General features: G+C 48.5%; 49 protein-coding genes and 1 pseudogene (1 of these 50 only partly in view). 13 read left to right on the forward strand and 37 right to left on the reverse strand.

Annotated features, from left to right (window positions below; genetic code table 11):
* Positions 1 to 336: 336 nt before the first annotated feature.
* Positions 337 to 996, reverse strand: a complete 660-nt coding sequence (locus tag HMPREF0658_RS08515; RefSeq protein WP_006950193.1) for a SprT-like domain-containing protein — start codon at positions 994 to 996, stop codon at positions 337 to 339.
* A gap of 61 nt (positions 997 to 1,057) precedes the next feature.
* On the reverse strand, positions 1,058 to 2,275 hold the full coding sequence (locus HMPREF0658_RS08520) for a porin (protein ID WP_006950197.1): 1,218 nt from the start codon (positions 2,273 to 2,275) through the stop codon (positions 1,058 to 1,060).
* A 322-nt stretch (positions 2,276 to 2,597) separates the two neighbouring features.
* Between HMPREF0658_RS08520 and HMPREF0658_RS08525 the strand changes: the two genes are divergently transcribed.
* On the forward strand, positions 2,598 to 3,095 hold the full coding sequence (locus tag HMPREF0658_RS08525) for a Dps family protein (protein ID WP_024990973.1): 498 nt from the start codon (positions 2,598 to 2,600) through the stop codon (positions 3,093 to 3,095).
* Positions 3,096 to 5,346: 2,251 nt separating this feature from the next.
* On the opposite strand, the gene HMPREF0658_RS08530 is transcribed toward HMPREF0658_RS08525, so the two are convergent.
* The 5 genes from HMPREF0658_RS08530 to HMPREF0658_RS08550 all read right to left on the reverse strand — a co-directional run bounded on the left by HMPREF0658_RS08530 (position 5,347) and on the right by HMPREF0658_RS08550 (position 11,132).
* Positions 5,347 to 6,513 (reverse strand): hypothetical protein, encoded by a 1,167-nt coding sequence (locus HMPREF0658_RS08530; RefSeq protein WP_006950203.1) that lies wholly within the window; start codon positions 6,511 to 6,513, stop codon positions 5,347 to 5,349.
* A 403-nt stretch (positions 6,514 to 6,916) separates the two neighbouring features.
* Positions 6,917 to 8,461 (reverse strand): glutamine-hydrolyzing GMP synthase, encoded by a 1,545-nt coding sequence (gene guaA, locus HMPREF0658_RS08535; RefSeq protein WP_006950204.1) that lies wholly within the window; start codon positions 8,459 to 8,461, stop codon positions 6,917 to 6,919.
* Positions 8,462 to 8,534: 73 nt separating this feature from the next.
* Complete coding sequence (locus HMPREF0658_RS08540) at positions 8,535 to 9,266, reverse strand: sugar phosphate nucleotidyltransferase (protein ID WP_006950206.1); 732 nt, start codon at positions 9,264 to 9,266, stop codon at positions 8,535 to 8,537.
* Between the two features lie 92 nt (positions 9,267 to 9,358).
* Positions 9,359 to 10,927 (reverse strand): RapZ C-terminal domain-containing protein, encoded by a 1,569-nt coding sequence (locus HMPREF0658_RS08545; RefSeq protein WP_006950208.1) that lies wholly within the window; start codon positions 10,925 to 10,927, stop codon positions 9,359 to 9,361.
* 7 nt (positions 10,928 to 10,934) lie between these two features.
* The gene (locus HMPREF0658_RS08550; RefSeq protein WP_006950210.1) at positions 10,935 to 11,132 is read right to left on the reverse strand and encodes a hypothetical protein; all 198 of its coding nucleotides are present in this window, start codon (positions 11,130 to 11,132) and stop codon (positions 10,935 to 10,937) included.
* A gap of 216 nt (positions 11,133 to 11,348) precedes the next feature.
* Between HMPREF0658_RS08550 and HMPREF0658_RS08555 the strand changes: the two genes are divergently transcribed.
* A complete protein-coding gene (locus HMPREF0658_RS08555) occupies positions 11,349 to 11,945 on the forward strand; it encodes an RNA polymerase sigma factor (RefSeq protein WP_006950213.1) in 597 nt (198 codons plus the stop codon).
* An 18-nt stretch (positions 11,946 to 11,963) separates the two neighbouring features.
* Here HMPREF0658_RS08555 and rpe read toward each other — a convergent pair whose 3' ends face one another.
* The 4 genes from rpe to alaS all read right to left on the reverse strand — a co-directional run bounded on the left by rpe (position 11,964) and on the right by alaS (position 17,024).
* Positions 11,964 to 12,620 carry a ribulose-phosphate 3-epimerase gene (gene rpe, locus HMPREF0658_RS08560; RefSeq protein ID WP_006950215.1) on the reverse strand — a complete coding sequence of 219 codons (657 nt, stop codon included), beginning with the start codon at positions 12,618 to 12,620 and terminating at the stop codon, positions 11,964 to 11,966.
* Positions 12,621 to 12,896: 276 nt separating this feature from the next.
* The gene (locus HMPREF0658_RS08565) at positions 12,897 to 13,094 is read right to left on the reverse strand and encodes a hypothetical protein (protein WP_006950219.1); all 198 of its coding nucleotides are present in this window, start codon (positions 13,092 to 13,094) and stop codon (positions 12,897 to 12,899) included.
* A 15-nt stretch (positions 13,095 to 13,109) separates the two neighbouring features.
* The gene (locus HMPREF0658_RS08570; RefSeq protein WP_006950221.1) at positions 13,110 to 14,291 is read right to left on the reverse strand and encodes a phosphoribosylaminoimidazolecarboxamide formyltransferase; all 1,182 of its coding nucleotides are present in this window, start codon (positions 14,289 to 14,291) and stop codon (positions 13,110 to 13,112) included.
* A gap of 105 nt (positions 14,292 to 14,396) precedes the next feature.
* Positions 14,397 to 17,024 carry an alanine--tRNA ligase gene (gene alaS, locus HMPREF0658_RS08575; RefSeq protein ID WP_006950223.1) on the reverse strand — a complete coding sequence of 876 codons (2,628 nt, stop codon included), beginning with the start codon at positions 17,022 to 17,024 and terminating at the stop codon, positions 14,397 to 14,399.
* Positions 17,025 to 17,128: 104 nt separating this feature from the next.
* Here alaS and HMPREF0658_RS08580 point away from each other — a divergent pair, with 104 nt between their 5' ends.
* Positions 17,129 to 17,476, forward strand: coding sequence for a MerR family transcriptional regulator (locus HMPREF0658_RS08580; protein ID WP_006950225.1), 348 nt, complete (start codon positions 17,129 to 17,131; stop codon positions 17,474 to 17,476).
* Between the two features lie 75 nt (positions 17,477 to 17,551).
* On the opposite strand, the pseudogene HMPREF0658_RS08585 reads toward HMPREF0658_RS08580, so the two are convergent.
* The 12 genes and pseudogenes from HMPREF0658_RS08585 to HMPREF0658_RS08640 form a co-directional block, all read right to left on the reverse strand.
* Positions 17,552 to 17,872 (reverse strand): annotated as a pseudogene (locus HMPREF0658_RS08585) (DUF4143 domain-containing protein); the annotation flags it as partial.
* A 792-nt stretch (positions 17,873 to 18,664) separates the two neighbouring features.
* Entirely contained in the window at positions 18,665 to 19,498 is an 834-nt protein-coding gene (locus HMPREF0658_RS08590) for a DUF4595 domain-containing protein (protein WP_006950230.1), read from the reverse strand.
* 132 nt (positions 19,499 to 19,630) lie between these two features.
* On the reverse strand, positions 19,631 to 21,781 hold the full coding sequence (feoB, locus tag HMPREF0658_RS08595) for a ferrous iron transport protein B (protein WP_040557732.1): 2,151 nt from the start codon (positions 21,779 to 21,781) through the stop codon (positions 19,631 to 19,633).
* A gap of 64 nt (positions 21,782 to 21,845) precedes the next feature.
* Positions 21,846 to 22,826 (reverse strand): metal-dependent transcriptional regulator, encoded by a 981-nt coding sequence (locus tag HMPREF0658_RS08600; protein WP_006950232.1) that lies wholly within the window; start codon positions 22,824 to 22,826, stop codon positions 21,846 to 21,848.
* A gap of 96 nt (positions 22,827 to 22,922) precedes the next feature.
* Entirely contained in the window at positions 22,923 to 24,026 is a 1,104-nt protein-coding gene (locus HMPREF0658_RS08605; protein ID WP_006950233.1) for a DegT/DnrJ/EryC1/StrS family aminotransferase, read from the reverse strand.
* A complete protein-coding gene (locus HMPREF0658_RS08610; RefSeq protein ID WP_006950234.1) occupies positions 24,019 to 24,966 on the reverse strand; it encodes a GNAT family N-acetyltransferase in 948 nt (315 codons plus the stop codon). Before HMPREF0658_RS08610 ends, HMPREF0658_RS08605 begins: the two co-directional genes overlap by 8 nt.
* Positions 24,954 to 25,367: a sugar 3,4-ketoisomerase gene (locus tag HMPREF0658_RS08615; RefSeq protein ID WP_006950236.1), complete on the reverse strand. Its 414-nt coding sequence runs from the start codon at positions 25,365 to 25,367 to the stop codon at positions 24,954 to 24,956. Before HMPREF0658_RS08615 ends, HMPREF0658_RS08610 begins: the two co-directional genes overlap by 13 nt.
* A gap of 265 nt (positions 25,368 to 25,632) precedes the next feature.
* On the reverse strand, positions 25,633 to 26,781 hold the full coding sequence (gene rfbB / locus HMPREF0658_RS08620) for a dTDP-glucose 4,6-dehydratase (protein ID WP_006950237.1): 1,149 nt from the start codon (positions 26,779 to 26,781) through the stop codon (positions 25,633 to 25,635).
* Positions 26,782 to 26,793: 12 nt separating this feature from the next.
* Positions 26,794 to 27,303, reverse strand: a complete 510-nt coding sequence (locus HMPREF0658_RS08625) for a metallophosphoesterase family protein (protein WP_006950238.1) — start codon at positions 27,301 to 27,303, stop codon at positions 26,794 to 26,796.
* A complete protein-coding gene (locus tag HMPREF0658_RS08630; RefSeq protein ID WP_006950239.1) occupies positions 27,300 to 27,926 on the reverse strand; it encodes a cytidylate kinase-like family protein in 627 nt (208 codons plus the stop codon). Before HMPREF0658_RS08630 ends, HMPREF0658_RS08625 begins: the two co-directional genes overlap by 4 nt.
* Positions 27,901 to 29,304: an MATE family efflux transporter gene (locus HMPREF0658_RS08635; protein ID WP_006950240.1), complete on the reverse strand. Its 1,404-nt coding sequence runs from the start codon at positions 29,302 to 29,304 to the stop codon at positions 27,901 to 27,903. The genes HMPREF0658_RS08630 and HMPREF0658_RS08635 overlap by 26 nt, the downstream gene beginning before the upstream one ends.
* A gap of 7 nt (positions 29,305 to 29,311) precedes the next feature.
* Positions 29,312 to 31,813, reverse strand: a complete 2,502-nt coding sequence (locus HMPREF0658_RS08640; protein WP_006950241.1) for a YfhO family protein — start codon at positions 31,811 to 31,813, stop codon at positions 29,312 to 29,314.
* 183 nt (positions 31,814 to 31,996) lie between these two features.
* On the opposite strand from HMPREF0658_RS08640, the gene HMPREF0658_RS08645 reads away from it, so the two are divergent.
* From HMPREF0658_RS08645 to HMPREF0658_RS08655, 3 genes are all read left to right on the forward strand, one after another.
* Positions 31,997 to 32,956, forward strand: coding sequence for a bifunctional methionine sulfoxide reductase B/A protein (locus HMPREF0658_RS08645; protein WP_024990978.1), 960 nt, complete (start codon positions 31,997 to 31,999; stop codon positions 32,954 to 32,956).
* An 85-nt stretch (positions 32,957 to 33,041) separates the two neighbouring features.
* Entirely contained in the window at positions 33,042 to 33,728 is a 687-nt protein-coding gene (locus HMPREF0658_RS08650; RefSeq protein WP_024990979.1) for a 5'-methylthioadenosine/adenosylhomocysteine nucleosidase, read from the forward strand.
* A gap of 44 nt (positions 33,729 to 33,772) precedes the next feature.
* A complete protein-coding gene (locus tag HMPREF0658_RS08655) occupies positions 33,773 to 34,252 on the forward strand; it encodes an S-ribosylhomocysteine lyase (protein WP_006950248.1) in 480 nt (159 codons plus the stop codon).
* 262 nt (positions 34,253 to 34,514) lie between these two features.
* Here HMPREF0658_RS08655 and HMPREF0658_RS08660 read toward each other — a convergent pair whose 3' ends face one another.
* Both HMPREF0658_RS08660 and HMPREF0658_RS08665 read right to left on the reverse strand, forming a co-directional pair.
* Positions 34,515 to 35,237 (reverse strand): MvaI/BcnI family restriction endonuclease, encoded by a 723-nt coding sequence (locus tag HMPREF0658_RS08660; RefSeq protein ID WP_244860909.1) that lies wholly within the window; start codon positions 35,235 to 35,237, stop codon positions 34,515 to 34,517.
* A gap of 10 nt (positions 35,238 to 35,247) precedes the next feature.
* Positions 35,248 to 35,538: a helix-turn-helix domain-containing protein gene (locus tag HMPREF0658_RS08665; RefSeq protein WP_006950252.1), complete on the reverse strand. Its 291-nt coding sequence runs from the start codon at positions 35,536 to 35,538 to the stop codon at positions 35,248 to 35,250.
* 110 nt (positions 35,539 to 35,648) lie between these two features.
* On the opposite strand from HMPREF0658_RS08665, the gene HMPREF0658_RS08670 reads away from it, so the two are divergent.
* Positions 35,649 to 36,893 carry a TRM11 family SAM-dependent methyltransferase gene (locus HMPREF0658_RS08670; protein ID WP_006950254.1) on the forward strand — a complete coding sequence of 415 codons (1,245 nt, stop codon included), beginning with the start codon at positions 35,649 to 35,651 and terminating at the stop codon, positions 36,891 to 36,893.
* Positions 36,894 to 36,987: 94 nt separating this feature from the next.
* Here HMPREF0658_RS08670 and HMPREF0658_RS08675 read toward each other — a convergent pair whose 3' ends face one another.
* Positions 36,988 to 37,386, reverse strand: coding sequence for an HIT family protein (locus HMPREF0658_RS08675; protein WP_006950256.1), 399 nt, complete (start codon positions 37,384 to 37,386; stop codon positions 36,988 to 36,990).
* Positions 37,387 to 37,526: 140 nt separating this feature from the next.
* On the reverse strand, positions 37,527 to 37,994 hold the full coding sequence (gene greA, locus HMPREF0658_RS08680; RefSeq protein WP_024990980.1) for a transcription elongation factor GreA: 468 nt from the start codon (positions 37,992 to 37,994) through the stop codon (positions 37,527 to 37,529).
* 343 nt (positions 37,995 to 38,337) lie between these two features.
* Between greA and HMPREF0658_RS08685 the strand changes: the two genes are divergently transcribed.
* Together HMPREF0658_RS08685 and HMPREF0658_RS08690 are read left to right on the forward strand one after the other, a co-directional pair.
* A complete protein-coding gene (locus tag HMPREF0658_RS08685; protein ID WP_006950260.1) occupies positions 38,338 to 39,630 on the forward strand; it encodes an L-cysteine desulfidase family protein in 1,293 nt (430 codons plus the stop codon).
* Between the two features lie 3 nt (positions 39,631 to 39,633).
* Positions 39,634 to 41,658: a protein-disulfide reductase DsbD family protein gene (locus HMPREF0658_RS08690; protein ID WP_006950261.1), complete on the forward strand. Its 2,025-nt coding sequence runs from the start codon at positions 39,634 to 39,636 to the stop codon at positions 41,656 to 41,658.
* Positions 41,659 to 41,958: 300 nt separating this feature from the next.
* Here HMPREF0658_RS08690 and dusB read toward each other — a convergent pair whose 3' ends face one another.
* The 3 genes from dusB to HMPREF0658_RS08705 are packed head-to-tail and all read right to left on the reverse strand — an operon-like array spanning position 41,959 to position 44,510.
* Positions 41,959 to 42,939, reverse strand: coding sequence for a tRNA dihydrouridine synthase DusB (gene dusB / locus HMPREF0658_RS08695; protein ID WP_006950262.1), 981 nt, complete (start codon positions 42,937 to 42,939; stop codon positions 41,959 to 41,961).
* Between the two features lie 36 nt (positions 42,940 to 42,975).
* On the reverse strand, positions 42,976 to 44,103 hold the full coding sequence (gene dprA, locus HMPREF0658_RS08700; RefSeq protein ID WP_006950263.1) for a DNA-processing protein DprA: 1,128 nt from the start codon (positions 44,101 to 44,103) through the stop codon (positions 42,976 to 42,978).
* Positions 44,100 to 44,510 (reverse strand): acyl-CoA thioesterase, encoded by a 411-nt coding sequence (locus HMPREF0658_RS08705; RefSeq protein WP_006950264.1) that lies wholly within the window; start codon positions 44,508 to 44,510, stop codon positions 44,100 to 44,102. The genes dprA and HMPREF0658_RS08705 overlap by 4 nt, the downstream gene beginning before the upstream one ends.
* A gap of 129 nt (positions 44,511 to 44,639) precedes the next feature.
* On the opposite strand from HMPREF0658_RS08705, the gene HMPREF0658_RS08710 reads away from it, so the two are divergent.
* Positions 44,640 to 45,890 carry a M16 family metallopeptidase gene (locus tag HMPREF0658_RS08710; protein ID WP_006950265.1) on the forward strand — a complete coding sequence of 417 codons (1,251 nt, stop codon included), beginning with the start codon at positions 44,640 to 44,642 and terminating at the stop codon, positions 45,888 to 45,890.
* A 35-nt stretch (positions 45,891 to 45,925) separates the two neighbouring features.
* Here the strand turns inward: HMPREF0658_RS08710 and HMPREF0658_RS08715 are convergent, their stop codons facing one another.
* From HMPREF0658_RS08715 to HMPREF0658_RS11870, 3 genes are all read right to left on the reverse strand, one after another.
* Positions 45,926 to 46,615: a hypothetical protein gene (locus HMPREF0658_RS08715; protein ID WP_006950266.1), complete on the reverse strand. Its 690-nt coding sequence runs from the start codon at positions 46,613 to 46,615 to the stop codon at positions 45,926 to 45,928.
* An 11-nt stretch (positions 46,616 to 46,626) separates the two neighbouring features.
* Positions 46,627 to 48,387 (reverse strand): leucine-rich repeat protein, encoded by a 1,761-nt coding sequence (locus HMPREF0658_RS08720; protein WP_006950267.1) that lies wholly within the window; start codon positions 48,385 to 48,387, stop codon positions 46,627 to 46,629.
* 405 nt (positions 48,388 to 48,792) lie between these two features.
* The gene (locus HMPREF0658_RS11870) at positions 48,793 to 48,996 is read right to left on the reverse strand and encodes a hypothetical protein (RefSeq protein WP_238305590.1); all 204 of its coding nucleotides are present in this window, start codon (positions 48,994 to 48,996) and stop codon (positions 48,793 to 48,795) included.
* A gap of 722 nt (positions 48,997 to 49,718) precedes the next feature.
* On the opposite strand from HMPREF0658_RS11870, the gene HMPREF0658_RS08725 reads away from it, so the two are divergent.
* Positions 49,719 to 50,552, forward strand: coding sequence for a hypothetical protein (locus tag HMPREF0658_RS08725; RefSeq protein ID WP_139047747.1), 834 nt, complete (start codon positions 49,719 to 49,721; stop codon positions 50,550 to 50,552).
* 522 nt (positions 50,553 to 51,074) lie between these two features.
* On the opposite strand, the gene udk is transcribed toward HMPREF0658_RS08725, so the two are convergent.
* The 4 genes from udk to HMPREF0658_RS08745 all read right to left on the reverse strand — a co-directional run bounded on the left by udk (position 51,075) and on the right by HMPREF0658_RS08745 (position 55,655).
* Entirely contained in the window at positions 51,075 to 51,728 is a 654-nt protein-coding gene (gene udk / locus HMPREF0658_RS08730) for a uridine kinase (RefSeq protein WP_006950271.1), read from the reverse strand.
* The gene (locus HMPREF0658_RS08735; protein ID WP_040557866.1) at positions 51,721 to 52,329 is read right to left on the reverse strand and encodes a uracil-DNA glycosylase family protein; all 609 of its coding nucleotides are present in this window, start codon (positions 52,327 to 52,329) and stop codon (positions 51,721 to 51,723) included. Before HMPREF0658_RS08735 ends, udk begins: the two co-directional genes overlap by 8 nt.
* Before the next feature lie 42 nt (positions 52,330 to 52,371).
* Complete coding sequence (locus HMPREF0658_RS08740) at positions 52,372 to 53,418, reverse strand: endonuclease/exonuclease/phosphatase family protein (RefSeq protein ID WP_006950273.1); 1,047 nt, start codon at positions 53,416 to 53,418, stop codon at positions 52,372 to 52,374.
* A 164-nt stretch (positions 53,419 to 53,582) separates the two neighbouring features.
* Positions 53,583 to 55,655 (reverse strand): outer membrane beta-barrel protein, encoded by a 2,073-nt coding sequence (locus HMPREF0658_RS08745; protein ID WP_006950275.1) that lies wholly within the window; start codon positions 55,653 to 55,655, stop codon positions 53,583 to 53,585.
* 424 nt (positions 55,656 to 56,079) lie between these two features.
* Between HMPREF0658_RS08745 and HMPREF0658_RS08750 the strand changes: the two genes are divergently transcribed.
* Positions 56,080 to 56,817, forward strand: a complete 738-nt coding sequence (locus tag HMPREF0658_RS08750; RefSeq protein ID WP_006950277.1) for a (Fe-S)-binding protein — start codon at positions 56,080 to 56,082, stop codon at positions 56,815 to 56,817.
* A protein-coding gene (locus HMPREF0658_RS08755; protein ID WP_006950278.1) for a lactate utilization protein B crosses the window boundary here: on the forward strand, positions 56,814 to 57,671 show its 5' portion. It continues 516 nt past the right edge of the window; the window shows 858 of its 1,374 coding nt (coding positions 1–858); the start codon lies at positions 56,814 to 56,816; its stop codon lies off the right edge, out of view. The genes HMPREF0658_RS08750 and HMPREF0658_RS08755 overlap by 4 nt, the downstream gene beginning before the upstream one ends.

The following is a 57,671-nucleotide window of genomic DNA, read 5'->3' on the forward strand; positions in this document are numbered from 1 at the left end:
CGAAAAAGCGAACAAAGGGAACTCCGTGGAGCCCTTTGTTTATAGGGGATGCGACACGCTTCGCGCGCGCGTATGTGAAAGCGTTTAAAGTGTTATCTGATCGACGGTGCGAATGTGTGTGTGTGTGTGTGTGTTACACTTTTTTCCGGTGTATGCAAATATAAAGCGTTAAAAGATGCAGAAAAACACACTTTTTTCTGCGTCTCATTCATCGTCGTATTATAATTGTTTATTTGTTTCACGGCGGCAAAGATACATAAAGATGATGAAACGAACAAGAAAAAGGAGAAAAACTTGGCTGCAAAATGGTGTCATGATGGCAAAGGGCGTGTGAGTTTAGGGATGAAATGCCGTCAGCGAAATGGGGGTGAGTTCCCGTATGATATGATGGTAGAGGTCGGCATCGATGCGTTTCCCTCGGAGAGAACGAACAACGGGAAAGGTCGAGAAATAAGGGTCTTCAGACCGATACCATGCGTGTCGAAGGCGGGGACGCGAGCGTTTCAGAAGCAGGTCGAGGTGCTGCGCATAGGTGGGATTTACGACTGAAAGGTATTGAGCGTTGTCTGTGGTCTCAACAGCCAGCACAAGGCGCGGCCGATTAGGCGTGGAAACGAGGGGCTGTAGAGAAGAAATGCGGGTAGCGACAGTGATTTCCCACCCGTAACGGCGATTGAGTTTGTCCATCATTCTTCGGAAGATTAGCCCATGCGGGGCAGTGTCTTGCAGAGACGAACATGCAATGTCATGGTGTATCATCTCATGCAGAAGCACGTTTTGCCATTGCCTTTCGGCCAGGTCATAGGCCGTAGAGAGGCGTATGGTATGGCCGGTGGTGCGTGAATGGCATGCTACGGATGTCCGTTTGCAGGACATGCTGCCCAGCCGAGTACGCGATTTGGAGAGAGCAAGCCGAGGTTGGGAAAGGCGGTCGTCGAAATAATCGCGGTTGAAGCGTGCAAAATTGTCGCGCATCCATTCAATGGTAGGAATCATAAAGACAAGGGAATGATGCCGGATGTGATAGCCATGGCGGAAGACAGGCAGAGCCGGAACGTCAATAAAGTTTGAGTTTGCTCATGAATCCCAGCTCAATGCGATTTGTATGAATATCGGTGAGAGCACTTCGGCGCGTATAGTCGAGGGTCTTGCCCATATATCCGAGAAAGAGGTGGAGATTGAGTTGGGTGTCGGGTATGTATTCTACAAATCCACCGTAACTGATGGAGCGCCGGTAGTTTTTAAAGTTCTCATCGGAAGTAACGTTAGCCGTCTCATACATGCCTTTGAAAACGAGGTTCCACCGAGGTTGGAATTGATACTCCATTTTCGTAACAATGGTTTGATAATGCACGTCGGTAAAATAGGCGCGACCGCTGCTTTTAAGGTAGCTCCGGCCTTCGTTGGATGCGAGCTGAAGCCTGTCGAGGCCATCGAAAGCAGCCATATAGTCTACGTACCACTGAAATTTGGGAAGACAAAGCTGTTGCCCCAAGGCGAGCATACGTGAGTGTCGGTGTCGGGCTTCAGACTGTATTCCCCACGCCCAACGTGTCTGCAGCCGGTCGGAAAAGAAGTTCCCATTCCAATTCAAGATAAAGCTGAAAGGGTGGTCGGGGCTTTCCAATGGCTGCGAAATGCCTGATTCGGCAAGGCGAGAGTATGTGTCGGCGAATTTTCCATTGTGGGAGTTGCATATCTCCAACCCTATTTCCTGCGAGGGAACAGGCTTATATCGTGCCACGACACCTGTGGTGTAAATCTCCATATGGTCTTCCATGTCGCTGTATTGGAACACGAACACAGGGCTGCTCCAATACTCAAATCCACCCCATATCTGGTAAGTCTTGCCGGCCGTGAGCGAGAATTGAGGATTAAAATCATAGGTGAGCGACATACCATCGGTAGCTCTTGCAAAGTTGTCTTGGCTCTCGGCGCTCGTCCCCTTATTGAGACGATGGATGAAATTGTAGCTCAGCTTGTCGGTAAGGCTACCGGACAGTTCCACCTTAAACACTTTTGCACCCATTGCGCTCTGCCATCTGCCATGCTCGTCGCTCGTCTGCGCATGTGCCGAATAGTGCAGGTAGACGTTGAACAACTCGCCGTTTTTCTCTAACTGCAACACCCGTTCGGTCAGCGAAGGTGTCACATCACCGTTTGCCGGATGTCGTGATGTATGGTCATCGGCAAGCATCGTAAGCGGCAATATGGAGAGCACCGCTATCAGGAAGTTTCTTTTCATCTCGTCGGTTCTTGTGCTTCTGCTTTTCATACCATTGATTTCTTATATAAAAAGGAGTAAGCACTGCGAGCACCCACTCCTTTCTCATCTTTAATTTACAACGATATTACAACAATTTCTTACCCCACAAAGATAGTAATATTTGCAGAATATCTATCGGGAAATGTCCTGTATTTAACATAAAATTAACGTAAAGTCGTTTTTCATGTCGTTACGGCAACCACTGCTTCATAGATTTTACCTATACAAATATAGGTATTTTCTGTTGGTAATCCGAAAGATAGTGCGTATCTTTGTGTCGTAGAAAGAAACTAAAACTGTATAACAACTTAAAATGAAAGGAGATTTAACAATGAAAACATTAGATTATTTGAACTTAGACGAAAAGAAAGTAGCAGGCGTAGTAGAAGGTTTGAGCCAACTGTTGGCCGATTTCCAAGTATATTACACCAATCTTCGTGGTCTTCATTGGAACGTGCGCGGCAAGGGATTCTTCACCCTTCACGCCAAGTATGAACAACTTTACAACGATGCTGCCGAAAAGGTGGATGAAATAGCAGAGCGACTTTTGCAGCTCGGAGCTACTCCGGAGAGCCGTTTCAGCGAGTATTTGAAGGTTTCAGAGGTGAAAGAATCGCAAATCGTACATTGCGGATGTGGCGGTCTTACCCAAGTGCTCGACACCTTGAAAGTGCTCATCCGTAAGGAAAGAAAACTCGTTTCGTTGGCTTCCGAGGCTGGAGATGAGGTGACGGTAGCATTGATGGACGACTATCTGCAAGGCCAAGAGAAATTGGTTTGGATGCTTGTAGCGGAATTGAACAATGGAGAAAAGAATGACGCATGCTAAAGTGATGTCATAAGTAAATGCGAACAGATTTCTAAGAAGTAAGAGATGGCGGTGCTGTGAGGGCATCGCCATCTTTTGCTTGGCGGCTAATGACCAACGGGCAGACAACTTGCCTGCTTCCGTTCTCTGCACGCCGAACATACGTCCGGCATGTTTCGCAAGAGGCCGACATCACCCCTGAGAAGACGATAGTACTGATACCGTTCCGTAAAAGCTAAGCTCCAGCCCTTTCATAACATAGCTTTCACGCCCTCAAAGCATAGCTCTGACATGCTCAAAGCTATGCTTTTCTCTCTTTATTCGTATCTTTCTGTTTGTCAACACCTTACGGCTTTCTCTTTCGACAGCCTTTTATAAAAGATGCGAAAGATTTTTGCATAAGACTTCTATTTGTTTCCCGAACAGGTTTTCATGACGTTCTGAAGAGCGATTGTGGGGTATACAATACGCGAGTTCGAGATAAGAGAATCTTATCTAATAGCCCCGTCGGGGCGAAAGACCTTAGACAGGGGTAAGCGATAGCGTAGCCCCTGTGCTGTGGAATCTCACTATCTAAGCCCTGAAGGGGCGACAGAACACGACTCCTCCATGCTCCGTCATCCCTACGGGATTCATCTTTCTACACATGTTTATCAGGGGTTGCCTTTCTGCTTCACATCCCGTTTTGCGCCGGCGATTTTGAATTGCGTTCTTTCGAGCTTCACACCCTGCCTAATACCTTTCGCCTCGTCGGGGCTTACAGTCCGATAGCCTTATCCCGAACTCGTGTATATCATAGTACTATGAGGCGCAGGGTAAGCGCTGAAGGCGCGTAAGATGTCAGCCCAGCGCATAGCATCGAGTAGATGACACTTCCCCAAGTAAGCTCTGAAAGAGCGCTATATATCAGCCCAGCGCATAGCGCTGGGTATAGAGCATTCCCCGAAATGGAGCGCTGTAAGTGCGACACGTCCCGTTCATCTATATATATGGAGATGAAATAAAAAGGTCTTTCGCACTTACAGCGCTCATCTTTTTTGCCCCTGTTTACCCAAGGCGTTGCCTTGGGCTGACATCTTACGCGCCTCCAGCGCTTTCCTTTCAATCATTAAAGGCATGTAGTCGCGATTTTCACCGCCCCATATTCGTTTCGCTCCTGAGGCAGGAGTAAGTTCTAAAAGAGTATGATTGTGGGGCGTATCAACACCTTGTTATAATGCTTTGAGGTGCAATGCAAGTGCTGGCAGAGCATGATAGCGCAGTGCATCAAGTGCGAAATATAATGGTACGAAATGTAATGTAAGCGCTCCAAACGCGTAAGATATCAGCCCAGCGTATAGCGCTGGGTATAGAACATTCCTCGAAAAGGAGCGCTGTAAGTGCGACACATCTTTATCAAACATCTATTTGAAAATGAAATAAAAAGGTCTGTCGCACTTACAGCGCTCACCTTTTTTACCCCCGTTTACCCAAGGCGTTGCCTTGGGCTGACATCTTACGCGCCTCCAGCGCTTGCTTTTCAATCATTAATGGTATGTAGTTGCGATTTCCAACAATGTACATTCTACTCGTTCATAAGGCGGAAAGAGGCTTTGAAAGAGACACATTGTAGTGTGTATTGATACCATATTATACGCGAGTTCGGGATAAAAGAATCTTATCCAATAGCCCCAAAGGGGCGAAAGACCTTAGACAGGGGTAAGCGATAGCGCAGCCCCTGTGTCGTGGATTCCCACTATCTAAGCCCTGAAGGGGCGACAGAACAATAGCCCTCCATACTCCGTCACCCCTACGGGGGTCATTTTTCTGCACATACTTATCAGGGGTGGCGCTCTTACGAGCTTCACACCCTGCTTGAGGTCTTTCGCCCCGACGGGGCTTACAGTCCAGATAACGTTATCTCGAACTCGTGTAATCTTCTTTTCGACAGCCTTTTATAAAGGATATGAAAGATTCTTACATAAGACTTCTATTTGTTTTCCGAACAGGTTTTCATGACGTTCTGAAGAGCAATTGTGGGGCATACTACCGAGAGAAAGGCCTGTTTGGGGGAGGTGTCAGTTTGTTTCCACCCCGTGAGGAAACAGCATGAAGAAGCCCAAGGCCAAAGACCTTGGGCTTCTTCATGCTGTTTTTTAAATCCAAATCGGTGATGAGGCCATCTTGAAATGATAGATAAGCGGTCTCATAACCGATGGGGTTTTAAGATGTGACCATCTTTTTTTACTTTTCGGAACCGATGCCGGAAAGCCTGTAAGGAAAAAGACGATGCTTAGCGCGCTACGTATTTTTTACCCTTTTTGATAACAATTCCCTTATAAGATTTGTCTACTCGCTGGCCGGCCATGTTGTAGAGCGGTGCGTTTTCTTCAGCTTCCTCTGCTTGGAGGCGGGCAATGCCGGTGGTTGTGGCTGTGAGTTCTGTAGGAAGTACCTGACCGGCTTTGTTGTGAAGAGTCATGATTCCTTTCACCGTATATTTCTTAGTAAGGTCTGTAGGCATGGTAATCTTAAAACTGTTATACAGCAATACTTTCTTCCCACCATCTACCATATAGTACATAGGCTTTTCTGCTGTCCCCTCTTTTACAAGGGTCACATCGGTCAGTTCTATGAGGTCGCAGATATGTTGCTTGGCAATCACATCGTCTAAGGTCACGCTCACAGGTGTAGCGGCATCGGAGCTATGCGTTACGGTGAGAGCTGTAGCGTCGGTCTGGACGTTCTTTACCACCTCCGGCATATCGTCGTAAGGAGAGAAATTCACCTTTACACTGCCGGTCAACACGTCGTTTACAGCGAGCGTAAGGTCTGTTTCGTGGAAAATAATCGCCTTGTCACCCTCGCGTACATAAGCATTCTTTCCGTAAGTGTACACCACCTTGGCATTGGTCAGGTTGAGTTTGATGTTTTCTTTTGCTGCGGTGAGTGCTGAAAGGTCGGCTATCGTCGCATCGGTATAAGTAAGCGGCGTGCTCGAACCTTCATAGGTGACTTCCACTTTCTGGTATCTGAAATGTGTGCCTTTACGCGGAGACAGCTTTAGTTCCAGCGATTGGGTGCTTCCGCTCCATGTTTGGTGGGCGTAATCGTAGGTGCCGGTGTTTACAGTAACAGTGCCGGTTGTGGGCAATACGGCTTGGGTGTTATAAGTACCCATCGTGAATTTCACAGACGTAATCTTCTTATCGGAAGAGATAGTCAGTGTGTTGTCCGGATAAACGCGAATGGCAAGACCTTTCGAATAATAGGCCGGGTCGTTTTTCGACGTACCTTTAGCGAACGTTAAGGTAACATCCGTACCTTTTACCTCTTTGACAGGCTTGGTGTTTGCAAGACCTTTTGTCGAAAAGTCGATAACTTCCGTGCCGGCGAAAGCCGATGTACCGAAGCATAAAGCCATTACACTTAACATGGCATAGCGTAAAGTTTTTTTCATGTTTCTTTGTTTTTTAATAGTTGATAAATTGTTTATTTCTAAATGAAGATAGTGCAAGCAGATATACGAAAAACTGATTTCCCATTTACCGAGTGCAGCCTATTTTATGCAAAGATACACATTCCTTTTAAATAGGGCAAATCAATTGTAATAAAAATGCAGGGCTCCGTTTATGGAAAAAGAAGATGAGCTGTTTATAATGTCCGTTTTTTTACGTATAGGAAAGAGACGGAAAAAAGTGCAAACAAAAACTATTTGCACTTTTTAACTCTTTATATTTGGAATTGTATCTTAAATCTCCTATATTTGAAGCAACTTTTTTGTGGATTTCCGTCTTTGGAAATCTCTCTTTTGAGGTTGGTAGCTTCCTGCACCAACCTCTTTTTGTTTATCGGTTTGGGGGTTATTCCCACTCAATCGTGGAGGGTGGTTTTGAGGAGATGTCATAGCAAACGCGGTTCACCCCTTTGACTTTATTGATGATTTCGTTAGAAACCTTGGCCAAAAACTCGTAAGGCAAATGCGCCCAGTCTGCCGTCATGGCATCCGTACTCGTAACTGCACGCAGGGCAACGGGATGCTCGTAGGTGCGTTCATCACCCATCACACCTACGCTGCGCACAGTAGAAAGCAGCACAACGCCGGCTTGCCACACTTGGTCGTATAGCTCTTGCCCGTCGGTATCTGTCCATCGGTGTAATCCCTCGATAAAGATGTCGTCGGCATCTTGCAGTATTCTCACCTTCTCGGGTGTGACATCGCCCAATATCCGCACAGCCAATCCGGGGCCGGGGAAGGGGTGTCGTCGTATCAGATGTTGCGGCATACCCAATTCCTGACCCACTCGGCGCACCTCGTCTTTGAACAGCCATTGCAGCGGCTCACAGAGACGGAGCTTCATTTCCTTAGGAAGGCCGCCCACGTTGTGGTGGCTTTTTATCACCATTCCCGTGATACTAAGGCTTTCTATGCGGTCGGGATAGATGGTGCCTTGTGCCAACCATTTCGCATCGGTTATCTTTTTGGCCTCTGCATTGAATACTTCTACAAAATCGCGGCCGATGATTTTACGCTTCTCCTCTGGGTCTGTAACCCCTCGAAGGTCTGTAAAAAACTTCTTAGAGGCATCTATTCCCACCACGTTCAACCCCAATCCGCGGTATGCTTCCATCACCTTTGCATATTCATTCTTGCGCAACATGCCGTGGTCTACAAAGATGCAAGTCAGGTTTTTACCAATGGCACGATTCAAAAGCGTAGCGCATACGCTCGAATCCACACCTCCGCTCAAGCCTAAAATCACTCGGTCGTTGCCTATCTGCTGCTTCAGTTCCTCCACGGTGGTCTCTATATACGAGGCCGGACTCCACTCTTTACGGCTTCCGCAGATGTCTACAACGAAATTGCGGAGCAGCTGCGTGCCTTGTGTAGTATGGAAAACTTCGGGATGGAACTGAACTCCCCACAGTGGGTAGCTCGTGCTTGCATAGGCTGCAAACAACACATCATCGGTGGAAGCAATGGTGTGACAATGCGAAGGGAGGGCGGTGATGGTGTCGCCGTGACTCATCCATACCTGCGAATGCGGCTCTATACCTTTGAAAAGCGGGTCTTTTGTGTCGAATGTCTTTAGTTTCGCCCGTCCGTATTCACGCGTTTCGGTGGATTCCACCTTGCCCCCGTCGGCATAGGAAATGAACTGTGCACCGTAGCAAATGCCCAAAACAGGGTATTTGCCGATAATTTCCGAGAGGTCGGGTTTAAACGCCTCGGGGTCGTGAACAGAGTAAGGAGAACCGCTGAGAATCACTCCAATGACGGCGGAATCGTCTTTTGGAAACTTATTATAAGGCAGTATTTCGCAGAAAGTGTCGAGTTCTCTCACCCGACGGCCTATGAGTTGCGTCGTTTGAGAGCCGAAATCAAGGATAATAATCTTCTGTTGCATAGCGTTATATTTGGTTGGTTTGCGTTTCACGGAGCTGTAGCAGAGGCGTGGTGGCTGTATTCCGAATCATGAACTACAGACGGCAGAACAGTTGTTCGGCCTCTTTTAAAGTGTCTATCTTTCCAACATCAATGAGTTGCAGGCCTTCTTGCAGGCAGCCGCGGATATTCGTTTGATGGCAGACAGACAAATAGAAGTCCATAATTCCGAACTTTTCCGGGAAATTGTCCATCAACTTCAGTAGTCTTGGTGAGAAGAGATGGATGCCGGAAAAGGCGTATCTGCGGCATTTGTCGATGTTTAACCGAGGGTAGGGAGAACGTATTTCGCCCGTTCCGAGGTGAGTCCATCCCACGAGATTCATATCGTTATCGAAGAGCAGATACCGCTTTGTGTCGCGGTTGCTCACAAGGAGTGTGGCATCGTTGGTGAGATTTTGGCTGTAGAAGGCCTGCAAATCGGCGTTGCTAAGAATATCTACATTGTGCAGGAGCACGGGCGATTGGGGGTCGAAAGCATGGCCGGCTTTCTTGATTCCGCCTCCGGTATCGAGCAGACAGCTACTCTCGTCGGAAATAATCACTTCCATTCCGAAGTTATCTTTGGCGCGAATAAAACGGATAACACGCTCAGAGAAGTGGTGCACATTTATCACCATTCGCTGCACGCCGGCATCTTTCAACTTGAGGACGACCCGTTCGAGCAGGGGCATGCCTCCCACTTCTATCAGCGCCTTGGGCACTTTCTCGGTCAAAGGCTTCAGTCTTGTGCCCAATCCCGCTGCAAAAATCATGGCTTGCATCATCTTGATGAGGGCTGTCTATATCGTGTATGCAAAGATACGAATTTATTTTCTGTGCGACAAGAAAACGGTTTTTATGTTTCCGTCGCTGAATTTCATTCCTGTCGTAAGGCTCCTTCTGCGGTGCGGCTCCTCGCTTCCAGCACCGTGGAGATATGCTGTTCGCGGTGTATGATGTGTACTTCCACACCGTATTTTGCATGTAAATGTTCTGCCAGATGTTGTGCCGAATATACGCTCCGGTGCTGTCCGCCGGTGCAACCGAAAGCAAACATCAGGTCAGTAAAGCCTCTTTGCAGGTAGCGTTCCACATGATGGTCAGCCAAGGCGTACACGTTTTCGAGGAAAGAAAGTATCTCTCCGTCGTCTTCGAGGAAACGTATCACAGGTTCATCAAGCCCCGTGAGCGTCTTGTAAGGCTCATACCGTCCGGGGTTATGTGTGGAACGACAGTCAAACACATAACCCCCGCCATTGCCGGAGCTGTCTTCCGGCAATCCTTTTCGATAGGAAAAGCTGAATACTCGCACAACAAGCGCCCCTTTACCGTCGTATTTTGAGAAAGTGGCAGGCCCGTCTTTGGGGTGTCCGTGGTAAATGTTGAAGTCGGCAACTCTGAACCCGTCGGCTCTGTTCGGCGTGGTTTCTTTCGCCGGTGAGAACTGTTCCAGCTCAGTAAGTCTGTGCAACATGTCCATCATATACGGGTAAGGAAAGACATCGAGCACAAGGAGTTCGCGCAGATTGGCGATGGCTGGTGGTATGCTGTCTAAGAAATGCTGTTTATGTTCGTAGTATCCCCGGAAGCCATAAGCACCCAACACTTGTAGCGTACGAAAGAGAACAAACTGTGAAAGCCGTTCTGCGAAGTGCCGTATCGAAGGTACTTCGGTATAATTCTTAAGCGATTGGTAGTATTCATAGACCAAATCACGGCGCAGTTTGTGAGAGTAAAGCGCCGAAGCCTGCCATAAGAATGAGGCCAAATCATAGTAGAAAGGCCCTTTCCTGCCGCCTTGGAAGTCTATGAAGTAGGGCTTTCCTGCCTCGTCGAGCATCACATTACGAGCTTGAAAATCACGATAAAGGAAACAATCTGCCGTCTCGGATGTCAAATCTTTTGCGAAAAGATGGAAATTGGCCTCAAGTTTCAGCTCATGGAAGTCCAGCCCCGTAGGTTTGAGAAAGCAGTATTTGAAGTAATTCAGGTCGAAGAGCACGCTGTTTCTGTCGAACTCCGGCTGTGGATAACAGTTGCTCCAGTCCAATCCGCGGGCACCTCTTATCTGTATGTTGGGAAGCTCGCGTATGGTTCTCTTTAAGAGTTCTTTCTCCCGTTGATTGTATCTGCCGCCTGCATCGCGACCTCCTTTGAGGGCATCGTATAGCGATGTAGAGCCCAAATCTTCTTGTAGGTATCTCAATTCCTCAGCATCTGCGGCCAGAATGTGAGGCACGGGCAGCTGTTTTTTCTCGAAATGCCGCGCCAAATATAAGAAAGCATGGTCTTCGTCGCAACTTGTGCCGATGACACCGATAACAGACCGGCCGTTGCTGTCTGTGAGTCTGTAGTATTCGCGATTGCTTCCTGCCACGGGCAACTTCTGCACCTGCGCGGCATCCTCTCCTTTCCACCGACTGTATAGTTGTAACAGTTTTTCCATATGGCTGTCAGTTGATGGATTTATTCTCGTCGTCTTGGTTTTTCCCCCGTCGCCTTTCACCGGCGTAGTAACCTATTATATAGTCGCCGATGAGCAGTAACAGCAGAATGCCTAACGACATCATCCACGATTCGGTGATATAGATGAGGCCACCGGTGATGACTGCAAACATCAGGATATGAAAGATTCCGAACTTATTTATCATGGTGCAAATGTACTAAAAAAATAGCGAGGCGTTGTGGATTCCTTGCATTTCTTTGTAAGCTCGCTTAGGTAAAAACGTGTTTTTTGTGAAAAAATTTGCACAAACGGGTAAAATCCTTTATATTTGCAACTCAAATTTCAGATAGTAATTTTACCGATTTTTAAATAAAGAAGCGTATAGGAAAAGACTTTACTTCATATTTTAAGTAGTTTAAGAATGAAGCATTTGAATGATAAGACTGACGAAGAGTTAGCATTATCCTATATCAATGGAAACAATGAAGCTTTCGATTTGTTGCTCTCACGCAATCAGAACAAGTTGTTTTCCTATATTTTGTTTGTGGTAAGAAACCGTGATTTGGCCGACGACCTCTTCCAAGAAACTTTCGTAAAGGTAATTACCAAGCTCCATCAAGGTAAATATACAACGAGCGGGAAGTTCAGTGCATGGGTTATGCGCATAGCTCATAACGCCATCATGGACTGGTATCGGGAGCAGAAATCTTCTAAAGTGATCGATGCAACGAAAGACAACGACCTCTCGAACGTAGGCTCCAATGAGTTGTTGGATGAGAATATAGAAGCGCTCTACGTGCGACATCAGGTGATGAACGATGTTACAAAGATGATGAACCTACTTCCTACTACGCAAAGAGAAGTGATTTACATGCGCTTCTATCAAAACATGTCGTTCAAAGAGATTGCAGAAACCACCGGAGTAAGTATCAATACGAGCCTCGGACGCATGCGTTATGCAGTGCTCAACCTGCGCCGTATGGCCAAAGAACACCACGTTACATTACAAATAGACTGAAAAACAACGGTAAGAGAGCTATCTTTCCAAATGTTTCAATTTACTGATAGTCGCTGCAGGATCTGCTGAACGGAAGAGATAACTGCCGCTTACCAACACGTCGGCACCGGCCTTTACCAGTCTTGGAGCTGTTTCTTCTTGTACTCCTCCGTCTACTTCTATCAGTGCATGACTGCCCTTTTGATGGATTAACTCACGCAGACGGCCGATTTTCTCTATGGTATTTTCAATAAATTGCTGTCCTCCGAACCCCGGATTGACACTCATCAACAGCACCATATCTACGTCTTTCACAATATCTTCTAAGCTTACTACGGGCGTTGCAGGGTTTAACGCCACACCAGCTCTCATCCCCGCACTGTGAATTTCTTGCACTGTACGGTGTAAATGGGTGCAGGCTTCAGCATGGACGCACATCATCATTGCCCCCAACTTTGCCGTTTGGGCTATATAATGCTCGGGATGAACAATCATAAAATGCACATCTAAGGGCTTCTTACATTGCTTTGACACGGCTTCCATAACGGGGAAACCGAATGAAATGTTAGGTACGAAGACACCATCCATCACGTCTAAGTGCAGCCAATCTGCTTCACTGCGGTTTATCATGTCGATTTCGCTCTCTAAACGAAGGAAGTCTGCGGAGAGCAAAGAGGGTGAAATGAGAGTTTCCATGTGTCGTTTTGTTGATTAGTTGAGGCAGTAGGATTCGGTTCTTCCATACATATGAACGGTTCGATAAGTGTATGCAATCTGCCGGATGAGATTCAATGTACTCTCGGAAGGACTGCTTCCTTTTTCTGTAAAATATTTCATAGGCTTGTCTCCTTATAGTTCTTGTTGTGGAATGTTATAAGTAAAACGCGCCTGTCAGTACTTTATTACATCTTTATCGTAATTATTTCAAGATGCTGACAAATAAAACCGATAAGCCGGAAGTAAAGCTTTGTCTTATTTACCTTTATGTCTGTTCGCCCTTTTCTCTCGGTATTTGGCTTTCTGTCGGGCAGATCCGCTGCCGTGGGCACCCGTAATGTATTTCTTTTTCTTTGCCTTTGTTTTAATTCCTGACTTATCCTTGGCGTTGTCGGAAGCGGTCTTTTTAAAGATTTGACCTCCGCCGGCAATGATTTCGTCGATATCGTTCATGTGAAGAAAGGTAGGTTAATGGTGGAACAGACGTATGCCGGTAAAAGCCATGGCGATACCGTATTTGTCGCAAGTGGCTATCACATGGTCGTCGCGAACTGAGCCTCCGGCCTGTGCGATGTATGCCACGCCGCTTTTATGGGCACGTTCTATGTTGTCGCCAAACGGGAAGAAAGCATCGCTTCCCAAAGCTACACCGGTATTACGGGTAATCCATTCGCGTTTCTCTTCACGGGTAAGAGGAGCAGGACGCTGTGTGAAGAATTGTTGCCAGATGCCCTCGGCGAGTACGTCTTCATAGTCATCGCTGATATAAACGTCGATGGTATTGTCGCGATCGGCACGTCTGATGTCCTTCACCCATGGCAGTTGAAGCACGCGGGGATGCTGTCGGAGCCACCAATTGTCGGCTTTGTTGCCGGCAAGACGTGTGCAATGAATGCGGCTTTGCTGACCGGCACCGATGCCAATGGCCTGCCCGTCTTTCACGTAACATACCGAATTACTCTGTGTGTATTTAAGGATGATGAGTGCAACGATGAGGTCTCTGTGTGCATCGGGCGGGATGTTCTTGCATTGGGTGGGAATGTTGGCAAACAGAGAAGCATCATCCAACCGTATCTCATTTCTGCCTTGTTCAAATGTAATGCCAAATACCTGCTTGCGTTCAATGGTGTTCGGACGATAGGAAGCATCTATTTTAACCACATTGAAACTGCCTTTCCGCTTCTCGCGCAATATCTTTAAAGCCTCGGGTGTATAGTCCGGAGCGATGATACCATCGGATACTTCGCGTTTAATGATAAGTGCTGTCGCTTCATCGCATGTGTCGCTCAGTGCGATAAAGTCTCCGTAAGAGCTCATTCGGTCAGCTCCGCGGGCGCGAACGTAAGCGTTGGCGATAGGAGAAAGCGTTATTGACAAGTCGTCGACAAAGTAAATGCGTTTTAAAGTCTCATCCATGGGCAGCCCCAAAGCAGCTCCTGCGGGTGAAACGTGCTTGAAACTTGCTGCGGCAGGTAAGCCTGTAGCGGCTTTCAGTTCGCTGACCAACTGCCAAGCGTTGAGTGCATCGAGGAAATTAATGTAGCCCGGACGACCGTTCAGCACTTCTATGGGCAGTTCACCTTCGGTCATGAAGATGCGCGAAGGTTTCTGATTGGGATTGCATCCGTACTTTAATGCTAATTCTTTCATAAGGTTGGAATCAATGAATGATGGTTTTTGTTACGAAGATACGCTAAATATTTATAATCGTTCTCTGCCCTATTGCGTGAAGATATTTTAGCCGCACGGCTGTTATCAGAGACCGGCCAGCTCTATCACTTTATCTATGGCGGCGTTGATACCATCGAGATTCTTGCCTCCGGCAGATGCGTAATGGGGTTGACCGCCGCCACCTCCGCCGATGAGTTTTGCTGCTTCGCGCACCATTTGGCCTGCGTTGAGTTGTTGTTCTTTCACCATATCGTCGCTTAGCATGATGCTCAACAGGGGCTTTTCGTGAGCTGTAGAACCCACGACGCAGAGGAGATGTTGGGGAATGGCTTCGCGAATTTTGAATACAAGGTCTTTAGCAACCTGTGCCTCGATGGGCAACACGGCTTTCACCACTTTGATACCGCGGCGTTCAACAGCACGTTCTATGAGCATACTCTTCATCCGTTCCACCGCTTGGGCTTGGAACTGTTCTATTTCTCGCCGCATATTGTCGTGCTCATCCATGTATTTTTCGAGTACGGTGCGTAGGTCTTTCGCATTGTTAAAGAGGGCTTTGATGTCGCGCAAGGTATCTTCCACGCTGTAGAACATTTCTTCGCAGAGTTTGCCTGTCAAGGCTTCGATACGTCGGATGCCTGCGGCTACGGAACTTTCACTCACGATTTTAAACATGCCTATTCGTCCGGTACTTGCAGCATGGATACCTCCGCAGAACTCACAGCTGGGTCCGAAGCGCACCACACGCACTTTATCGCCGTATTTCTCACCAAAGAGCGAGATGGCACCCATTTGCTTTGCTTCTTCAATGGGTGTGTCTCTATGTTCGTCGAGCGGAATGTCTTGACGTATCATGGCGTTCACCATGCGTTCCACCTGTCGCAGTTCGTCGTCTGTTACCTTTTGGAAATGGGAGAAATCGAAGCGCAATGTGTCTGCGGAAACATAGGAGCCTTTCTGCTCCACATGCTCTCCGAGCACCTGTTTGAGTACATAGTCGAGCAGATGGGTTGCCGTATGGTTGGCTGCGCTGGCAGCTCTTTTTTCCGTATCTACGCAGGCCATGAAGTTTGCCTCAAGGTTTTTGGGCAATGCGGACACGATATGGATGCTCTGGTTGTTCTCCCGTTTCGTGTCAATCACTTCCACTGTTTCGTCTTCGCTCACAAGTACGCCGGTGTCGCCCACCTGTCCTCCCATCTCTCCATAGAAGGGTGTATAGTCTAATACCAGCTCAAAATACGTATTCTTCTTTTGGGTTACTTTCCGGTACCGTAAGATATGGCACTCGTGTTCGGTGTAATCGTAGCCTACGAACTGCTGTTCTCCTTGGCGAAGTGCTACCCAATCTGAGTTTTCCACCTGTGCGGCATTGCGTGCACGGTCTTTCTGTTTCTGCATCTCGGCATTGAATTGAGCCTCGTCCACACTGTAACCATGCTCACGACAAATCAGTTCGGTCAAGTCGAGCGGGAAGCCATAGGTATCGAAAAGGCGGAAGGCCTGCACGCCATCGAGCACCTTTCGTCCTTCCGTCTGCATGCGTTCAATCTCGGCAGTCAGTAGATTGATTCCTTTCTCCAGTGTTCTGAGGAAAGAGTCTTCCTCTTCTTTCATCACGCGACCGATGAGTTCGCGTTGTGCGGGCAGTTCGGGATAAGCGTCGCCCATCTCTTTGATGAGCACGGGAAGCAAGCGATGGAGGAATGCTTCCTTTTGTCCGAGAAACGTATAGGCGTATCTCACTGCCCTGCGGAGTATGCGGCGAATCACGTATCCGGCCTTTGCATTGCCCGGCAACTGCCCATCAGCGATGGAAAAAGCTACTGCCCGAAGGTGGTCGGCCACCACACGCATGGCTACGTCGGTCTGCTCTTCTGCACCGTAAGTAATGCCCGAAAGTTTCGTTATCTCACGGATGATGGGCTGGAAGATGTCGGTATCGTAGTTGCTGTTTTTGCCTTGAAGGGCACGCACGAGACGTTCAAAGCCCATGCCGGTATCAATGACTTTCATTGAAAGCGGTTCGAGAGCACCGTTGGCCTTACGGACGTACTGCATGAAAACGATGTTCCATATCTCAATCACTTGCGGATTGTCTTTGTTCACCAGAGCGGCACCGCTGATTTCTGCTTTCTCTTGGGGGGTGCGGGAATCGAGATGAATCTCCGAACACGGCCCGCAGGGTCCCGTGTCGCCCATTTCCCAGAAGTTATCATGCTTGTTTCCTTTTATAATATGGTCAGCCGGCAGGTGTTTCTCCCAATAAGATGCTGCTTCGGAGTCATACTCCAACTGCTCTTCGGGCGAGCCTTCAAACACGGTGACGTAAAGGTCTTTCGGGTCGAGTTGCAAGACATCCACGAGATACTCCCATGCGTAGTCGATGGCTTCCTTTTTAAAATAGTCGCCGAAGCTCCAGTTTCCGAGCATTTCGAACATGGTATGGTGGTATGTATCATGCCCCACCTCCTCAAGGTCGTTGTGCTTTCCGCTCACGCGAAGACACTTCTGCGAGTCTGCTCTGCGTCGGGGCTCGGGATTGCCGGTGCCTAAGATAATATCTTTCCATTGGTTCATACCCGCATTGGTGAACATAAGCGTGGGGTCATCTTTTATCACCATAGGGGCGGAAGGTACGATGGTATGTCCTTTCTCCTCAAAGAACTTTTTATACGAGTCGCGGATTTCGTTGGCTGTCATTGCTTTCATTATCCTTCATTGATTAATTTCTGTTTAAAAGTTTTGCAAAGATACCGAGTTTTCAGTACTTTTGCAAATAAATCATCCCATTGTTTTATAAAAGCCAGACATTTATGCCGCTCCATCCCGACAAGAACTTGAAACTCTATTACTCCATACGCGAAGTGGCTCATATGCTGGATGTTTCTGAAAGTACGCTGCGGTATTGGGAGACCGAATTTCCGCGTTTGAGACCCAAGACCACAGCCAACAAAGTGCGCCTTTACACCGAGAAAGACATTCAACAACTGAGATTGATACATAATTTGGTAAAGGTGCGTGGTTTCAAGCTGTCTGCCGCACGAAAGATGTTGAACGAGAATCGCGACGGAAGCGAACGAAGTGCGGAGCTATTAGATACACTTATTCATATACGTGCGCAACTGCAAGACCTGAAAAGGAAACTTGATGGCTTGGTATAAACGGATGGCATGTCGATACAAAGCAGGCGGTATGCTGAGCCGCCACGGGCTTTCCATAGACGGTAAAACGTTTTTTCAATCTTTGAAATAGGCCGATATACCGTAAAGCGGTATGTTTTCCATCCATTCCTGCTCCACATATCCTTTCATGGAGATACGAAGTCCTTTCAGGCACGCATCGGGATGACCGTCTATATAGGTCTTCATGGAGCGTGCTCTCACATTCTCTTCTGCTTTTACCTCTATGGGAACAATGCGTTCTTGCTGCTGAACAACGAAGTCTATCTCTGCCGGCGTAGCATCGCTACTCCAATAGTAAGGCTTCATTTTCTTTGCTACAAGTTGTTGTAAGACAAATTGTTCGGTAAAAGCCCCTTTGAATTCTTTAAAAACATGGTATCAATATACACTACGATGTGCCTCTTTCAAAGCCTCTTTCCGCCTTATGAACGAGTAGAATGTATATTGTTGGAAATCGCAACTACATACCATTAATGATTGAAAGGCAAGCGCTGGAGGCGCGTAAGATGTCAGCCCAAGGCAACGCCTTGGGCTGAGAAAATGCTAAGCGCTGAAACGAAGTTCGCCGTGCGAAGCAAAGGCAAAGTGCGAAAGACCTTTTTATTTCATCTCCATATATATAGATGAACGGGATGTGTCGCACTTACAGCGCTCCATTTAGGGGAACATCATATACCCAGCGCTATGCGCTGGGCTGACATCTTACGCTCTTGCAGAGCTTACTTGGGGAAATGTTATCTACTCGGTGCTGCGCGCTGGGCTAATATGTTATGCGCTTGCAGCGCTTACTTGGGGAAATGTTATCTACTCGGTGCTGCGCGCTGGGCTAATATGTTACGCGCTTGCAGCGCTTATCCTGCGCCTCATCACATTATAATATACGCGAGTTCGGGATAAGGTTATCTAGCCTGTAAGCCCCTTTGGGGCTATTAGATAAGAATCTCTTATCCCGAACTTGCATATTGGATATAAACAGTTGGAATACAGACGGATAGCGATAAAAATGAAAAAGCATAGCTTTTAGCGTGTAAAAGCTATGCTTTGAGGATATCGAAGCTAAGGTTTCAGCGGGTGAAAGGATAGCTTTTGACTATCGTGTGCTTTGTTGTTGTTTTCCTACAACGTCAGGATGCAACAATTAGCGGTTCTTTCCTTTCGTCAGACAATTTACCAAACAAACGGTAGGGTCACAGTGCCGTCGTCTTCATAAGACACCTGTTTGGGGTATTTGTTTTCATAGAACGACCATGTAAACTCTTCGGCTGTATCATTGTCTGTTTTTGCTTGTACCGGCAAATGACGGGTGGCATGTCCGAGAAGACCAGCCCAATAGGCAAACTCTAAATCCCCCAAATCGATGTTGAACATAAGACCGAAGAACATAACGCAACCTTTGTTCTCATAAGGGGTAGAAAGGCCAGGTCTCAGATAGTCTATTTTCGTCGTTGTGGAGTGACTGTGTGCACCTTTTGTCGTTGTTGTTGTGCTGACAATGTCGCCTTCCTTGTATTGAATGCGTGTTGTCTGCTCTTCCTGTTCGTTTGTTTCGACATTCAGCAACCTGCCTTCTTCATCGTAAGAAAGTCTCCATGCACCCAAAGAAGTTTTGCCTTTGTGTGTGTATTTGTGTTCGCAGTACGACACGAATCGGTCTTTGTTCAGATACAAGTCAAACGTATCTTTTACGCCATCGTGAATTACCGTCATGACAACATTAGGTCTTTTTTCAACACGCGAGCCCTTCTTGTCCATGTATTCGAATGTGACTTCATTGAAATTAGGGGCTGATACAAACTTAACAACACGCCCGAACTTGTCGGTTGTCACGTCTGCATCGACAGCCTTTTTAGGTAATCCGCCCTTAAATACTTTGGTAGGATGGATGTCTGTCAATGTTTCTTCTCTGCCATTGTTGTCGTTATTGCTGCTGCACGATGTGCCGACAACGGTTGCTGCTACGGCCATTAAGCCGTAAAAAACATGTTTGAAATTTACTCTCATTTCTTTTTTCTTTTTTAATGGGTTTAAGTAATTCGCGGGCAAAGGTAATGATTTTCAGTGAGAATCATACCTTTTGCAACGAAAAAAGTAATAAAGCAGCTGATGGAAAGCCGGCAACGGCATGGGCATGGATTATGAAAAGAGTCTCCAAACGAATGCGATAAGCGAGGTGGCGATGATGCCCAACACCAAGGGCAGCAAGGTGGCGAGTGCTGTCCACTTTACGCTTTTGGTCTCCTTGTATATCGTGTAAATCGTGGTACTGCACGGATGGTGCAGCAGACAGAACACCATGAGACAAACGGCTGTGAGCAAGTTCCACCCGCCCAGCGTGAGAATATCCTTTGTCTGCTCGGCCGTTCCCTCCATCAATACGCCTGCCGCTGCGGCATCTGTTTGTCCTAAAACAAGCAGAGTGAGCATCAGTATCGTGGGTATCACTATCTCATTGGCGGGAATCGCTAAAAGATAGGCCAGCAGAATGACGCCGTTCAATCCCATGACCCAGCCCGGCGTATCGAGTGCAGCTATCAGATATTGCGCTATGCTTTCACCACCGATGGTGAGATTGCAACACAACCAAATGACAGCCCCTGCGGGAGCAGCAAACACAATGGCACGCCAAAGCACGATAAGGGTACGGTCGATGAGCGAAGTGTAAAGCGTTTGCAACAGTTGAGGCGGTCTGTAAGGCGGTAACTCGAGGTGGAATGTGGACACTTCACCACGCAGCACGGTACGCGAAAGCACCCAAGAACTGCCGAACATGAACCCTACACCGGTTAAGACAATGCCCATGACGGCCACCAACGATACCAGACTGCTGTATTGATGGGGAACGGCAGCACCGATAAAGAGCGTAGACAGCAGTATCTGTGTAGGCCAACGGCCGTTGCAAAGCGAAAAGTTATTGGTGATGATGGCAATCAATCGTTCGCGTGTACTGTCGATAATGCGTGTTGAAACCACACCGGCGGCATTGCATCCGAAGCCCATGCTCATGGTGAGTGCTTGTTTGCCGTGGGCACCGGAACGACGGAAGAGTTCGTCTAAGTTGAAAGCCACGCGGGGCAGATAGCCGAAATCTTCGAGTAAAGTGAAAAGGGGAAAGAAGATGGCCATGGGGGGCAACATGACGGAAACCACCCATGCGGTAGTCAGGTAGATGCCGTCTACAAACAATCCGGTTACCCATGCAGGGGCATGCGCTGCCGTAAAGAGTTGTTGGAGCCAAGGGTGGATGATACCTACCAGCAGTTCGTTGAGCCAGTCTGACGGGTAGTTGGAGCCGATAATGGTAAGCCAGAATACAAAAGCGAGCAGGGCTACCATGATGGGAAAGCCCCAGAAGCGGTGGGTAAGTATGCGATCGAGTTTGATATCCAAAGGTAACCGGCCATGATTGTCGGGTTGTTGCACGACCGCTTGGCAGATTTCTTGTGCGCGGGCATAGATTTCCTCCATCCATTGGTCATGGAAATTACTGCCCATCTGCAAGTGAATCTCTTCGGCAAGGGCGTTGAGTTCGGCATTTCCAAATTGTTTTTGTACGCCAGCATCGCTTTCAATCAGTCTGAAAGCTATCCATTCGGCATTTCTTACGTGTGGGTATGTCTCGCTCACCCGCTGTGCCAACTGTTTGATAGGTCGTGCCGCGGCCGGAGGCAGGTCGATGTTGCGGAAGGGTTTACACATGTATTCGCCCGTGGCCACTTGGCGGGTGAGGTCGAGCAGCTGGTCGATACCCTTTCCGGAGCGTGCCGAACAACCTGCCACGGGTATGCCCAAGCGGCGTGAAAGGGCATTCAGGTCTATAGAGATGTTGTTTCTCTTCGCTTCGTCGAGCAGGTTGACGCACAACACGGCTTTGTCTGTAATCTGCAACACTTGCAGAATCATGTTCATGTTGCGTTCCAATCGCGTGGCATCGGCCACCATCACGGTTACGTCGGGTTGTCCGAAAAGGATGAAGTCGCGGGCTATCTCCTCGTCTTCGCTGGTAGAGGAGAGCGAATAAGTGCCCGGCAAATCCACGATTCGATAGGTTTCATCCTGATAAGTAAAAAATCCTTCGGCCTTTCCGACAGTCTTTCCCGGCCAATTACCCGTGTGTTGTTTCAATCCGGTCAAGGCATTGAAGACCGTGCTTTTGCCCGTGTTGGGGTTACCGGCTAAGGCAATGACGTAGCGTTCGTGGTCGGCCTGCGTGCCGCGGCGGTGCAGGCTGTGCATGGCAGCTTGCGGACAACCTGCGCAAGGGGATGTATGGGGAGTTTTATTCATTCTATATATAATTATGAGAGGATAAAAGAAAAGCGGCCGACGACGGGCGACGGCATGCGGATGGTTATGGATTGGCAACGAGAACGTAGCGTGCTTGGTCGTGGCGGAGGGCAATGGCGGTGCCTCGAATGATGTAGGCTATAGGATTGCCGAGCGGACTTTTCATATCAATGCTTACGCTGCTGCCCTTTACGAAGCCGAGGTCCATGAGCCGACGCCTCAGCGCACCGCGGCACGAAGGCGACAGCCCCACGATGAGTGCCTGTGTGTCAGGAGTGAGACGGGTAAGCCGGTAGGCGGAGGTTTCAATGTTGCAGCGGGCTTCTTCTTCGGTGATTTCCACCTTATTCATCGCCTCTTGTGCGGCAAGGGGCAGGGTGAAAGTCTCGCCTTCGTAAGTGAAGGTGAAGCCATTGCTGTTGATTCGAGTAACGAAGATAATGGAATTTTGGGTCAGTCCTTTTTCGGTAATAACGGTGAAGAGCGCCTTGTTGTCGTCTTCCACGTGGGTGATGCGCCACCACGATTGTTCTTTGAACGGGCGGGCGGTATCTTCTTTGGGCGCAATGGCCAACGAATGGGTAGGGATAGGGTCGCCGTGAGGGTCGTAGAGCGGGTTTCCGAGCAGCGAAACGATACGTTCCTGTTCGGCATCCGTCATCTTATGCTCCATTCGGTGTGCCCTTTCGTGCCATTCGGGAGGAGCGTAGCCGGAATGTTCGGCCAGATATTGTTCGTAGATACGGTGGGCGCGGATGAGTTTCAGGGCGTGGGTGCGCCCTTGGGGAGTGAGTTGCAGGGTGTCGGTCATCGAGATTTCGCGCTGCAAAAGGAGCGTTCCGATGATGCCGGCGAGCTCTTCGCGACTGATGCCCATGGTCTTTCCCGTGGCATAGGTCTGCTCTACGGAGAGGTTTCCGCCCTGCTCATAGAGCAGTTTCAGAAAGTCTTCCTGCAGTTCTTTCTTGTCGGTCGGCTTGTGTTTCTTCAGCGAGCAGTTGGCCAGCGAGAAGAAGTTGATGGCACTTTGAATGGATTTTATCATGTGTGGGGTCTCTCTATTTCCTGCAAAGGTAGAGATTTTATCGGAAGACGATATGCTTTTAAAGAAGTTTATATGCAGCTTTTGTAAAAAGACGGGTCAGCTGCGGAAAGCGTTGAGGGCTTCTGTAATAGCGTGAATCTCGGTATCGGAAAGGGCGGGATGTAAGGGAATGCTGAGTTCTTCGCGGTGAATCTGTTCTGTGACGGGTAGCGAAAGCGTGTGCCACTCGGGGTAACAATCCTGCCGATGGGGCGGGATGGGATAATGGATGAGGGTTTCGATGCCGCAATCGGCGAGGTATTGCTGCAAGCGGTCTCGGTCTTTGCACAGCAGGGGATAGATGTGGAAGACGTGAGCGTCGGGTTCTGCCATGTCGGGAAGTTGCAGGCGCGGGTTGCAGATGTTGTCGGCATAGTAGCGGGCGATGGTCTTGCGGCGGGCGTTGTCTGCGTCGAGATATTTTAATTTCACGGAGAGTACGGCGGCTTGAAGCTCGTCGAGGCGGCTGTTTACACCTCGATAAGGAAACACATACTTGCGTGAGGAACCGTAGTTGCCCAGCGCGCGAACGATGTCGGCCAAGCGATGGTCGTTGGTTGTCACGGCTCCGGCATCGCCGAAGGCTCCGAGATTCTTGCCCGGATAGAAGCTGTGGGCGGCGATGTCTCCCAAACTACCCGTCCGTCGGCCTTCAAACAGACAGCCGTGTGCCTGCGCATTGTCTTCGATGAGCTTGAGACCATGGCGTTGGCAGATGGTTGCAAGGGTGTGGTTGTAGGCGCATCGGCCGTAGAGATGTACGAGCAGAAGGGCGCGGGTGCGAGGGGTAATGGCGCGTTCCACGAGCGAATGGTCTATTTGAAACGTGTCAATCGCAGGTTCGACCAGCACGGGCGTGAGACCGTTTTCCGTGATGGAGAGGATGGAGGCAATGTAGGTGTTGGCGGGAACGATGACTTCGTCGCCTGCACGCATCACTCCCATCTCAATATAAGCGCGGAAGATGAGTGTCAACGCATCGAGTCCGTTGCCGCAGCCGATGCAATGATGGGTGCCGATGTAAGCGGCATAGGCGTGCTCAAAGGTCTCGACGGCCGGTCCTAACAAGTAACGGCCGCTGTCGGTCACGGCAAGAACGGCCTCACGGTATTCATCGGCGTGCATGGCCGTTATCTTTTGAAGGTCGAGGTATTTAATCATAGAGCGTCCATTCGTAAGCATCGTAACACATGCCGCGGCCGCCCAATCCCTCTTTTTGGAAGATGAGCGAGGCATTGAGATAAGAGCCTTCGTGTTCGGTGGAGCGCCCGAAGTCGAAGAAGCGGTAGCGGTCGGTGTCGATTTGGTTGAAAATGGTGTGATAAAGGGCGTCCATCGCGCCGATTTTCTTGCCCTCTTCGGTGGACGAACTATATTGGGCATGGACGACTTGGGGCGTGAGATAGAGCACGACACCTGCGATGATATTGCCGTCGTGATAAGCGTTGTAGAGGACGATGTTGTCGGGGAAGCGCGCGTGGAGCAGGCGGATTTCGTCTAAGGTGTGGACGGGTCGGACACCGTATCTGTGGCTCAGATTGTCGGTGAGTATCTGCCAAAAGGGAGCGAAGTCGTCTGCTTGTTCCACGGTGATGCCGTTTTGCTGTGCCCGCGCCAAGGCTCTGCGGCGCACGCGTTCCCATCTGAGCGGGTGGGATAGGTCGATGACCGAGGCGATGTCTCGTGCGACGAGCCGCGCATGGCCTGTGCGGAAGAGCGCGTAGAGGTCTTCTTCGGCGGGCAGGCAGTGGTATATCCACGGCATGACTTTGTAGTAGACCTGCCGGATGCCGTCGGCACGCAGCAGTTCGGCCAATTCTTGGAAGAGCACAACGGTGTCGGCAGCTGTGGTATGGGCGTCGGTGATGAGGCCGCCGTAGGTCAATCCGCCGTGAGAAAGCAAGCGGTCGCCTTCTCTGTGGGCAGGCAGCAGGGCGTAAAGGCGGCCGTTGCGATAGGCCATCAGCGAATGGTCGGCGAATCGGTCGGCGTGGTAATCCATGTAGCGGCGGTCGAACAGAAACGTACCGTTTTTGGATTGTGCCACGAAAGCATTCCATTCGTCGTGCCGGCGGTCGTCGTATCGTCTTATTTCAAACATCTTACGTGGGTTAAAAACGCATCGTAGTCTCTGATGTAATCCGATTCTTCGAAGTTCTCGGATGCCAAAACAAGGCATACTGCGCCTGCTGAGAAATCGTCGAGGGTACGCCATACGTTGGTATCGATGAGCAATCCTTGGTAGGGATGGTTGAGTAGAAAGGTGCGTCGCTCTGTGCCGTTGTCGAGTGTGACGTGGAACGAGCCGCTCACGGCCACGAGCATCACTTTGCATTGCTTGTGGGCATGGCCGCCGCGGCATTCTCCTGCGGGCACGTCGTACACCCAGTAAACGCGTCGGATGCAGAACGGCACGTGGTCGAAGCACTGCGCTACGGTGAGATTTCCACGCGGGTCGGTGATGCGTGGCAGGTCGATGAGTATGTTTTCAAAGTGTTTCATTCGGACAAGGTGTCTAACTATGGAATGGAATAGGCGAGCGATGGGGGGAGCGTGGAAATCAATGATGCCGGGACTGTTTGGCACTCTTTGCTCCGGAAATCAATGATGCCGGGACTGTTTGGCACTCTTTGCTCCGGAAATCAATGATGCCGGGGCTACTTGGCACTCATGCGGTCTTGATATCATTGAAATCGGGCTTTGCATCGGGTGTACTGTCCCGAAATCGTCGATTTTTTGATTGTGCACTTGATGCACCACTCGAAAATCAACGATTCCCGTACATCTGTTCGTAGTATTTGCGATAGTCGCCACTGGTCACCTCGGTTATCCAAGGTTGATTTTCGAGATTCCATCGGATGGTTTTCACAATGCCGTCGGCAAACTTCGTTTCGGGTAGCCAGCCTAATTCGGCACTGATTTTCGATGGGTCGATGGCATAGCGCAGGTCGTGTCCGAGGCGATCGGTGACAAATGTGATGAGGCTTTCATTGATCCAATCTATTGCTATCTCGCCGTTGGCATCCTGTTCCTGCTTTTTCAGCACGTGACGGAGGCTCTTGTCGGCGGCCATCATGTCGTGGATGTTGCGGATAATGAGCTTTACAATGTCGATGTTTTTCATCTCGTTGTGTCCGCCTACGTTGTACACCTGTCCTTCGCGCCCTTTGCGCACCACGAGGTCGATGGCCTTGCAGTGGTCTTCCACGTAGAGCCAGTCGCGCACGTTCTCGCCTTTGCCGTAGACGGGGAGGGGCTTTCCTTCGAGGATATTGTTGATGATAAGGGGAATGAGCTTCTCGGGGAAGTGGTAGGGGCCATAGTTGTTGGAGCAACGCGTAATGCTTACGGGGATGCGGAACGTGTCGTGATAGGCCATCACAATCATGTCGGCACTCGTCTTTGATGCGCTGTAGGGGCTGTGAGGACAGAGCGGAGTTTGTTCGGTGAAGTATCCTGTCTCGCCCAAGGTGCCATATACTTCGTCGGTGGATACCTGATGGAAGCGTTTGTCCTGCTTCCACGTGGGATAGCCGTCGGCACCTTTGCCCGTATTCCATGCGCGGCGGGCGGCATCGAGCAGGTTTTGCGTGCCGAGGATGTTGGTTTCCAAGAAGAGTTGGGGGTCTTCGATACTGCGGTCTACGTGGCTTTCGGCGGCGAAATTTACCACGTAGTCGATGTCGTTTTCCGCAAAGAGGCGGTCTGTCAGTTCGCGGTCGCGGATGTCGCCTTTCACGAAGATGCACCTCTTTCCATCGATATCGTCTTTAATGGTGCCGAGGTTTCCGGCGTAGGTGAGTGCATCCAAGGCTACGACCTTGATGTCTTCGTTTTGATACCGCTTGTGAAGCAGGTATTTGATAAAGTTGGAACCGATGAAGCCGGCGGCTCCTGTAACGAGATAAGTCTTCATAATGATACTTTTTTATAGGGTAGTTTTTGTTTTATCCGATAGGGTAATGACCTCGCAGTCCTCGAATCTGTCTCCCTTGATGGTGAGCCTGACGAGGGTTCGCTCTTTGTGCCAGCCTTGCATGCCGGCAGCTCCCGGGTTGATATGGAGAAGTCCGAGCGTTTGATCGTATTGCACTTTCAGGATATGGGAGTGTCCGCAAACGAATAAACGGGGAGGCGATGCATACAGACGGCTTCTGATTTCGGGGGCGTAATGTCCCGGATAGCCTCCGATATGCGTCATCAGCACATCCACATCCTCGCATTTCCAGCGAAGAATGGTTTTGTATATTTGACGCAGGTCTCCCCCGTCGCAGTTTCCGCAGACTGCTCTGAGCGGACGGAAGTCGGCCAATCGTTGCGCCACCTCCATGGAACCGATGTCTCCGGCATGCCAAATCTCGTCGCAAGGCTCGAAGTAATGCAGGTATTTATCGTCCCAATAGGCGTGTGTATCGCTGATAATGCCGATTCGTTTCATGCTTTCTCCATTCTCTTTTTGATGTAATCGACCAGCAACTGTTCGGTTCCCTCAATGCCGAGGATGCTCGAATTGACGCAGATGTCGTAAGAAGTGCTGTGCCCCCACTTTTTTCCTGTGTAGTAATTATAATATGAGGAGCGCTCGTTTTCTATGGAGTTGATGAGCTTCTCGGCCGTTTCTTCATCGCAGAGGTGGCGTTTGCTCACTTGCTTGAGACGCTCTTCGAGGTTGGCCGTAATGAAAATGCTGACAGCTTCCTTGACATCGCGCAGCACATAGTCGGCACATCGCCCCACGAACACGCACGAACTTTCTTCCGCGGCCTTGCGGATGGCATCGCTCTGGAACTGAAACAGACTGTCTTGAGAGAACTTGTTGTGATAGAAATTGGTGTCGCTGATGTATGGCAAATGCAGATGGAAAAGCGAGCGGACAAAGCCTTTCTGCTCATCGTTCTGCTCAAAGAACTCCTTACTGAACCCGCTTTCTTTGGTGGCAAGATTGAGAATTTCCTTGTCGTACATCTTGCAGTTGAAGTCTTCGGCAAGCATCCGAGCGATGATTCGGCCTCCGCTGCCGAGCTGTCGCCCCACATTAATGATAATTCTCTTGCTTTCCATAAGTCAATTCTTTATGTTGTCGGTTGAATTTCTTCATATAGATAAACATCATCACTGCCGCAACAATGGCTGCGATGACATCGGATACGGGTAGCGAGAGCCATACACCGTCTACACCGAGCTGCGGTGGCAGGACGATAAGCAAGGGAATGAGAAACAGCAGCTGCCTCGACAGCGAAAGAAACATACTGATTTTCGCCTTGCCGATGCTCTGAAAGAAGTTGGTGACTACCATCTGATAGCCTACGACGGGAAAGGCTGCCATGTCGATACGGATACCTCTCACGGCCATGGCTATGAGTGTTTCGTCGGAAGTGAACATCCTGACGCAAAGCTCGGGCAGGAACATGGCCACGAGAAAGCCGGTCGTCATGACTGCAACGCCTGTATATACGGAATATTTCAGCACCTTCATCAGTCTGTCGAGTTGCTGGGAGCCGTAGTTATAGCCCGCAATGGGTTGCATACCCTGTGTGACACCCATGGTAATCATGATAAAGAAAAAGGCCACACGGTTGTCTATGCCGTAAGCACCCACGGCCAAATCGCCGCCATAGGCCACGAATCCCTTGTTGATAAAGATGACAACGATACATGCACACACGTTCATGGCAAAGGGAGACATGCCGATGCCGATGATATTACGTACCAAATCTTTTTGCAATCGGTAAGTTCCGGAGGTGAAACGGATGAGCTCTTTCTTGTTGCTAAACAGCTTCATCTGCCAAATCAGTGCCAGAATCTGCGACAGAATGGTAGCATAGGCTGCTCCGCGGATGCCCAATTGGAAGGTATAAATAAAGATGGGGTCGAGTAGGGTGTTGATAACGACGGTGAATATCGTGGCGAACATCGCATGCCGGGGCTTGCTTGCCGAGCGCAAAACGGCGTTCAGACCGAAATACATGTGTGAGAACACGTTACCTGCAAGTATCACTTCCATGTAGTCTCGTGCGTAGACAATGGTTTGATTGCTGGCTCCGAAGAAGCGAAGAATGGGGTCTAAGAACACCAGACATATTACTCCAATTGCTATCCCCACAATGAGGTTCAGCGTAAAGGTATTGCCCAAAATCCTGTTGGCGGAGCTATAATCGCGTTGTCCGAGTTTGACAGAAATACAGGTAGATGCTCCCACACCGATGGCAGCACCGAAAGCAGCCGTAAGATTCATAAAAGGGAAAGTGATGGCAAGCCCCGATATTGCCATGGGGCCTACGCCTTGGCCGATGAAGATGCTGTCCACCATATTATATAAGGAGGCAGCTGTCATGGCGATAATGGCGGGAATAGAATACTGCATCAGCAGTTTTCCTACCGGTTTCGTGCCCAATTCAAGTGTCGCTGCTTTGCTATCCGTCATCTTTCTGTCTGTCATAGCCCGTTTAGTTCTCTCGTGTCTTTTTCTTTCTCTTCCATTCCAAGAATGCAACAGCCAAGACAATAAGAATCAATACAGCAAAGGCAATATAAGCAATGCTCTCTGTTGTGTTCACACTCTTGGGGCGGAAACTCAGTTCTATCTTGTGTGTGCCGGGCTTCACGTTGAGTGCGCGCAGGATGTAATTCACCCTGCCGAGTTCTGCGGGCTGCCCGTCTATCGTGGCAGTCCAGCCCGGATAGAAGATTTCAGAGAACACGATGACGCCTCCGTCGGTAGAAGTGGCATCATAGGTGAGTTGGTTCGGTTCGTAGGAAGTAATCGTAACGATGGCATTTCCTTTCTGTTCCTTGGCCTCACCGAGCTGTTCTTTAAATTTCACATCTGCTACGGCAGCGTGTCGGAGGTCGATTTTCCCTACCCGTTCTATCTCCTCGTTGGCATTGTTCACGTAGTCTATCTTGTCTACGAACCATGCATTCCCGTATGCGTATGGATTCTGTATTGGTACCGTCTGTTCGCCCTGTAAGGGGAAGATGATGTATTTCGTGTTCAGCATGTTGAGTACCGGATAGATAGAATCTCCGTTTACTTTGCTCATGTCGCCACCTGCCATGGCTACAACTTTTATCATCCGTTCCATTTCCGGCGAGATATAGGCATCTATCATCTCTTGATAGCGACGCAGTTTCGCTGCATGATACCCGCCGATACTCTTGTGGTAATACGATGTCTCATTCTCGTTAAACGTATTAGAGGCAAGGTTCAATACCCTGTAGTCGAGACTTTTGTCGCGTAAAATCAATTCATCGGTAGCAGTCTTCTGCTGAGGTGCTTGGCGAATGCTGTTTTCCACAAACATTTCATCATTGAGATAACGCTTGTTCACCTGCCACATGTCGAAGAGACAGAGCACTGCCAACGCCACCACAAGGTAGGTTGCATTCAGTTTCCGCATCCTGTACAGGAAGAGGAAGCCCGTCCCGATGGCGATAATCCAGAAGGAGCGCCACGCGTCAGCACTGAATACCGCCTCGCGCATGCTGCGTAAGTTTGCAAGTAAGGGGTTGAGTTGGTCGGCCGGAATCTGTGAGAGCGCCTTCAATTCCTCTGATGAAATGAAGTCGGAGAAGAAAAGCGAAGGCATCAATGCAAAGAGAAGTGCCACGCCACCCGTCAATGCAAAGGCTGCATAGACCTGCTTAGCGTGGGTTTTCAGTATCTCCGGTTCTTCTATGAGCTTTTTTAACGTTAGCATGGCGAGTAGCGGAATCGTAAATTCCGCTATGACAAGAATCGATGCAACAGTACGGAACTTAGCGTACATGGGCACGTTGTCGAGGAAGAAATCTGTCAGTCCCATGAAATTCTTACCCCATGAGAGCAGGATGGAAAGCACTGTTGCCGCAAGCAACGCCCACTTCATGGGGCCTTTCACGATAAAGAGGCCTAACACAAAGAGCATCAATACGAAAGCACCCACATAGACAGGACCGCTCGTTCCGGGCTGTTCGCCCCAATATTGCCCTATCTGTTGATAGATTTGTGCATAGTCGGGATTGGCTTTCGCCATAGCCGTTTCATTGGCGCTCATGGGCAACATCGACGTACCGCCTTTGGTGTTGGGCACGAGAAGTGTCCATGTCTCGCTGATACCGTAGCTCCATTGTGTGATGTAGTCTCGTTCCAAACCGCTCGAAGTCTGGTTTGCCGCATTCTTTTTCACCAGCTCGCTCTTGCCGCGCATCGACTCTTGACCGTATTCCCACGTGTGATACAGATTGGAAAGGTTGATACATATGGCCAATAAAGCTCCCGCTCCACAAGATAATGTGGCCTTGGCAAAGTGTGTGAGCTGTCTTTTTCGGATGGCATCGACAAGGAATGCCAGCACCATCAACAAGATAACGAAGAGGTAGTAATACGTCATCTGCACATGGTTGGCACTGATTTCAAATGTCGCAAACAACGCAGTGACAATCAATCCCCAAAGATATTTACCCCGATAGGCCAGTACAATGCCCGCTATCATGGGCGGAAGATAGGCTAAGGCCATGACTTTCCATATATGACCTGCGGCTATGATAATGAAGAAGTAGCTGGAAAAAGCCCAGATAATGGCACCTAATGCCGCCAAAGTTTGTCGGAAATCAAACGCGCGAAGCAATATATAGAAGCCCAACAGATAGGCGAATACATACCAAACGTTTTCCGGCAACCACAAATGATACGCTTTTTCCACCACCGAAAGCCCTTCCGTGCTGCGATAGGATGGGGCGGTCTGATAGGTAGGCATTCCGCTAAAAGTGGAATTCGTCCAACGTGTACGCTCGCCGGTTCTCTGATAATATTCCAATGCCTCTTGCCCTGCACCGCGTCCTGCGGAAGAGTCATGCCGATAAAGGATGCGTCCTTCGGTGTCGGCCGGAAAGAAATAGGCAAATGAAACGAGTGCAAAAATCACTACTGCTACCGCGTCCGGCAGCCATTGTTTCCAAATCTTCATATTTTGTTATCAACGTTTATCTTGTTGTTTCGGCAGATGGTGCCGCCCACAGGCATGGCCATCTCTTTTTCCATAGCCGTGTGTAGCCTATGTTATGCAAAGATAGTTAAAAGCCATAAAATACACAATGATTTAGAAATAATTAGTACCTTTGCGTTCCTATCTCACTTGAAAACGACAGCTATGAAACCTAAAATGTTGCTGTTTGCCTCTTTCGTATTGCTATACCCTATCTTAGGTTGCTCGCAGAGCAAAGAGAAAACAGATAAAAAGAAAACGAACACAATGGAATATCATCAACTGACACCCGAAGAAGAGGCCGTTATCGTGCATAAACACACAGAGAGGCCGTTTACCGGAGAATACAACGACTTCGACAAAGCCGGTACATACGTCTGCAAACGCTGTGGGGCACCGCTTTATAAGTCGGAAGATAAGTTTAAATCCCATTGCGGATGGCCGAGCTTCGACGACGAGATACCCGGTGCGGTGCGTCGTTTGAAAGACGCAGACGGCATGCGCACGGAGATTGTCTGTGCCCGATGTGGTGCTCATTTGGGGCATGTCTTTCTTGGCGAAGGCTTTACAAGCAAGAATACGAGGCATTGTGTGAACTCCATCTCTTTGAAATTCATACCCCAAAGCAAAGCAACAGCTGCTACAGATACAGCTATTGTGGCGGGCGGATGCTTCTGGGGCGTGGAATATTACATGCAGCAGATGCCCGGTGTCTTGTCTACCGAGGTGGGATACATCGGCGGCAACAAAGAAAACCCCACTTATCGGGAGGTCTGCACCCATACGACAGGCCATGCGGAAGCCGTGAGGATTGTCTTCGACCCGAAGAAAACATCCTACGAAAAGATACTGAAAACCTTTTTCGAGATACACGACCCCACGGAAATCAACCGTCAGGGACCCGATATAGGCACGCAATACAGAACGGCCGTCTTTTATCTTGATGACACCCAGCGGCAGACAGCGCAACGCCTTATCGCACGTTTGAAAGCCTTGGGACTGAATGTCGCTACAGAGGTAACAAAGGCCTCAACCTTTTGGAAGGCAGAGAGCGAACACGAAGACTACTACAAACGCCACGGCACAGAGCCGTATTGTCATCGCCGCACCCCGCGCAATTGGTAGTCGGGGCACTGCCTCTATGCCTCTGAAACGGCTTTCAGAGGCCATCATCCCCATCTTATCAACAAATGACTCATCATCTGCTCTTATGAAAATAGGAATCATCGTTGCCATGAACAAAGAGTTCGTGCAACTGAAAGCATTGCTGAATAATGGTATGACAGAAACCTTTCACGGCAAGGAATTTGTTACAGGACGCATGGGCAAACACGACATTATCCTGCAAGAATGCGGTATCGGCAAGGTAAATAGTACCATCGGTGCTGTGGAAATGATAGACCGTTATCAACCCGAGCTTATCGTTTCTACGGGTGTAGCCGGTGGAGCAGACGTTCATCTCAATGTAACCGAGGTTGTGGTCAGCACCGATTGCACATACCACGACGTGTATTGCGGCAGCGAGTGTGCTTTCGGTCAGATGATGGGCATGCCGGCAGTCTATCCGTCGCCGTCTTCTCTTGTAGAAAAAGCGTTGTCTCTTGGCGGAGAAACCCCTGTGCACGCCGGTCTCATCGTGAGCGGCGATTGGTTCGTAGACAGCAGGGAGAAGATGCGAAGCATACTTGCAGAGTTCCCCACAGCCAAGGCTGTGGATATGGAAAGTTGCTCTATCGCGCAGACTTGCCATGTTTACGGCACGCCGTTTATCTCTTTCCGCATTATCAGCGATGTGCCTTTGAAAGACAGTAAGGCAGCCCAATACTACGATTTCTGGGCTCGTATGGCCGAAGGGTCTTTCGATGTAACCCGCCGTTTCCTCGAGGCTATCGCGTAAACGTGCCCCCTTGATTGATGAACACTTAAGCAATCTTACAGAAAATGGACAAGATACCAAGTTTTACGATTGACCACGAACGCCTTTTGCGAGGCATTTATGTGTCGAGAAAAGACCGTGTGGGCGACGAAACCGTTACCACATTCGATATCCGTATGAAAGAGCCCAACCGCGAGCCGGTGCTCCATCAGGGGGCGATACATACGCTGGAACACCTCGCAGCCACCTATCTGCGCAACGACGAAGAGTGGAAAGACCGCATTATCTATTGGGGACCGATGGGTTGCCTCACTGGAAACTATCTGTTGATGCGCGGCGATTGGCAACCGGAAGATATTCTGGAACTCATGAAACGCACCTTTCGCTTCGTAGCGGAGTTCAAAGGCAACATCCCCGGCGCTGCCCCTCGTGACTGCGGAAACTATCTGCTGCACGACCTGCCCATGGCACGTCTTGAGGCAAAACGATACCTCGAAGAAGTACTCATGTGTGCTACTTCGGCGAATTTACATTATCCCGAATAGCCCGTAACAGTCTATACAGATGTTGTTGGATGGTCATTCAGGTGGTTTGTTGTCCCCTCTAAGACGTAGCGGGCTACACTGAGAGAGAACGAAAGACAACCTGCTGATAAACAAGAAGATACATCCCAGATTTTAAAAGCATAGCTTTTAGCGTATCAAAGCTATGCTCTGAGGATGTTGAAGCTAAGGTATGAGCGGCAGAAAGCATAGCTTTTAAATTGCTAAAGCCAAGTTCTTTATTTTTTATTGTTATCCTGCTATCTTATTCTACAGTCTCTTTTGTATGATATAACTCTTTTATATGAGGTTGTAAAATTCTGAATCCGCTTCCGTGGTCGTGTGATTTACCATTTGGAAAACTGCCTATACGAATATCAAACATTATTCTACCCTCATCTAATAAATCTAAAAACTTAGCAAAAGAAGGCTCTGTATATATCTCCGCTTTATTAAAGTAGAACTCTTCAATATCTCCCTTATGCTTTCTTTCGGCACTGACATAAAACAGGTTATGCAGCTTTTTCTTTAGCGTCTTTTCCAATACATCATAATTATAACCTACAGTATCGTCTATTAATTGATACTCCAAATCATATATGCCTATCCTTATAGTCCTTTCTTCTTTGTCGTTAATCAGCCTGAAAGAAAGTTTATCAGCAAATGTATGATAAGTATTTGCAAATACAGATGTGTGTAGTTTGTTTAACCCTATCTTCTCTTTTGGTTCTGTATAAGGCTCCCCATACTTCTCATTAAGATACGCATTGGCACCTTTAGGAAATGAAGGAGCTTTAGTAAACAGCGTTACATAAGAGTTAGACTCTTTCCTGTGTGTTTTAATCTCAAAGCCTGCCAGATCCGGTTCGTCTTGGTTGTTCTCCACAACACCTACATAATCTTCAAAGGTTTTACCTATACCCGTGTGATGTTTCCTATGACTGGGCACGTAGCCGAGAGCCTTAATTGCTTTGAATCTATCAATCATAAGCTCTTTATTATGATTCTCCATAAGCTATAATTCTGTCGATTAATAAATCAATCACATCTTTCGTTTCATGATCATCTTCTTCTAAGAAAATCTGTTCTATGCGCACATGAAACTCTTTGCACAGGGTTCTTATCTGGCTAAGTGTGTACTTATGTGTTTGCTTGGTACTTTCAATATTGCCTACTTGCCCATTACTGAGTCCGAGGATATAACCTATCTTCTGTTGACTATACCCTTTTTCCTCTCTTAATCTTCGCAATTTGGCAATTATAGTTTGCTGGTACTTTGTTTTTCCCATCTTTTTATTAATTTTGTTGCAAATCTATGAGATTAAAGAAGAATAAGCACTCTCATTTTGAAAGTATTTGGTGACTTCGTATTCTCATTTTGGAGTAAATTGAACTGTATATGTACCAACGCAAAGTTGATGATAAATGGAGCTTCAAGGAAGCTAACACCAAAGAGTACACCCATTGCTATCATACCTATCCGGCTATGATGATACCCCAAATAGCCAGAACTCTGATAGATGAGTATAGGCCGGAGGGGAGATTGGAGCTGATATTAGACCCTTATATGGGTAGCGGTACTACTTTAGTCGAAGCGTCATTAGCTGGCATCAACTCTGTCGGTACAGACTTAAACCCTTTAGCCAGACTAATGGGTAAGGTGAAAACAACCCACTACAACTACGATTCTATTCTTAAACAGTTTAGAGAGATACAGGCAGAATTGGTTTTTTTTTCCGAAGATAAGGTTATAGAAAGGAACTTCGACAGAATTTCTAACTACTCGTTTTGGTACAATGAAAAGGATTTACTGAAGTTATCATTCTTATCACAGCTCATTAGAGAGGTAAAAGATAAGGATTTTTTTCATGTAGCCTTATCGGAAGTAATAAGAGAGGTGTCATTTACGAGAAATGGAGAGTTTAAGCGTTACAGAATGAATGAAGCCAGTATAGCTAAGTTTAACCCTGATGCGTTTGTCTTATTTGAAAGAAAAGTACTTAGAAACTTAGACGGATTGAAGGACTACAATAACAGTAGTAAAGACTATGAGAAGGTAAAAACGGATATATATGGCTTTAATACAATGTATGAAATTCCCACGGGCGTTATCAAAGACGGTGATGTTGATATGGTGGTAACTTCTCCTCCATATGGTGATAGTCGTACTACTGTTGCCTATGGTCAGTTTTCCAGATGGGCTAATGAATGGTTTAACTTTGACAATGCAAAGGATTTAGACAATTTACTGATGGGTGGCAAGAAGGCCAAAGGGGAACTATTTAAAACCGATAGCATTAGAAATGTGTTGGATAAAATAGATGATTTAGACCATAAGAGATACTTAGAAGTCGTTTCTTTCTTGAATGATTACTATCACTCTATAGAGAATGTCGCTAAAGCTGTAAGAAGTGGCGGTACCGCTTGTTACGTAGTTGGCGATAGAAGGGTTAAAGGTATACAGATTCCGTTAGACTATTTCACTGCTGAAATGTTTGAAAGGTTTGGTTTTAAACATGAAATAACGATAATAAGAGAAATTCCTAATAAGCGAATGCCGGCTAAAACGAGTCCAACTAATAAAGTTGGAGCTAAAGTAAGCACTATGAGCCACGAATATATTGTAATATTAAACAAGCTCTAATGAACTGTTTTAGGTTTATTTATATGCGAAAAAATTCTCTCTCTTCTATGTTTGAGAACAAAGAAGAGAGAGAAAAGAAAATGTAAAGGGTGGTTTACAAAGCCTCAAAAGCCTTGCGTATTTTATTTGAAATCTCGGTAAACTCCTGCTCGGAGAGTTTCAGTTTCTCTTTTGTGAAATCGGCATCAGCCTCCGATTGCAGCGGGATGAGGTGAATATGGGCATGAGGAACTTCCAAGCCTAATACCACTTGTGCCACTTTTTTGCAAGGAAATGCCGTCTTGATAGCTTTCGCCACCTTCTTGGCAAACAGTTGATAGGCCGCTAACTCTTCGTCTTCGAGGTCGAAGAAGTAGTCTATTTCACGCCGCGGAATAACCAAAGTATGCCCTTTTACCAAGGGGTTGATATCTAAGAAAGCGTAGAATTGGGCGTCTTCCGCACATTTGTAGCTGGGTATTTCGCCTGCTGCAATCTTTGAAAAAATATCCATATTTGTTTTGTTTTGAGTAATGGAAAGATGTGGCAACAGAAGAAAGAAGCCGGAAACAATCGCCAACGAATGTGGAGTAGCTTGCCGTTTCTGCTCCCTTTCGTTTGTCTTCAGTCTCTGTTGGCAAACGTTTTTCGTATTTATTCGATACTTATTTTGTCGATTCTCAGCTTAATCGTACCCCTTGGAATAGCGATTTCCACCTCATCGCCCACCTTTTTGTTGAGCAAACCCTGTGCTATTGGCGTGGTGATGGCAATCTTTCCTTCCTTCAGGTTGGCCTCATTTTCGCTGACAATGGTATAAGTCATCTTCGCTTTATTTCCCAAATTGGTCATTTCCACCTTCGACAATATCTGCACAGCCTCATTGCTGAGCCGCGAGGTATCTACGATTTTAGCCTCGGCAATGGTGCGTTTCATCTTGTTGATTCTGTCTTCTAAATGTGCTTGCGCTTCTTTTGCGGCTTCGTATTCGGAGTTTTCACTCAGGTCGCCCTTGTCTCTTGCCTCGGCAATGGCTGCCGAAATCTTAGGACGTTCCACTGCTTCCAAACGCTGCAACTCGGCTATCATCTTGTCATAGCCTTCTTGTGACATGTAAGCCATAATCTTTTTATTTTTATGTTTTTTCTTTTCAGACAATAAAATGAAGAATTCCGACATCCTTTCTGCAATGTCGGAATCCCTTATTCCTGCCTTTTGTTTTATCAATCTCTGTACATCAGTGCATCTAAAGAGAACGCTCATCGTTCTGCAAGCGGGCATAATGCTGCCTCGGCACTGTGTATATCTTCTGTGCAAAGATAAGTATTATTTCCGAAACGGCCAACTTTTCTTTATAAATAAAATAGATGGGTCGCAGAATAATATATTTTACATCTTATCGTTATCTTAAAAATCGGGGCACATCAGGTGCCTGTTAATCAAATCACCGTAAAGACACAAGAGAATGATAGAACAACAAGAACGTGAGAACATTATCAATCTGATACATCGGCAGGTGGTTCCTGCCATCGGATGTACGGAGCCTATTGCTGTGGCACTGTGTGTGGCAAAAGCGAAGGAGTTGCTCGGTTGCAAACCCGAACACATTGAAGTAAGACTTAGTGCCAATATTATGAAGAATGCCATGGGCGTAGGTATTCCCGGAACAGGTATGGTGGGTTTACCCATTGCCATTGCTCTTGGCGCATTGATAGGCAAATCCGACTATGGATTGGAAGTGTTGAAAGAGAGCAATAAGGCAGCTGTGGAAGAAGGAAAGACCTTTATTTCCGAGAAGCGGATAGCCTTTTCGCTGGAAAAAAATGACCCCGACAAATTGTATATCAACGTAGTTTGCAGTGGCGGAGGACATGAAGCAGAGGCACGTATCAAAGGGTCGCATACGAATTTTGTCTTCCTGCGCAGAGATGGCGATGTGCAGTTGCAACGTGAGGCCTGTGCTGCCGATGCAATAAAAGACGAGACTGTCAGTCTCACCCTTCGCAAAGTTTACGACTTTGCCTTAACAACCGACATTGAAGACCTGCGCTTTATTCTCGAAGCAAAGGAGTTGAATCAACGTGCTTCAGCACAAGGTTTGCGTGAGAACTATGGCCATCAACTCGGAAAAACCATGTGCAGCCCCTTGGGAAAAGGAGTGATGGGCGACAGCATATATGCTCATATCCTTGCAGCTACAAGCTGTGCCTGCGATGCCCGCATGGCTGGTGCCATGATACCGGTCATGAGTAATAGTGGAAGTGGTAATCAAGGCATCTGTACAACCATGCCGGTGGTAGTGTTTGCAGAAGAGAATCATAACACGGAAGAGGAACTGATAAGAGCTTTGATATTGAGTAATCTGACAGCCATCTATATCAAACAACACCTTGGCACACTGTCTGCCCTGTGCGGTTGCGTAGTAGCCAGCACGGGAAGCAGTGTGGGGATTACCTATCTTATGGGAGGCACATACGAGCAAATCTCGTATTCGGTGAAGAATATGATAGCAAACCTGACCGGAATGATTTGCGACGGAGCGAAGCCCAGCTGTGCTTTGAAACTCACGACAGGCGTGGGGACGGCCGTGATGAGTGCGATGCTGGCCATTCAGCATAAATATGTGACTTCTGTGGAAGGCATTATCGATGACGACGTAGACAAGAGCATACGCAATCTGACGGCTATCGGAAGCCGCGGAATGGATACCACCGATAAATTTGTACTGGATATAATGACTAATAAAAACAAAGCATAAAGAATGAAAAAACAATACTACCGTATGGCCATCGGCGTATTTCTCGCCACGGTTTTGATGACATTTTTCTCACAACGTGTAAGTGCTCAGATGCAAGACCCCGTGCATTTCAGCGTACAACAGAAGCAAACATCACCCTCGGAGGTCAGTCTTATCTTCTCGGCAACTATTGACGAAGGTTGGCATGTTTATTCTACAAACATGCCGGGGGGAGGCCCTATCTCGGCAACCATCAGCCATGAGAAGATGGAAGGGGCTGAACTTGTGGGGAAACTGCAACCGGTGGGACACGAGATAACGAATTTTGATAAGGCTTTCAATAAGAAATTGCGCTATTTCGAGAAGACTGTCAAGTTCATACAACGCTATAAGATAACGGCAAAGGCTTACCGTCTGAAAGGTTATTTGGAATATGGAGCCTGCAATGACGAAATGTGTCTGCCGCCCACACAGGTCGATTTCGACCTCAAAGGCAAAGGCCCTGCAGAAGCACCAGCCAGCCAGCAACGCGATAGCTTAACCGAAGTGTCCGCTGAAACCGAACCTGTGGATACGGCAAAGGTTGTGGGTGCTACAGCGGGAGATGATAAGATGTTGTGGCAACCCGTAGTAAAAGAGTTGCAAGCGCTGAACGGAGATACCGATACGACAGACTCTTCGTGGCTCTATATCTTTGGTATGGGCTTCATCGGCGGACTGTTGGCACTCTTCACCCCCTGCGTATGGCCTATTATTCCTATGACCGTGAGTTTCTTTCTCAAACGTTCGCAGAGTCGGAAGGAAGGCATTCGCGATGCAGTTACTTACGGGTTGTCTATCATTATTATATATGTAGGACTCGGATTGATTGTGACGGGAATTGCCGGCCCTAACGCCTTAAACGCTTTGGCCACGAATGCATGGTTCAATATCTTCTTCTGTCTGTTGCTCATCGTTTTCGCCTTGTCGTTTTTCGGCTGGTTTGAAATCGCCTTACCCAGTAGCTGGGCTAACTCGGTAGATAACAAGGCCTCGGCTACAGGCGGGCTTATCTCTATCTTGTTGATGGCCTTTACGCTCGCATTGGTGAGTTTTTCTTGCACAGGTCCTATCATCGGTTTCCTTCTTGTGCAAGTAACTTCTGCGGGAAATACGCTCGGTCCGGCTATCGGCATGTTAGGTTTTGCCCTTGCTCTTGCCCTTCCGTTCACATTGTTTGCCCTTTTCCCGTCGTGGTTAAAGCAGGCTCCGAAATCGGGTTCGTGGATGAATACGGTCAAGGTGGTGCTTGGTTTCATCGAATTGGCTTTCGCTTTGAAATTCTTCTCTGTGGCCGATTTGGCTTATGGATGGCATCTGATGGACAGAGAAGTTTTCCTTTCACTCTGGATTGTTATCTTCGGCATGCTCGGACTCTATCTTATCGGCTTGCTGAGGTTTAAGAGCGATGGCAGCGAACGTGAGGCAATGCCCGTACCGAGTATTGTTCTCGGCATGTTTTCGCTGGCTTTTGCTGTCTACATGTTACCCGGATTGTGGGGAGCTCCCTGCAAAGCCGTCAGCGCATTTGCCCCTCCGATGAATACGCAGGATTTCAATCTGAATAATAAAGAGGTGCATCCCGCCTTTACAGACTATGACGAAGGCATGGCCGAAGCTGCTCGTCAGGGCAAGCCGGTGTTGCTGGATTTCACGGGATTCGGTTGCGTGAATTGTCGGAAAATGGAGGCAGCTGTGTGGACAGACCCAGCAGTGATGGAACGACTGACCAAAGACTATGTGCTCATCTCGCTCTTCGTAGATGATAAGACACCGCTTTCGCAGCCTGTTGAGGTGGAAGAAAACGGGAAAAAGCGTACCTTGCGCACTGTGGGTGATAAGTGGAGCTATTTGCAAAGTCACAAGTTTGGTACCAACGCCCAACCGTTTTATGTCGCAGTAGACAACAAGGGGCATCTGCTTACCGGCTCATTCGGCTATAAGGAGGATATCTCCGGCTACATGGATTTCTTGGATTTAGGGTTGGAACGCTACCAAGCGGGTGAATAACCGGTCTCTTTCGCGAGATTGATATAAGTCAAGAAAGCGTGTAGCAGACAAGAAAACGCGTTGAAATAGTTGCACGATGCGAAGATGATGCCTATCTTTGCATCGTGTTTTTCATAGTATTAGATTTAAGGTTAACATTGATTGGAGTACGGCGGTACTCCTTTTTTTATGTCCGTAAGTTTTTCTTTAGTACTGATAGAAGAAGTCCTTTATGCTTAGAATAAAAAAGTGACAGACAGCTTTGTGCCCGTTGGAATTCCCTGAATCAACAGCAGAATCTTCCGGAGTTGTCTCTCCTTGTTAAGTCAATCGCTTGCGGCAATCGTTGAGAATGGCGAGGAGTTCGCTTTCAGAGGTAGCCCGCAACATGGCGATACGCGTTTGCTTGAAATCTGGGATGCCTTTGAAGATGGGACTTGCCGCAAGGTGTCGCCGTGTGTGGAGGATGCCTCGATATTCGTCAATACGCTCGATATTGATGTGCAACTGCTCTTCTAAGATGCTTATCTTGGCGCGAACATTGAGTGAAGGGTCGGGTTGAAGGCCTTGCAAGCTGTCGTTGATTTCTTTGAATATCCATGGACGACCGAACGTGGCACGGCCTATCATGACGGCATCGACGCCGTATTGTTCAAAAGCCTCTTTCGCCTGTTCGGGCGAAGCAATGTCGCCGTTGCCGATGACGGGAATGTGCAGCCGCGGATTGGCTTTCACCTTGCCAATCCATGACCAATCAGCCTCGCCGGTGTACATCTGCGATCGTGTGCGCCCGTGTATGGTCAAGGCCTGTATGCCGCAGTCTTGCAGCTGTTCGGCAAGGTCTTCGATGATGATATTTTCTGCATCCCATCCCAATCGGGTCTTTACGGTGACGGGGGTATTTACGGCTTTCACCACCTCGCGGGTTATTTCGAGCATGAGCGGAACGTTGCGAAGCATGCCCGCTCCGGCACCCTTTCCCGCTACTTTCTTTACCGGACAGCCGAAGTTAAGGTCAATGACGTCGGGTTTGGCACGCTCTACTATCCTTGCAGCCTCTACCATAGCATCCTTGTCTCGCCCGTAGATTTGTATGCCGACAGGCCTTTCTTCGTCGCAGATAGTCAGTTTCGACATCGTGCTCCGTATGGAGCGTACCAACGCTTCGGCACTGACGAACTCGGTATATACCATCGATGCGCCGTAACGTTTGCAGAGGAGACGGAATCCGATGTCGGTAACGTCTTCCATGGGGGCGAGCAATAAGGGGCGGGAACCTAAGTCGATGTTTCCTATTTTCATTGTTCGGATGGATTAAAAGAGGAGAAATAGTGCCGGCTATTTCAGCAAATGACAGGTGCTGCCGGCCATCATGCGTACCACTCCTTTCATCTCGAGGGTGAAAAGGATGGCAGTAAGTTTGCTGACGGCAATGCCCGACTGTATGGTAAGCATGTTGATAGGTAGGTCGTTGGTGGTCTGCAACACGGTGACCACCTGTTGCTCTTCGGGCGAGAGGTCGGGAAAGAGTTGGCGTTCGATACCTTTCCGTTGGGCATCCTTGAGGCGTTTGTCGTCGTCCCACTGCATGGCACGCACGAAATCTTCGGCGTTGGAGATGAGGTTTGCCACATTGTCGCGTATGAGGCAGTTGCATCCCTCACTGTGGATATCGTCCGTGCGTCCGGGGAAAGCAAAGACATCACGGTTATAATCGAAAGCGATGCGAGCCGTAATCAGCCCGCCTCCTTTGGCAGAAGATTCCACAAGGATGCACGCATCGCTCATTCCCGCAACGATACGATTGCGCTTCACGAAGTTCATCTTGTCCGGTCGGGTATGCGTTGGATATTCGGTAATCAGGCCACCTTGCTGCAACATGGCGGTGGCCGTATCTTTATGAACCGACGGATAGAGATTGTCGTGGCCATGAGCCAGCACGGCTACAGTGTCGAGCCCGCAGGAAAGCGCCTGTCGATGCGCATGGATGTCTATGCCATAGGCAAGTCCGCTGATGACGAGCGTTTGGGGACAAAGGCTGCGCAGGTCGCTGATGAATCGCCGGACGAGGTCTTGACCGTAGCGTGTGCATTGTCTCGTACCCACGATACTGATGACGCGGAGAGGGTTGAGGTTAGCCTTTCCTCGGTAAAATAGCACGGACGGGGCATCGGCGCATTCCCGCAGACGTTGGGGGTAGTGCTCGTCGTTCATGCAAAGCGGCACGATATGATGCTGCACGGCATACTGCCATTCCTCCTCTGCTCGCTGTAGATATTTGTCGATATTCGCCAAACGTTCTGCAAGGCGTTGCGAACAGTCGGGCAGTATGTCGCGTATGTTTTTGCGATGCTCCATCACTGCCGTGGCACTTCCCAAGCGTTCGTATAGTTCCTGTACGATGATAGGATTGAACGTATCTACCAATGTGAGTGCAATGGCATAGATGGTTTCTTGCTCATTCATGATGCGGAGGGTAGGTAAGGAGCGAAGGCGCGGTTATAGTCTTCGCTGTCGGAAAGACGACCATTGACGATACAGACCAACTCTGCCGTGGCTCGAAAGCACAATTTTTCATCAGATGCCCTGTAAAGGTCTTGTTGGAAGATGTATCTAAGTCCCTTTTTATGTAAGGCCAGACGCGAGATGAAAATATCGTCGCACCGCAGCGGAACCTTGTATTGAAGATTCATACGTGCCACTACAGCATCGACTCCACGGTGATGCATCTCGGCAAAACTGACACCCGTCGATAGCAGGAACAGGTGGCGCGTATGTTCTATATAGTGAAGGTAATTTGCGTTGTTTACAATGCCTTGTATGTCACATTCATAATCGCGTACCTCCATACGTGTTTCAAAGATATATTTCATGACGAGGGGAATCGTTGGTTATCGTGATGCAAACTTACTAAATTTTATCCAATATCCAGCTAAGTCGTCATCTAAAAGTACCGTTTTTTATTTTGCCATACTCTTGATTTACCGTACCTTTGCAGATCGATGGCAACATACAATACACATACCCTGCGTAATGGACTCCGCATTATCCATTTGCCCGACGCTTCACCCGTAGTCTATTGCGGGTATGCTATCAATGCCGGCACACGTGATGAGCAGACCGATGAGGAAGGACTGGCGCATTTTTGCGAACACGTTACTTTTAAAGGAACCCAACGCCGACGTGCTTGGCATATCTTGAATCGCCTTGAGAGCGTGGGAGGAGACCTGAACGCATTTACCACGAAAGAAGATACGGTCTATTACGCTGCGATATTGAAAGAGCATCTCTGCCGAGCCGTAGATTTGCTTTCCGACATTGTGTTCCACAGTGTCTACCCGCAGGCGGAGCTTGACAAGGAGGCCGAGGTGGTCTGCGACGAGATTGAGAGCTATCATGATTCACCTTCTGAGTTGATTTTCGATGAATTTGAGAAGATGCTTTTTGCAGGTCATCCGCTCGGGCGTAGCATACTTGGCAATGCCCAACACCTGCATGCCTATACCACAGCCGATGTCTTGCGGTTCACTACCCGCCATTATCGTCCGGACAACATGGTGTTCTTTGCCTGTGGCAATCTCTCTTTCCCACGGCTTGTACGACAGCTTGAAAAGTCTACGCCGGCAACGGATTCTCCTGTGCTTCCCCTTCCTAACGGCACCCACACGGCCGGTTCCCCGATGCCTGTCCTGCCTGATTACCATCCCCGTACCCTCTGTGTAGAAAAAGGTACTCATCAAGCGCACGTGATGATTGGCAATCGTGCCTATCACGCTTACGATGAGCGACGCATGCCTCTCTATCTGTTGAACAATATATTAGGCGGCCCGGGTATGAATGCACGTTTGAATCTTGCCTTGCGAGAGCGACACGGATTGGTCTACTCCGTGGAAAGCAGTATGGTCAGTTACTCTGATACCGGACTCTGGGCGGTATATTTTGGCTGCGACTCCCACGATGTCAACCGCTGTCTACGACTTATTCGCCGCGAACTCGATCGTTTTATCAACAATGATTTGTCTACGACACAGCTTGCCGCGGCTAAGAAGCAACTCAAAGGTCAGCTTGGTGTGGCCTGCGATAATAGGGAAAGTTTTGCCCTCGACTTTGGCAAAAGCTTCCTGCATCGGGGATGGGAGCGCGACGTGAATCGCCTCTTTCGTCGGATAGATGCCGTCGGTGTATCCGACATACGTAAGGCGGCCTGCGAGCTTTTCCCGCAAGACCGCCTTACGACGCTTATTTTTCAGTAATTGCACGATATTGTCTTGCCGACAGCAGGCGTACTTCAATCTTGATAGGTGACAAGCGAGAAGTGTACGCCCGGGTAATCGCTCTTATTGTAAGGTGTATAGTGCAGCAGAACCCACACCTTTGTATTGGAATTAAAGAAGATGTCGTCGCCGTCGCCTCGCGTACCGGTCAACTCATAACCCATTCCTTCTATCCATGCACGTACCTGCGGACTGTGTATGTAATCGGGATTCGTCGATTTTATAACGGCCTCGTCTATCTTGCCATCCCACCCGTTCATGTAGCCGGTAAGGGGAAAGAGGGTCTTTCCTGTGTCGAACATCCAAAACCCGGGCATGGATTTGGGATTGCGCTTATGCCCCATTGTCTTCTCCTCGTAGGTAAAACCATCTGGCTCCATTGGCTTGCCAAGGATGCCAACCATGGGGAGGAAGTATTCTTCGGGGTTATCGAGCACGGGATCTTTCGGTGCTTCTTTCGTCCATGAAGCCTGTGAGAGGTCGATGCGTTGCAGCACATATGTCCTGCTCATGTTGGCTAATACGGCGATGTCTGTGGGATTTATCGCTCCGGTAACCACTATATCTGTTGTGGTCTTCTTGTCTGTTTCGGTCAGTTGGGTGCCCAATGTTCCGGCCTGTGTCAGGTTCACAGTCTTCTTTTGTGCGTGGGCGGCGATACCTGCCATGAGGAGAATCGCCATGAGTATCTGTATTTTTTTCATGTCTGTAGGCTTTATGGAATGAGTACTCTAACGGAATGGTGTCCGATGCGAACGATATAGACACCTTGTGTCAGTGAGAATGAAAGAGATTCGCCTCGCAAGGCTGTGCGCTGTGCCTCGCATGTTCCGTCGAGTCGGAATATACTGACGGTGGTTTCATGGTCGGTAGGTGTTACTGTCAAACAGCCTTGGGCGATGCCGATGTGATAGGGTTCGGACGCAACGACCGACGTTATCGCGGTAGGCGTAGCGGTTGTTACGCGGGTCTTTATGAAATGGTATTGGGCATAGAGTGCCGCCATTTGTTCGGCATCAGCTACATAGATGACCAACCCCTCACGGTCGGGGAACGCATCGCTGCCCATTGTTGCGAGTTTAGCCGGAGCAACGACTACCTTAGCAAGGGCAGGACAATCGGAAAAAGCATGGGCACCTATGGTCTGCGTATTGGCAGGAAGGGCGATTTCGGTAAGATGCGTGCATCCCTTAAATGCCTCGTCGGGTAGGCCGAATAGGGCATCGACCTTGTTGACTACGGTGAAGTAAGAACTGTAGAGAGCGTTCTTGTCTTTCAGTTTTGGGAAAGCGTCGGTCTTTATCTTGATACGCAGAGGCTTTTCAAATGCCTTGGTAAAGACGAATACCCCCTCCGTACAGGTATAATCATCACCTTCCGACAACATATTGCCGTCGCTGTCGTAGACAAAGAAAGTGGTTTTCTTCTCGCTCTGTGCTACACCTGTAGCCTTGGCCTCTCTGCTCAAATCCATCGGCCGACCGACTTCTATCTGTTTAGCCACGGCAAAGTCTTTCTGCGGCCAATAGATATAGGTCGTCAATTCTCCGCGCATAGGTAGTTGCGAAAGGGGCAGATGGTTGGCACCACAATCGAGACTGGTAAGGGCATCCATGGCAATATTGAAAGCATGGAGCTGGTTACCGTTCACGTCTAATTCAGTAAGTTCCTTGTTCTCGCTTAGGTCTATGTATTGCAGTTTGTTCTTCCCGATACCTAACTTCTGCAATTCTTTGAGGGCAGAAAGGTCGATGTCTGTCAGTTGGTTGTCCGTGAGTTGTACTTCGGTTAGCTGTGTATTGGCTGAAAGGTCGATGGCCGACGTCTTTGTATTTGTCAAGTCAAGCACTTTCAGTTGTGTAAGTGTAGCAAGGCGAGGGTTACTCAGTGAGGAATTATAGGCGTACAGACTGTTGAGCGATGTGCACTTGTCTAAACCTGTGAGTACGAGGTTCTCGGTGTTGGATAGGTTGAGAATCTTCAGCGATGTGAGGGTTGCAACATCTACGGTGCGGAGCTTCGTGTTGCCTTGCAGGTACAGTTCTTCCAATTCTCCAAGTCCGGATAGTTGAATGTTCTCAAGGTTTTGATAAGGCAAAGTAATCCGTTTGATTTCCTTACAGCCTTCGAGCGTCACATTTGTAATACCCGTTTGCTGCGAGGCAAAGGAAGCGATGCCCTCCGTTTTGATTTCTATTGTCCACGGGGCGGCAACATCTTTGATACGATGGGCAAACTGAGTAAGGCGGTATTCGCCATCGCTCACGGCCTCGGCAACGATACCATCAGGGAACGTCACGGTAACCTTCGTGTTCGGATAGGTTGTGCGCACGGAAAAGCTCTGTACAGCATTGCTTCCGTCGGCCACATACGTCAGTTTCGATTCACCGCTTTGTGCTTGCAACGGCAAGGACAAGGCGAGCAAAGCTACCCATAACATTGGTAGCAAAACAGAATGAGTCTTCTTTCGGTTCATAAGCGTTTCATTTTAAAACAGTGAGTAATCAATATGTTTTTAGGGTATTATTGCTACGTTTTAGTAGACTTGCGTGTCGCTACACGCCAAGTATTCTGCTGCAAATATAGTTTTTTCTTTTTTATATAACAACTTTTCATGTAGAAAAAACAGCTTCTGAAAAAGATTGTTATCTCTGTTTAGGGTGAGCGGTCTTTAGTAAAATCCAGTGTTACCCCCAACCGGCCATGAGAGTTTGTCAGGGAGCCATGTCATCATAAGATGTTAGATGAGCTGTTTCATGACCGATTGGAGGTTAATGCACAATGCATCATGTGCCCAATAGCCGTTCGCACACATAAATCCTTGTGGGATTGCCTTTATATAGGTAATTCCGCATTCTTCTTTTTGAAAAACCAAGCCTCCCTAATGAAATAAATCAAGTTCTTTTGGTGGCGCATTTGCTTTTTCAGTCATGATGATGGGTTCATCGTTCTGCGGATTTCCATGCACGAGATGAAAATCGATTGGCAATGAGTAAAAACTGTCATCATCCAGCGCAGACGACAAAAAAACTGTCATCCGCCAGCGCGGATGGCAGAAAATAACCAAAAAACTGTCATCCGCCACGGCGGATGGCAGAAAATTATCAAAAAACTGTCATCCTCCACGGAGGATGGCAGAAAATAATCAAAAAACTGTCATCCGCCACGGCGGATGGCAGAAAATAATTAAAAAACTGCCATCGTCCATGGCAGATGGCAGAAAAACCTCGTTTGAATTTCAGCGCCTAACTCCGATATACGGAAAAGGTTTATAGGGGACAGTAATAGATAAGATTCTTCTATCCCGAGCTGCTGTTATAACAGTACGAGACGCAATGTCAGTGCTATAAGCGCGTAATAAGTCAGCCCTGCACGTAGCGCAGGGTATAGGACGTTTCCCCTAAATGGAGCACTGTAGGTGCGACAGAATCTCACAACCGATACGGCTTGCGCCGAAAAAGGTTGCCGACCTTTCCCGGTACAAAACGCCATCTGTACGGGGCACGGATGCCGACTTACCAATCGTCACTTTCCGACCCTAAGACCCCAATCGGTCATGATAAAAGCAGAGGCATGCTTGTTGGGAGAGGATATATTTCCTATCTTTGCATAAGATAACTGTCGTTGATGCTCGACGAATCGGCTCATCGCTCACAAAGGCCTCGTGAGTTTTGGGCGAAGTGTCCCGATATGGAAACGTGTCTTGTGCACTATCTCGACAGTTTCCTCCTTGGTCATACCAAGACGATACTCCATAACGGCCGGAATTTACTATACTATATCGTAACATTTAAACAACAAACAACAATGAAAAACCCAAATTTACTCACATTTCTGATGGCCTTTGCAGCAACATGGATCATGATTCCCGTGCATGCCAAAGACTATGACATCAAGGTTGGAGGCAAGATGATTACCTCTTCCAACTACACCGCTATCACGGCCGCAAACGGTTTTACGGCTATCAAGAGCGGTACGGTGACTTATGACCCCGCCACGCGCACACTCACACTCAGCAATGCGGTGATTGAAACCACGCAGAAGAATGGTCGCGGAATACATGTTCCGGAGGGTACCGAATCTCTGTATACCATTCGTTTTACGGGCGATAATAGTATCTCGACGACCGATGGTGCTGCGATTTCCGGTGATGAGTGCCCGTTGCATATCGTAGGAGACGGGCGGCTTACCATGACAGTGCCCGAACGCAATGCCGGTATTTTCGCTTTCGATGACCTCATGCTTTCGGGTGGCATTACCATCGAATCCAACGGCCGTATTCGTTCGTATGCCGGTAAGCTCGTGCTTGATGGTATCGAAGCCCATGTGGTAGATGCCGGCAATGCAGCAGCGTTTAAGGCAAGCAAGGGTATCGAACTGAAAGGTGGCAGCACAGTCACCTTCCCCGCAGATGCTGTCATTGGGTTAGAGCGTGGTGAATACACGTTCTTGGATGGCGAGACAGCCTGCACCGAAGTGACCATTAGCCGCACTTCTACGGGTATCGAACCCGCAGCGGTCTACCACCCTGCACATGGGCAAACGGTCTATACACTTCAAGGTATGCGCCTTGTCGTGCCGTTCGACCGTCTAACTCGGGGGCTTTATATCGTTGATGGACGAAAGGTAATGAAGCCTTAATCCACATTTTCCGGCAAATAAAAGCATTCGCGAGGGGGAGAGAAACGACCATGTCACGCAAGACAGGCTGCATCTCTCCCCTTTTGTATATGACATAAGGTGCAATGTAAGTTTTGCATGAGTATGATGGCGGGTGCATCAATACCCTATTATTATAGTATGAGGTGCAATGCAAGCCTCCCAAAAGTAGCATTGCAGGGCACATAGATGCCCTAAAATCATCGTATGATTGATGGGGCAAGCTCTGCAAGAGCGCAAGACATCAGCCCAGCGCGCAGCGCTGGGTATAGGGCAATTCCCTAAATGGAGCGCTGTAGGTGCGACAGAATCTCCCAACCGATACGATTTGCACCGCGAAAGGTTGCCGACCCATCTACATACAAACGCCATCTGTACGTAGGACAAACGGCATCTGTGCCACGTACAAACGCCATCTGTATGGCGTCTCATGGCCGATTGGGGATAAAGAGAATGGCGATTGCCCCATGCGACAAGCCCGCTTGTTGGTAGCTCTGTGCTATTTTATGGGCGTTGCCCTATCAATCCTTCGATGTATTTGCACAGGATGCCGATACCCGTGACGTTATCTCCACCCTGCGGGATAATGAGGTCGGCATAGCGTTTGGTCGGCTCAATAAACTGTTCGTGCATGGGTTTGAGCACCTTCATATAGCGTTCTACCACCATCGAAACGGTACGACCGCGGTCGATGATATCGCGTTGGATATTGCGTATCAGGCGTTCATCTGAGTCGCAGTCTACGAAAATCTTTAGATCCATGATGTCTCTCAACCGTTTGTTGAGCAATGTCATGATGCCTTCGATGATGATAACAGGTTTGGCATCTACATGGATGGTCTCTTTCAATCGGTTACACTTCAGGTACGAGTAGGTGGGTTGTTCGACAGACATGCCGTTTCGCAGTTCGTCTACATGTTTGATAAGCAGCTTCCAATCGAAGGCATCGGGATGGTCGAAGTTGATGGCGTGGCGTTCCTCATCGGTCATGCCTGTGGTATCATTGTAGTAAGAGTCCAGCGGCACTACGGCCACATAGTGAGGCGGCAGGGCTTCCACAATCTTGCGCACTACGGTGCTCTTACCCGATCCTGTACCTCCGGCAATGCCAATAACGGTTACTTTGCGTTCGTTGAGTATAGCGTTGATTTCATTCATGGCGGTTGGGTATATCTTCGGGGTATAGTTCTTTAAACATAGAACGGTATTTCTCGGCTTTCTTTTCTACTTTCATGGGATAGGCACGTGAGCTGCTTGGCATGCGATAGAGCCGCATCTCACGGGTGCTGTAGCGAAAGGAAGCATAGTTGCCTACGGCAGGTTGAGGGGTGATGTGGAAATGTTGACAAAACACGTCGGTAGCTTTTTGCCCTGTCGTTACCACGGCACGGCATGTCGGAATGCGGTCTAACAGGGCATCAAGGTCGGTTTCTTCCACGATTTCTAAGTCTTTGTCGGCTGCACTGTTGCGGGTTCTCCTAATGGCGCAGGCCGTATCGTAGAGCCCGATACCACAGCGGGTGAGGAATGATACGAGTGCATTGATGTGGAAAGTCTTGTGTTCAATGTCTACGAAATGCTGTTTGTCACCGAAAAATATAAGACCTATGATGCGCCACATGTCGTTGATGAAGTTGGGATAATAGAACTCCATGCACCAACGTTTCGGGGCGGGCGGGAAACTACCCAGCATAAGCAACCTGCAGCCTTCGGGGAGGAAAGGTTTGAAAGGGTGATGTTCTACGGGTAACTCAGTCATATGCACCGGCATGCTTTGGGATTCCGACACGAATAGGACGGCCTATTTCTGTTCCTTGATGAGGTAAACGACCACGGGCAGGTGGTCAGAGAACCCGTCGAGCCATACTCCTCCGGCCGTAGTACGTTTGGGACTTCCCTTGTACTTTCCCTCTGTCTGCAACAAATAGTTGAACTTGCAGATACGATTTTTCCAATAGGTAAGGGAGGAAAAATCCTTTTTGCCCGTGCGGTCGAGCAGGTTCGGAGTCATTACAATCTGGTCGAAGAGGTTCCATGAACCCTGATAGCTGAGCGTACCGATGCCCTGTTTTGCCAACAGATTGTACCACGGGTTATACATCTCCCCGTTTCCCGTGAGGGCTATCTCCTCCTTTGCTCCCAGCACTTCGTGCATGCTGCGGTCGGTAGGGTCGTCGTTCATGTCGCCCATAATAAAGACCTTGGTGGATGGGTTCGCCATGAGCAGGCTGTCTTTAAGGACTCTCATTTGGCGTGCACCTGATTCCCGATAGAACGAGGTGCTGAATCTACTTGGCAAGTGACACACAATGACGGCTACAGACTCGCCGGCCAATGTACCTTCCACGGTAAGAAAGCCGCGGGTGTAAAAGGCACTGTCTTTCTCTATCTCCTGCACGTAGGGGTGGAGTGTAGACTTCTGCACCGTGAAGAGAGCGGGATTGTAGAGCAATGCGCAGTCCACTCCACGTCGGTCAGGTCCCTCTATATGCACGAACTGCATGCCACGGTTCTTCAACGGTTCCTGTGCTACGAGGTCTGTCAATACACGAGCATTCTCCACCTCACTAAGACCGATGAACGCGCACCCCACGTTCTTCAGTATGTCGGTGCCCATATCGGCCAACGCGCGAGCCATGTTGCGCAGCTTATGCTCGTATTTCAGTCCGTTCCATTTGTAGGAACCGTTGGGCAGAAACTCGTAGTCTCGTTTACCCTCGTCGTGGCATGTATCGAAGAGGTTCTCCTGATTGTAGAATCCTACAGCGTAGACCGCATACTTCTTTTGTGCCGTTGCGCCCGTGCAGAGTGCAGCGACGATGATAAGCAAGAGGATATGTTTTTTCATCTTATCGTGGGTTTTATTTCCGTTCAGTCCTGCTCGGAGGGTGTTGTAGTGCTGCTCCGAGTGGTGTTTTGTCCTGCAAATATCGTCATTTCATCCGATATATACCATATTTTGTCCCCATTTTTTTTGCAAACAGGGTGCAGAAAGTGCAGAGAAGCGTCTGCCTATTTGAAGCGCGAGGTGTCCACCTCTTCGCGTTTCTTTTCCTTATAGCCGCCGAAGCGATAGGTGAAGGAGAGGCCTATTTCCTGATAACAAGAGTAGTGCATGCGTAGATGTTGTGTGGCGTAATCTATCTCAGGATTGATAACACTTGTGCGGAAGAGGTCGTTGCAGTAGAGGCGAAGTGTGGCGTGGTTGCCATCGAAGTTCCATCGTGCCGAGAAGTCTACCGAGCCACTTGTAGGGAGGTCGTAGATACCTTGCAGGGCTTTGGTGCGTATCTTCCCATCGAGATTCACGGCAATATCGGGTTTCGAGGCTACTGTGAGCGTGTTTTTCAGCATGCCCATCAGGAAGATACGCTTGCGATTAAAGGGAATGTTGTGGAACCGCATGGCCTTTTCGTGTTGCCATATCCCTAAGGCGATGATATTGGTACGCAGACGTTGTCCGATGCTGACCGGCACATAGGCTTGCAGACCGCCCTGCTGTTGGTAGTTGAAATTCAGGTAGCGGTAGTCTACAATGAGCTTGTCTTGCCGTTGATAGGGTAATTGGGTGAAGTACCGATCGGTATGCGAGAACCATAACTTCAGTTGGTATTTGCGTTTAAACAGGTAGACGAGCGACCCTGTATAGTTATTGGAAGGGCGCAGATGCGGGTCGCCATGTACCTCGCCATAGCCACCGTACATGTACGCGGTGAAGTCCGACAATGTCCAGAACGGGGGAAACCGTTTATTACTGCTCAAACCGAGCTGCCAGATGTGGGTAACGGAAGGCCGATAGGTGAGGTTGAACACGGGGTAGAAATCCCACCTTTTCCATGCCTCATTGTGGTAGTATTCGGCAGCGAGCGAGAAGTCGGCATTCAGTTTCTTGCCAAACGCCTTGTTGCAACCGGCATAGATGTTCACAAGGGTCTCCACTTTCCGCGTATTGCTGTTGGAAGGCACGTCGGCTGCACCGGCATCTGTCTTTACGTAGTGCTGGAAGCTATGGTCGTTGGTATGGGTGAAGATGGCACCGTAGTTGATACCCCAGCCCCCTTTGATGTCGTGTTCTTGTGACAAGAAAGCCTTCCAGCGGTTGATGCGTTGCCCGTTGTCGGCGCGGAAATTGTACTTTGTACCTAACTTATTGCTGGTAAGGTGGCGCGTCTCGGGGCTATCGTAATGGGTATATTCCACACCCGCTTTGAGACCGAACGGCAACCGGTAATCCCATCGGAGGTTATGCAGGGTGTTGTGGGTGTCGTACGTATAACGGGAGACAATCATACCGATGCTCCCACTCACGCCGTCTGACGAGTCGTATGAGCCGGAATAGACGAAGCTCATGACGTGATTCTTGGCAAAAGTATAGTCGAGTCCGAGGCGGTAATTGTGCAGCCGAAACCGGTCAGGGGTGCGTTGGGTGCTCTCTATACGGTGTGTTGTGCCGTCGCTCTGTGAGTGTTGCGCGATGTTCTCTAAGGCTGAGAAAGTGTTGCCGTGGCGGAACGTGTAGAGAATGTCTGCCGAGAGATGGCGGTCGGAATAGATAAGGCTCACTCCCTCGTTGAACGTGGCATCGTGTGTTTGTTCGTAATTGCCGTTCAGCTCTCCCTGCACATTCCGGAAAGTCGTGGCAATATGGTTGAGGCTTATGTTGATAACGGCACCCCTCACTTGGTAACGGGCAGGCGCATTGTACATCACTTCAATGCGATTAGATCGGCTCACAGGCATGCTTTGGAGCAAGGTCTTCACTTGTTCGGCCGACATCGTGGTCACTTTGCCATCGATGATGAGTGTCACCGGTTGACCACCTAAGAGCAGTTGTTTGTTCTGCTCCATGATGCCCGGTAGCTCTTTCACCGCGTCGTAGAGGTTGTTGATACCTCTTTGGGCGGTAAGCCGTTGCACATCGTACACCAATTGTCCGTTCTCCACCTTTACGATAGGACGTTCACCTTTCACCAGCACCTCGGGCAAGGCATGGAGTACGCTGTCGATACGCACGGAATCGTTTTGCCCCCGACACACCGTGGCAGCGAGCAGAAAAGATAGAATAAAGAGTGTTCTGTTTGTCATGATAGGTATTTATGTATGGGTAGATGGTGCGAATATAGCCAATTTTTTCAAAACAGCCATGGGCTTACCGTTAAAATGTTTCTCCTTTTGTATGAGTATCAAATGGTATTTCTTATAAGAAAGGTTGCCGACCTTCCATGTACAAACGCCATCTGTACCGGTTCTTATGACCGCTTGGGGTTAAAACAGCGGTAGTACCTTAGAATACGGGGTACGGATGGACTGTTATCTCGTTGTGCATCATAGATATTCCTTTTTGCGTGCAGAATGAAAGGGAAAAGGGAGTTCTGGGGCTCTATTTGTAAGCAAAACCGTTAAAACTTATTAATAGTGGTGCTTTTTGATAGGACTTTATTCATAAACAAAGGAATTTCATTATATTTGCAAATGCGAAAAACAGTTTAGCGAATATAACCTATATAATATGACAGTCGGTTTATTTATCCCATGTTATGTGGATGCATTGTATCCTGAAGCGGGCATCGCCACATACAAACTTCTAAAACATTTAGGTGTGGATGTGACCTATCCGCTCAAGCAAACCTGTTGCGGACAGCCAATGGCTAACGCAGGCTTTCAGGATAAGGCCATACCCTTGATAGAGAAATTCGAGGATATGTTCAAGGATTTCGACTACATCGTGTCACCCTCAGCGTCGTGTGCAGCCTTTGTAAAGGTAAACTATCCGCAAATCATGAAGGGAAAGCACGAGTGCATAACCTCGGGTAAAATCAAGGATATTGTGGAGTTCCTGCACGACATTCTCAAAGTAACGTCGCTGCCGGGCAAGTTCCCTCACAAAGTAAGTGTGCACAACAGTTGTCATGGTGTGCGTGAATTAGGCCTCTCGGCACCCAGCGAGCTCAATATCCCCCCGTTCAACAAGGTAATCGATTTGCTGAATATGGTGGAAGGCATTACGGTGGTAGAGCCCGAGCGTAAGGACGAATGTTGCGGTTTCGGCGGAATGTTTGCCGTGGAAGAGCCGGACGTATCTGTAAGAATGGGCATCGATAAGGTGAAGCGCCATGCAGATACGGGAGCGGAATACGTGACAGGCCCCGACAGTTCATGCCTCATGCACATGCAAGGAATTGCACGTCGCCAAAAGACACCTATACAGTTCATACATGTCGTACAGATTTTAGCAGCCGGATTATGAGTACAGTACATTCAAGAAAAGCCCATGAGTTCCTACAAGACTCTGAGAAAATAACAAGACACGATAAGACCTTTTATGGGGTGCGTGAGAAACGTGACGTGCAAGCCTTTGCACTTCCTGAATGGGAAGACCTGCGTGAACATGCCAGCCAAATAAAGCGTCACACGGCTACTCATCTTGCCGATTACTTAGAGAAGTTCTCCAAGAACTTGGAAAGTAGGGGTGTTATCGTGCATTGGGCGGAGAACGACAATGAATTTAACGAGATTGTACTCGGCATTTTAAAGGAACACAACGCAAAGAAACTCGTAAAGAGTAAGTCGATGCTCACCGAAGAGTGCGAGATGAATCCCTATTTAGAGAAGAACGGTATCGACGTGGTGGAGACCGACTTGGGCGAGCGTATCATCCAGTTGATGGGTCAAAAGCCAAGTCATATCGTCATGCCAGCCCTTCACATTACCCGTCATGCCATCGGCGAAGAGTTTGAGCGCAGGGGTATCAGTAAGGAGATAGGCAACCACGACCCCACCTATCTGACGCGCTGTGCCCGTTATCACCTGAGAGACAACTTCATGGATGCCGATGCGGGTCTGACAGGTTGTAACTTCGGTGTGGCAGAGACCGGCGACGTTGTGGTCTGCACGAATGAAGGCAATGCCGACATGAGCACCTCGATGCCGAAACTTCATATCGTGGCTATGGGCATTGAAAAGCTTGTGCCCGACTACCGCTCGCTGGCCGTATTCCAACGGTTGCTATGCCGGTGCGGCACGGGACAGCCCACCACCACCTACACCTCCCATTTCCGTCAGGCACGTCCGGGGGCAGAGATGCACGTGGTGCTCGTAGAC

The sequence above is a fragment of the Hoylesella marshii DSM 16973 = JCM 13450 genome (assembly GCF_000146675.1).
GTDB lineage: Bacteria > Bacteroidota > Bacteroidia > Bacteroidales > Bacteroidaceae > Prevotella > Prevotella marshii.

Excerpts from the sequence above, each read along its gene's own strand:
- HMPREF0658_RS08515 (WP_006950193.1), bottom strand. The coding sequence starts at position 996 with ATGATTCCTACCATTGAATGGATGCGCGACAATTTTGCACGCTTCAAC.
- HMPREF0658_RS08520 (WP_006950197.1), bottom strand. The coding sequence starts at position 2,275 with ATGAAAAGCAGAAGCACAAGAACCGACGAGATGAAAAGAAACTTCCTG.
- HMPREF0658_RS08525 (WP_024990973.1), top strand. The coding sequence starts at position 2,598 with ATGAAAACATTAGATTATTTGAACTTAGACGAAAAGAAAGTAGCAGGC.
- HMPREF0658_RS08530 (WP_006950203.1), bottom strand. The coding sequence starts at position 6,513 with ATGAAAAAAACTTTACGCTATGCCATGTTAAGTGTAATGGCTTTATGC.
- guaA (WP_006950204.1), bottom strand. The coding sequence starts at position 8,461 with ATGCAACAGAAGATTATTATCCTTGATTTCGGCTCTCAAACGACGCAA.
- HMPREF0658_RS08540 (WP_006950206.1), bottom strand. The coding sequence starts at position 9,266 with ATGATGCAAGCCATGATTTTTGCAGCGGGATTGGGCACAAGACTGAAG.
- HMPREF0658_RS08545 (WP_006950208.1), bottom strand. The coding sequence starts at position 10,927 with ATGGAAAAACTGTTACAACTATACAGTCGGTGGAAAGGAGAGGATGCC.
- HMPREF0658_RS08550 (WP_006950210.1), bottom strand. The coding sequence starts at position 11,132 with ATGATAAATAAGTTCGGAATCTTTCATATCCTGATGTTTGCAGTCATC.
- HMPREF0658_RS08555 (WP_006950213.1), top strand. The coding sequence starts at position 11,349 with ATGAAGCATTTGAATGATAAGACTGACGAAGAGTTAGCATTATCCTAT.
- rpe (WP_006950215.1), bottom strand. The coding sequence starts at position 12,620 with ATGGAAACTCTCATTTCACCCTCTTTGCTCTCCGCAGACTTCCTTCGT.
- HMPREF0658_RS08565 (WP_006950219.1), bottom strand. The coding sequence starts at position 13,094 with ATGAACGATATCGACGAAATCATTGCCGGCGGAGGTCAAATCTTTAAA.
- HMPREF0658_RS08570 (WP_006950221.1), bottom strand. The coding sequence starts at position 14,291 with ATGAAAGAATTAGCATTAAAGTACGGATGCAATCCCAATCAGAAACCT.
- alaS (WP_006950223.1), bottom strand. The coding sequence starts at position 17,024 with ATGAAAGCAATGACAGCCAACGAAATCCGCGACTCGTATAAAAAGTTC.
- HMPREF0658_RS08580 (WP_006950225.1), top strand. The coding sequence starts at position 17,129 with ATGCCGCTCCATCCCGACAAGAACTTGAAACTCTATTACTCCATACGC.
- HMPREF0658_RS08590 (WP_006950230.1), bottom strand. The coding sequence starts at position 19,498 with ATGAGAGTAAATTTCAAACATGTTTTTTACGGCTTAATGGCCGTAGCA.
- feoB (WP_040557732.1), bottom strand. The coding sequence starts at position 21,781 with ATGAATAAAACTCCCCATACATCCCCTTGCGCAGGTTGTCCGCAAGCT.
- HMPREF0658_RS08600 (WP_006950232.1), bottom strand. The coding sequence starts at position 22,826 with ATGATAAAATCCATTCAAAGTGCCATCAACTTCTTCTCGCTGGCCAAC.
- HMPREF0658_RS08605 (WP_006950233.1), bottom strand. The coding sequence starts at position 24,026 with ATGATTAAATACCTCGACCTTCAAAAGATAACGGCCATGCACGCCGAT.
- HMPREF0658_RS08610 (WP_006950234.1), bottom strand. The coding sequence starts at position 24,966 with ATGTTTGAAATAAGACGATACGACGACCGCCGGCACGACGAATGGAAT.
- HMPREF0658_RS08615 (WP_006950236.1), bottom strand. The coding sequence starts at position 25,367 with ATGAAACACTTTGAAAACATACTCATCGACCTGCCACGCATCACCGAC.
- rfbB (WP_006950237.1), bottom strand. The coding sequence starts at position 26,781 with ATGAAGACTTATCTCGTTACAGGAGCCGCCGGCTTCATCGGTTCCAAC.
- HMPREF0658_RS08625 (WP_006950238.1), bottom strand. The coding sequence starts at position 27,303 with ATGAAACGAATCGGCATTATCAGCGATACACACGCCTATTGGGACGAT.
- HMPREF0658_RS08630 (WP_006950239.1), bottom strand. The coding sequence starts at position 27,926 with ATGGAAAGCAAGAGAATTATCATTAATGTGGGGCGACAGCTCGGCAGC.
- HMPREF0658_RS08635 (WP_006950240.1), bottom strand. The coding sequence starts at position 29,304 with ATGACAGACAGAAAGATGACGGATAGCAAAGCAGCGACACTTGAATTG.
- HMPREF0658_RS08640 (WP_006950241.1), bottom strand. The coding sequence starts at position 31,813 with ATGAAGATTTGGAAACAATGGCTGCCGGACGCGGTAGCAGTAGTGATT.
- HMPREF0658_RS08645 (WP_024990978.1), top strand. The coding sequence starts at position 31,997 with ATGAAACCTAAAATGTTGCTGTTTGCCTCTTTCGTATTGCTATACCCT.
- HMPREF0658_RS08650 (WP_024990979.1), top strand. The coding sequence starts at position 33,042 with ATGAAAATAGGAATCATCGTTGCCATGAACAAAGAGTTCGTGCAACTG.
- HMPREF0658_RS08655 (WP_006950248.1), top strand. The coding sequence starts at position 33,773 with ATGGACAAGATACCAAGTTTTACGATTGACCACGAACGCCTTTTGCGA.
- HMPREF0658_RS08660 (WP_244860909.1), bottom strand. The coding sequence starts at position 35,237 with ATGATTGATAGATTCAAAGCAATTAAGGCTCTCGGCTACGTGCCCAGT.
- HMPREF0658_RS08665 (WP_006950252.1), bottom strand. The coding sequence starts at position 35,538 with ATGGGAAAAACAAAGTACCAGCAAACTATAATTGCCAAATTGCGAAGA.
- HMPREF0658_RS08670 (WP_006950254.1), top strand. The coding sequence starts at position 35,649 with ATGTACCAACGCAAAGTTGATGATAAATGGAGCTTCAAGGAAGCTAAC.
- HMPREF0658_RS08675 (WP_006950256.1), bottom strand. The coding sequence starts at position 37,386 with ATGGATATTTTTTCAAAGATTGCAGCAGGCGAAATACCCAGCTACAAA.
- greA (WP_024990980.1), bottom strand. The coding sequence starts at position 37,994 with ATGGCTTACATGTCACAAGAAGGCTATGACAAGATGATAGCCGAGTTG.
- HMPREF0658_RS08685 (WP_006950260.1), top strand. The coding sequence starts at position 38,338 with ATGATAGAACAACAAGAACGTGAGAACATTATCAATCTGATACATCGG.
- HMPREF0658_RS08690 (WP_006950261.1), top strand. The coding sequence starts at position 39,634 with ATGAAAAAACAATACTACCGTATGGCCATCGGCGTATTTCTCGCCACG.
- dusB (WP_006950262.1), bottom strand. The coding sequence starts at position 42,939 with ATGAAAATAGGAAACATCGACTTAGGTTCCCGCCCCTTATTGCTCGCC.
- dprA (WP_006950263.1), bottom strand. The coding sequence starts at position 44,103 with ATGAATGAGCAAGAAACCATCTATGCCATTGCACTCACATTGGTAGAT.
- HMPREF0658_RS08705 (WP_006950264.1), bottom strand. The coding sequence starts at position 44,510 with ATGAAATATATCTTTGAAACACGTATGGAGGTACGCGATTATGAATGT.
- HMPREF0658_RS08710 (WP_006950265.1), top strand. The coding sequence starts at position 44,640 with ATGGCAACATACAATACACATACCCTGCGTAATGGACTCCGCATTATC.
- HMPREF0658_RS08715 (WP_006950266.1), bottom strand. The coding sequence starts at position 46,615 with ATGAAAAAAATACAGATACTCATGGCGATTCTCCTCATGGCAGGTATC.
- HMPREF0658_RS08720 (WP_006950267.1), bottom strand. The coding sequence starts at position 48,387 with ATGAACCGAAAGAAGACTCATTCTGTTTTGCTACCAATGTTATGGGTA.
- HMPREF0658_RS08725 (WP_139047747.1), top strand. The coding sequence starts at position 49,719 with ATGAAAAACCCAAATTTACTCACATTTCTGATGGCCTTTGCAGCAACA.
- udk (WP_006950271.1), bottom strand. The coding sequence starts at position 51,728 with ATGAATGAAATCAACGCTATACTCAACGAACGCAAAGTAACCGTTATT.
- HMPREF0658_RS08735 (WP_040557866.1), bottom strand. The coding sequence starts at position 52,329 with ATGACTGAGTTACCCGTAGAACATCACCCTTTCAAACCTTTCCTCCCC.
- HMPREF0658_RS08740 (WP_006950273.1), bottom strand. The coding sequence starts at position 53,418 with ATGAAAAAACATATCCTCTTGCTTATCATCGTCGCTGCACTCTGCACG.
- HMPREF0658_RS08745 (WP_006950275.1), bottom strand. The coding sequence starts at position 55,655 with ATGACAAACAGAACACTCTTTATTCTATCTTTTCTGCTCGCTGCCACG.
- HMPREF0658_RS08750 (WP_006950277.1), top strand. The coding sequence starts at position 56,080 with ATGACAGTCGGTTTATTTATCCCATGTTATGTGGATGCATTGTATCCT.